The organism is Burkholderia sp. SIMBA_062, from assembly GCF_046534765.1.
Classification (GTDB): Bacteria; Pseudomonadota; Gammaproteobacteria; order Burkholderiales; family Burkholderiaceae; genus Burkholderia; species Burkholderia ambifaria.
Window position 1 is genome coordinate 1 of sequence record NZ_JAWRYD010000041.1, and the last position, 56,804, is coordinate 56,804.

At 61.9% G+C, this 56,804-nt stretch carries 54 protein-coding genes and 3 pseudogenes (1 of these 57 running past the window's edge); 38 read left to right on the forward strand and 19 right to left on the reverse strand.

The features are described from left to right. The 4 genes and pseudogenes from SB786_RS30905 to SB786_RS30920 all read left to right on the forward strand — a co-directional run. Nucleotides 1-220: integrase core domain-containing protein (locus SB786_RS30905; RefSeq protein ID WP_410730775.1), on the forward strand; the 220-nt coding region annotated here is incomplete at its 5' end. Between the two features lie 118 nt (nt 221-338). After that, complete coding sequence (locus tag SB786_RS30910; RefSeq protein WP_410730776.1) at nt 339-869, forward strand: hypothetical protein; 531 nt, start codon at nt 339-341, stop codon at nt 867-869. Then, the gene (locus tag SB786_RS30915) at nt 866-1,576 is read left to right on the forward strand and encodes a hypothetical protein (protein ID WP_410730777.1); all 711 of its coding nucleotides are present in this window, start codon (nt 866-868) and stop codon (nt 1,574-1,576) included. The genes SB786_RS30910 and SB786_RS30915 overlap by 4 nt, the downstream gene beginning before the upstream one ends. A 5-nt stretch (nt 1,577-1,581) precedes the next feature. Continuing rightward, a pseudogene (locus tag SB786_RS30920) lies at nt 1,582-1,683 on the forward strand (glutathione S-transferase); the annotation flags it as partial. On the opposite strand, the pseudogene SB786_RS30925 reads toward SB786_RS30920, so the two are convergent. Continuing rightward, nucleotides 1,677-1,898, reverse strand: a pseudogene (locus SB786_RS30925) (DUF3363 domain-containing protein); the annotation flags it as partial. The pseudogenes SB786_RS30920 and SB786_RS30925 sit on opposite strands and share 7 nt — an antisense overlap. Between SB786_RS30925 and SB786_RS30930 the strand changes: the two are divergent. Continuing rightward, a pseudogene (locus SB786_RS30930) lies at nt 1,834-1,965 on the forward strand (ABC transporter ATP-binding protein); the annotation flags it as partial. The pseudogenes SB786_RS30925 and SB786_RS30930 overlap by 65 nt on opposite strands. Before the next feature lie 38 nt (nt 1,966-2,003). Here SB786_RS30930 and SB786_RS30935 read toward each other — a convergent pair. Further along, on the reverse strand, nt 2,004-2,108 hold the full coding sequence (locus SB786_RS30935; RefSeq protein ID WP_410730778.1) for a hypothetical protein: 105 nt from the start codon (nt 2,106-2,108) through the stop codon (nt 2,004-2,006). Nucleotides 2,109-2,726: 618 nt separating this feature from the next. Between SB786_RS30935 and SB786_RS30940 the strand changes: the two genes are divergently transcribed. The 6 genes from SB786_RS30940 to SB786_RS30965 all read left to right on the forward strand — a co-directional run bounded on the left by SB786_RS30940 (nt 2,727) and on the right by SB786_RS30965 (nt 13,002). Continuing rightward, nucleotides 2,727-4,688: a hypothetical protein gene (locus SB786_RS30940; protein ID WP_410730779.1), complete on the forward strand. Its 1,962-nt coding sequence runs from the start codon at nt 2,727-2,729 to the stop codon at nt 4,686-4,688. Between the two features lie 77 nt (nt 4,689-4,765). Beyond that, on the forward strand, nt 4,766-5,719 hold the full coding sequence (locus tag SB786_RS30945; RefSeq protein ID WP_410730780.1) for an ATP-binding protein: 954 nt from the start codon (nt 4,766-4,768) through the stop codon (nt 5,717-5,719). After that, the gene (locus SB786_RS30950; RefSeq protein ID WP_410730781.1) at nt 5,712-7,574 is read left to right on the forward strand and encodes a hypothetical protein; all 1,863 of its coding nucleotides are present in this window, start codon (nt 5,712-5,714) and stop codon (nt 7,572-7,574) included. Before SB786_RS30945 ends, SB786_RS30950 begins: the two co-directional genes overlap by 8 nt. Before the next feature lie 412 nt (nt 7,575-7,986). Next, nucleotides 7,987-10,119, forward strand: coding sequence for a phage integrase family protein (locus tag SB786_RS30955; RefSeq protein ID WP_410730782.1), 2,133 nt, complete (start codon nt 7,987-7,989; stop codon nt 10,117-10,119). Between the two features lie 1,195 nt (nt 10,120-11,314). Next, nucleotides 11,315-11,974, forward strand: a complete 660-nt coding sequence (locus SB786_RS30960) for an AAA family ATPase (protein WP_410730783.1) — start codon at nt 11,315-11,317, stop codon at nt 11,972-11,974. Continuing rightward, nucleotides 11,971-13,002 (forward strand): ParB/RepB/Spo0J family partition protein, encoded by a 1,032-nt coding sequence (locus tag SB786_RS30965; RefSeq protein ID WP_410730784.1) that lies wholly within the window; start codon nt 11,971-11,973, stop codon nt 13,000-13,002. Before SB786_RS30960 ends, SB786_RS30965 begins: the two co-directional genes overlap by 4 nt. A gap of 121 nt (nt 13,003-13,123) precedes the next feature. Here SB786_RS30965 and SB786_RS30970 read toward each other — a convergent pair whose 3' ends face one another. Continuing rightward, nucleotides 13,124-14,005: a replication initiation protein gene (locus tag SB786_RS30970; RefSeq protein WP_410730785.1), complete on the reverse strand. Its 882-nt coding sequence runs from the start codon at nt 14,003-14,005 to the stop codon at nt 13,124-13,126. 2,062 nt (nt 14,006-16,067) lie between these two features. Here SB786_RS30970 and SB786_RS30975 point away from each other — a divergent pair. The 14 genes from SB786_RS30975 to SB786_RS31040 are packed head-to-tail and all read left to right on the forward strand — an operon-like array spanning nt 16,068 to nt 30,749. Then, the gene (locus SB786_RS30975; RefSeq protein ID WP_410730786.1) at nt 16,068-16,784 is read left to right on the forward strand and encodes a type IV secretion system protein; all 717 of its coding nucleotides are present in this window, start codon (nt 16,068-16,070) and stop codon (nt 16,782-16,784) included. Next, nucleotides 16,781-17,656 carry a TrbG/VirB9 family P-type conjugative transfer protein gene (locus tag SB786_RS30980; RefSeq protein ID WP_410730787.1) on the forward strand — a complete coding sequence of 292 codons (876 nt, stop codon included), beginning with the start codon at nt 16,781-16,783 and terminating at the stop codon, nt 17,654-17,656. Before SB786_RS30975 ends, SB786_RS30980 begins: the two co-directional genes overlap by 4 nt. Before the next feature lie 7 nt (nt 17,657-17,663). Then, nucleotides 17,664-18,938: a TrbI/VirB10 family protein gene (locus SB786_RS30985; protein WP_176091351.1), complete on the forward strand. Its 1,275-nt coding sequence runs from the start codon at nt 17,664-17,666 to the stop codon at nt 18,936-18,938. Next, nucleotides 18,935-19,741, forward strand: coding sequence for a transglycosylase SLT domain-containing protein (locus SB786_RS30990; RefSeq protein WP_410730788.1), 807 nt, complete (start codon nt 18,935-18,937; stop codon nt 19,739-19,741). Before SB786_RS30985 ends, SB786_RS30990 begins: the two co-directional genes overlap by 4 nt. Continuing rightward, on the forward strand, nt 19,738-21,003 hold the full coding sequence (locus SB786_RS30995; RefSeq protein ID WP_410730789.1) for a TrbG/VirB9 family P-type conjugative transfer protein: 1,266 nt from the start codon (nt 19,738-19,740) through the stop codon (nt 21,001-21,003). Before SB786_RS30990 ends, SB786_RS30995 begins: the two co-directional genes overlap by 4 nt. Then, entirely contained in the window at nt 21,003-21,425 is a 423-nt protein-coding gene (locus tag SB786_RS31000) for a lytic transglycosylase domain-containing protein (protein WP_410730823.1), read from the forward strand. Before SB786_RS30995 ends, SB786_RS31000 begins: the two co-directional genes overlap by 1 nt. Nucleotides 21,426-21,427: 2 nt before the next feature. Further along, the gene (locus SB786_RS31005; protein WP_410730790.1) at nt 21,428-21,985 is read left to right on the forward strand and encodes a TcpQ domain-containing protein; all 558 of its coding nucleotides are present in this window, start codon (nt 21,428-21,430) and stop codon (nt 21,983-21,985) included. Nucleotides 21,986-21,990: 5 nt separating this feature from the next. Then, nucleotides 21,991-23,595, forward strand: coding sequence for a type II secretory pathway protein (locus SB786_RS31010; RefSeq protein ID WP_410730791.1), 1,605 nt, complete (start codon nt 21,991-21,993; stop codon nt 23,593-23,595). 5 nt (nt 23,596-23,600) lie between these two features. Beyond that, nucleotides 23,601-24,929, forward strand: a complete 1,329-nt coding sequence (locus SB786_RS31015; RefSeq protein ID WP_410730792.1) for a hypothetical protein — start codon at nt 23,601-23,603, stop codon at nt 24,927-24,929. Continuing rightward, nucleotides 24,916-25,494 carry a hypothetical protein gene (locus SB786_RS31020; protein ID WP_410730793.1) on the forward strand — a complete coding sequence of 193 codons (579 nt, stop codon included), beginning with the start codon at nt 24,916-24,918 and terminating at the stop codon, nt 25,492-25,494. Before SB786_RS31015 ends, SB786_RS31020 begins: the two co-directional genes overlap by 14 nt. Further along, on the forward strand, nt 25,491-27,803 hold the full coding sequence (locus SB786_RS31025) for an ATPase, T2SS/T4P/T4SS family (RefSeq protein ID WP_410730794.1): 2,313 nt from the start codon (nt 25,491-25,493) through the stop codon (nt 27,801-27,803). The genes SB786_RS31020 and SB786_RS31025 overlap by 4 nt, the downstream gene beginning before the upstream one ends. Continuing rightward, nucleotides 27,800-28,933 carry a type II secretion system protein gene (locus SB786_RS31030; protein ID WP_410730795.1) on the forward strand — a complete coding sequence of 378 codons (1,134 nt, stop codon included), beginning with the start codon at nt 27,800-27,802 and terminating at the stop codon, nt 28,931-28,933. Before SB786_RS31025 ends, SB786_RS31030 begins: the two co-directional genes overlap by 4 nt. Nucleotides 28,934-28,943: 10 nt before the next feature. Beyond that, entirely contained in the window at nt 28,944-29,537 is a 594-nt protein-coding gene (locus SB786_RS31035) for a type 4 pilus major pilin (RefSeq protein ID WP_212195972.1), read from the forward strand. Between the two features lie 9 nt (nt 29,538-29,546). Continuing rightward, a complete protein-coding gene (locus tag SB786_RS31040) occupies nt 29,547-30,749 on the forward strand; it encodes a hypothetical protein (protein ID WP_410730796.1) in 1,203 nt (400 codons plus the stop codon). A 751-nt stretch (nt 30,750-31,500) separates the two neighbouring features. Here SB786_RS31040 and SB786_RS31045 read toward each other — a convergent pair. The 6 genes from SB786_RS31045 to SB786_RS31070 form a co-directional block, all read right to left on the reverse strand. Further along, complete coding sequence (locus tag SB786_RS31045; RefSeq protein ID WP_410730797.1) at nt 31,501-32,517, reverse strand: CAP domain-containing protein; 1,017 nt, start codon at nt 32,515-32,517, stop codon at nt 31,501-31,503. A gap of 224 nt (nt 32,518-32,741) precedes the next feature. Continuing rightward, nucleotides 32,742-33,101 carry a hypothetical protein gene (locus tag SB786_RS31050; RefSeq protein ID WP_410730798.1) on the reverse strand — a complete coding sequence of 120 codons (360 nt, stop codon included), beginning with the start codon at nt 33,099-33,101 and terminating at the stop codon, nt 32,742-32,744. A gap of 7 nt (nt 33,102-33,108) precedes the next feature. Beyond that, the gene (locus SB786_RS31055; RefSeq protein WP_410730799.1) at nt 33,109-33,303 is read right to left on the reverse strand and encodes a hypothetical protein; all 195 of its coding nucleotides are present in this window, start codon (nt 33,301-33,303) and stop codon (nt 33,109-33,111) included. Next, complete coding sequence (locus SB786_RS31060; protein WP_410730800.1) at nt 33,290-34,492, reverse strand: FlhC family transcriptional regulator; 1,203 nt, start codon at nt 34,490-34,492, stop codon at nt 33,290-33,292. Before SB786_RS31060 ends, SB786_RS31055 begins: the two co-directional genes overlap by 14 nt. Nucleotides 34,493-34,541: 49 nt before the next feature. Continuing rightward, nucleotides 34,542-35,777 carry a hypothetical protein gene (locus SB786_RS31065; protein WP_410730801.1) on the reverse strand — a complete coding sequence of 412 codons (1,236 nt, stop codon included), beginning with the start codon at nt 35,775-35,777 and terminating at the stop codon, nt 34,542-34,544. Between the two features lie 227 nt (nt 35,778-36,004). Next, entirely contained in the window at nt 36,005-36,706 is a 702-nt protein-coding gene (locus SB786_RS31070) for a nuclease-related domain-containing protein (protein WP_410730802.1), read from the reverse strand. Between the two features lie 423 nt (nt 36,707-37,129). Here SB786_RS31070 and SB786_RS31075 point away from each other — a divergent pair, with 423 nt between their 5' ends. From SB786_RS31075 to SB786_RS31100, 6 genes are all read left to right on the forward strand, one after another. After that, entirely contained in the window at nt 37,130-37,492 is a 363-nt protein-coding gene (locus tag SB786_RS31075; RefSeq protein WP_176091250.1) for a hypothetical protein, read from the forward strand. A gap of 113 nt (nt 37,493-37,605) precedes the next feature. After that, nucleotides 37,606-38,055 (forward strand): hypothetical protein, encoded by a 450-nt coding sequence (locus tag SB786_RS31080; protein ID WP_194794388.1) that lies wholly within the window; start codon nt 37,606-37,608, stop codon nt 38,053-38,055. Further along, nucleotides 38,043-38,882, forward strand: coding sequence for a hypothetical protein (locus SB786_RS31085; RefSeq protein ID WP_410730803.1), 840 nt, complete (start codon nt 38,043-38,045; stop codon nt 38,880-38,882). Before SB786_RS31080 ends, SB786_RS31085 begins: the two co-directional genes overlap by 13 nt. Before the next feature lie 11 nt (nt 38,883-38,893). Then, nucleotides 38,894-39,481 (forward strand): single-stranded DNA-binding protein, encoded by a 588-nt coding sequence (locus SB786_RS31090; protein ID WP_410730804.1) that lies wholly within the window; start codon nt 38,894-38,896, stop codon nt 39,479-39,481. 393 nt (nt 39,482-39,874) lie between these two features. Beyond that, a complete protein-coding gene (locus SB786_RS31095) occupies nt 39,875-41,011 on the forward strand; it encodes a hypothetical protein (RefSeq protein ID WP_410730805.1) in 1,137 nt (378 codons plus the stop codon). A 94-nt stretch (nt 41,012-41,105) separates the two neighbouring features. Beyond that, nucleotides 41,106-41,333, forward strand: coding sequence for a hypothetical protein (locus SB786_RS31100; protein WP_244099264.1), 228 nt, complete (start codon nt 41,106-41,108; stop codon nt 41,331-41,333). A 45-nt stretch (nt 41,334-41,378) separates the two neighbouring features. Here SB786_RS31100 and SB786_RS31105 read toward each other — a convergent pair whose 3' ends face one another. The 4 genes from SB786_RS31105 to SB786_RS31120 form a co-directional block, all read right to left on the reverse strand. Beyond that, entirely contained in the window at nt 41,379-41,633 is a 255-nt protein-coding gene (locus SB786_RS31105) for a hypothetical protein (RefSeq protein ID WP_410730806.1), read from the reverse strand. Then, entirely contained in the window at nt 41,630-41,785 is a 156-nt protein-coding gene (locus tag SB786_RS31110; RefSeq protein ID WP_410730807.1) for a hypothetical protein, read from the reverse strand. Before SB786_RS31110 ends, SB786_RS31105 begins: the two co-directional genes overlap by 4 nt. 115 nt (nt 41,786-41,900) lie before the next feature. Continuing rightward, complete coding sequence (locus SB786_RS31115; RefSeq protein WP_212195985.1) at nt 41,901-42,236, reverse strand: hypothetical protein; 336 nt, start codon at nt 42,234-42,236, stop codon at nt 41,901-41,903. A 9-nt stretch (nt 42,237-42,245) separates the two neighbouring features. Then, nucleotides 42,246-43,250 carry a PRTRC system protein D gene (locus tag SB786_RS31120; RefSeq protein ID WP_410730808.1) on the reverse strand — a complete coding sequence of 335 codons (1,005 nt, stop codon included), beginning with the start codon at nt 43,248-43,250 and terminating at the stop codon, nt 42,246-42,248. Nucleotides 43,251-44,658: 1,408 nt separating this feature from the next. Between SB786_RS31120 and SB786_RS31125 the strand changes: the two genes are divergently transcribed. Beyond that, nucleotides 44,659-45,801, forward strand: a complete 1,143-nt coding sequence (locus SB786_RS31125; protein WP_410730809.1) for an integrase domain-containing protein — start codon at nt 44,659-44,661, stop codon at nt 45,799-45,801. Nucleotides 45,802-45,889: 88 nt separating this feature from the next. Here SB786_RS31125 and SB786_RS31130 read toward each other — a convergent pair whose 3' ends face one another. The 6 genes from SB786_RS31130 to SB786_RS31155 form a co-directional block, all read right to left on the reverse strand. After that, the gene (locus SB786_RS31130; protein WP_410730811.1) at nt 45,890-46,267 is read right to left on the reverse strand and encodes a hypothetical protein; all 378 of its coding nucleotides are present in this window, start codon (nt 46,265-46,267) and stop codon (nt 45,890-45,892) included. Continuing rightward, entirely contained in the window at nt 46,264-46,710 is a 447-nt protein-coding gene (locus SB786_RS31135) for a hypothetical protein (RefSeq protein ID WP_410730812.1), read from the reverse strand. Before SB786_RS31135 ends, SB786_RS31130 begins: the two co-directional genes overlap by 4 nt. Further along, nucleotides 46,694-47,518: a hypothetical protein gene (locus tag SB786_RS31140; RefSeq protein ID WP_410730813.1), complete on the reverse strand. Its 825-nt coding sequence runs from the start codon at nt 47,516-47,518 to the stop codon at nt 46,694-46,696. Before SB786_RS31140 ends, SB786_RS31135 begins: the two co-directional genes overlap by 17 nt. A 606-nt stretch (nt 47,519-48,124) precedes the next feature. Next, complete coding sequence (locus tag SB786_RS31145) at nt 48,125-48,796, reverse strand: Lar family restriction alleviation protein (RefSeq protein ID WP_410730815.1); 672 nt, start codon at nt 48,794-48,796, stop codon at nt 48,125-48,127. Nucleotides 48,797-49,395: 599 nt separating this feature from the next. Then, a complete protein-coding gene (locus SB786_RS31150) occupies nt 49,396-50,610 on the reverse strand; it encodes a DUF1173 family protein (RefSeq protein WP_410730816.1) in 1,215 nt (404 codons plus the stop codon). Next, entirely contained in the window at nt 50,607-50,942 is a 336-nt protein-coding gene (locus tag SB786_RS31155; RefSeq protein ID WP_410730817.1) for a hypothetical protein, read from the reverse strand. The genes SB786_RS31150 and SB786_RS31155 overlap by 4 nt, the downstream gene beginning before the upstream one ends. Before the next feature lie 566 nt (nt 50,943-51,508). Between SB786_RS31155 and SB786_RS31160 the strand changes: the two genes are divergently transcribed. The 6 genes from SB786_RS31160 to SB786_RS31185 all read left to right on the forward strand — a co-directional run. Then, the gene (locus SB786_RS31160; RefSeq protein WP_176091236.1) at nt 51,509-52,510 is read left to right on the forward strand and encodes an N-6 DNA methylase; all 1,002 of its coding nucleotides are present in this window, start codon (nt 51,509-51,511) and stop codon (nt 52,508-52,510) included. A 273-nt stretch (nt 52,511-52,783) separates the two neighbouring features. Continuing rightward, nucleotides 52,784-54,463, forward strand: a complete 1,680-nt coding sequence (locus SB786_RS31165; protein ID WP_410730818.1) for a PRTRC system ParB family protein — start codon at nt 52,784-52,786, stop codon at nt 54,461-54,463. Nucleotides 54,464-54,541: 78 nt separating this feature from the next. Then, nucleotides 54,542-54,997: a PRTRC system protein E gene (locus tag SB786_RS31170; RefSeq protein ID WP_410730819.1), complete on the forward strand. Its 456-nt coding sequence runs from the start codon at nt 54,542-54,544 to the stop codon at nt 54,995-54,997. Nucleotides 54,998-55,005: 8 nt separating this feature from the next. Next, a complete protein-coding gene (locus tag SB786_RS31175; protein WP_047853461.1) occupies nt 55,006-55,224 on the forward strand; it encodes a PRTRC system protein C in 219 nt (72 codons plus the stop codon). A 99-nt stretch (nt 55,225-55,323) separates the two neighbouring features. Continuing rightward, a complete protein-coding gene (locus SB786_RS31180; RefSeq protein WP_410730820.1) occupies nt 55,324-56,463 on the forward strand; it encodes a PRTRC system protein F in 1,140 nt (379 codons plus the stop codon). A gap of 16 nt (nt 56,464-56,479) precedes the next feature. Next, nucleotides 56,480-56,804 carry the 5' end (the start) of a PRTRC system protein B gene (locus tag SB786_RS31185; RefSeq protein ID WP_410730821.1) on the forward strand. The gene runs 401 nt beyond the window's last position, so only the first 325 of its 726 coding nucleotides appear in the window; its start codon is at nt 56,480-56,482; its stop codon lies off the right edge, out of view.

Genomic DNA, 56,804 nt, shown 5'->3' on the forward strand with positions numbered 1-56,804 from the left:
TTCGGCGAGCGATTCACGCAGGCGCGTGGATAACCTGTTGTTCAACCGCCTCGCCCACAAAAATGCGGACAGGTTCTACGAGTCGGTCAGCCATGCCAGGCGCTCCATCGGCCAATACATCGAGCTGTACAACCGGAAACGACCTCATTCGAGCCTGGCGGATCAGACGCCGGATGAGGCATACTTCGCGACGCTGCCTGCGATCAAATTGGCAGCATGATCGCCCCGGACGTTCCACTTAAAAATCTCAGAAATCTGTCCGAACGAGCGAGGCCACCTCTCTCTATACGAAGCAACAAGTCAGGCACACCGATGACGTTGACCTCATCGTGCATGTCATGAGCTATCCCCACTGGGAGAACTTGAAAGAGCAACTCCGCCAGAAGGGCTTTCGCGAGCAACCAGATGACGAAGCACCGATCTGCGCGATGTTCCTGGCCGGCATGCGTGTCGACTTCATGCCCGATGATGAAGCCATCCTGAACTTTGGGAACGCCTGGTACCGGGACGCGCTCGCCAGCGCGGAACACCACGATGTCGGCGAAGGCGTCACGGTCAGGATTGTGCGCCCCGCACACTTCGTCGCCACCAAACTTGTGGCCTACCTCTCGCGCGGCAACGGCGACCCACTGGAAAGCCACGATGTTGAAGATATACTGACGTTGCTCGATGGACGCCCCGAAATTGCCGAAGAGATATTGGCCGCGGACGCCGACATGCGTACGTACATCAGCACGCAACTCGCGGCCCTCCTGGAACACCGGGACTTCGAATATGCAATCGAGGCGGCAAGCAATGGGGACGCCGCACGGGAAGAAGTGATTAGGCAGCGCGTCGAGGTCATCGTCTCCTATGCGAAGCTCACATGAACGACCGAATTCCGGCTACCTGGCAGTGGTATAGCACGCAAGGAACGACGTGCGCCGACAATCGGGATGCTTGCGGCATCTTTGAATCCAAAACCTATACGTTCTCTATCGTCATGGATGCCGCCCCGCGCGGTGAACGTGGCGTCCAGTTCAATGCATGCTGGATCGCCCAGGTGCTCGATCGCATGAGCCCTGATCTACCGTCGATCGAAGCCGTCCTCGCGACGCTGGAAGAAGCTCAACAACATCTTCGTACCGAACGGTTCTTTGTCGAGAAAGCGTCGTATATCGCCTTCCTGCTTCCCCGCGATGCACGGGCAGCCTATGTCTTTTACTGCGGGGATTGCACCCTCGGCATCCGATCACAAGATGGGGACATCGAATGGCTCACCCGCCCCCACACCGCGATCAATGCGCTGGAAGATCTCGGCATGAATGCCGAGGCGTCGGCGCGACACACCGTCACACGCACGCTGAATGCCAAGCGATTCCGGGCGCCCGAGATCCAAGTGTTGGATGCGCACGCTTCTGGTGTGTGGGTGTTGGCGACGGACGGCTACCACTACCGAGAAACAGACGATAAGGGACACCCAACGGATGATTGCAGCTACCTGCTCATCGGCAGCAGTCTGGACGCCAACCCGGTACCGCTCCCCGCCAATCTGTTCATTCGGCCATCGCCAACGAACGATAATCGCGAATGCTAACGGACATGAACGCGCGGCTGACCGAATTTCCCTTCGCCGCTGGTGAAAACTTCTCGATGGCGGACATCACGCTGCTCGTCACGGTAGACTTCGCCGCCAAGGCGATCGACTTGGCGATCCCGGAGGAACTCGGAGCCCTTCGCCGCTGGTACGACACCGTCACCACTTCGCGCGGGTCGCGGTCGGGCATAGCTTGGCCTTGGGCGATGGCCAAGTGATGATCGGTGCGGTACACGCCATCGACGGCCAGAGCAGCGATGTTGCGGTCGGCCGCGCGCATATCTGCAGCGCTTTTCACTTCCACCACCGCGCCGGTCGGGTACGTGCCGCAGGGCCGGGACATCTTCCCGCGGCTCACCGTCGAGGAAAACCTGCTCGTCGGCGCGGCGGTAATCCCCCCGCTTTTAACGCGAGTCAGAAGTAGAGACTATGCTACCGCCATGAGCCGCTGTTTCGGCGTCATGCCGCCAAGACCCATGTTCGGGCGCTCGTGATTGTATTGCCACATCCATTCCGTGGCGAACTGCTGCACGTCTGCGAGGTCATCCGGTAATCCTCCCGCCTACTGGACGGGAGGATTACCTTCGCGACGTCCCCCCGTCTTCAGTAGCACCGCCACGGCGTGCTATGAGGCCAGCGCCCGCGCAACTAAAGTTGTAACTCGATGGGCGATTTCAACCAAAGTTGTGTCGCAATCGTGGATCGACCGCACAAACTGGCCCATGCCAGCTGGATAAGGCTTCTTCACGCTGGCTCGGCTCGACCGCGAAACTCTGCTCGAAAGGCCGTCTGAAGCGGCTCTGCGGGAAGGTGAAGCGGTCCGGCCGCCGACGCTACGCCGTCCGCAGATCGCGCAGGTGGCCGATCGACACAACATTAGTTGAAACATAGCCACAACTTTAGTTGTGTAAGCGCTTGCACAACTAAATCTGTAACCAATCCTGTGCGGCGCAGCATTTCCGGCAATCCCTTGATCTACAAGGAGAAGCGGCCGGATGCGATTTCAACTAAATCTGTAACTATCGCGTCCGCGACGTCAACTAAATTTGTCACGTACTGCGCGATTTCAACTAATCTTGTGTCGTAATGGTCGACGCGCTGGCGGAGGCGACCGATGGCACGACGCTCACGCTTACGGGCAGGCGGTTCCTTGAACGACGGCACGGGATTGAACGACGTCGATCTTGCCGCTTGGCCGTCGATCGACGAGCTCGCGCTTTCCGCCGAGCGACGCGCGCTCTATCGGCGACGCGAGCGCGCGATCCGCCTGTACCTAAACGGCGCGACCGACCGCCAAATCCAAGCGGCCTGCAGCCTGGGCCGCGTCCAGACGTACCGGCTGCTGACCGAGCGCTGCCTCAAAACGCACCCGGATGGCCGCGTCAACGGCTGGCGAGGCCTCCTGCCATATACCCGCGTCAAATCCTACGAACGAACTGCACCGCTCAAGCTCAACGCCTGGAGCGGCGGAGCCGTGGGAGCCCTGCAGTGGGTGTTCGAGTCGCCTGCGGGGCGGGGCCTCGAAGAGCGCCTGCGTGAGCGGATACTCGGCAAACGTAGTGACCTAGAAGCCTCGCGTCGGCCGCGCATGGCGGTGTTCCGCTGGTTTCTGGCCGAGCTGCGTGCACGCGGTTTCGAGCGTCGCGGCGAGTGGCCGTTCAATGTCGAGAAACGCGGCTACGTCACGCTCGCCCGCTACATTGACCGCGTACTGGCCGAGCATCCCTCTCGGGCGCGCCAATTGGACGGCGGAGCCGAGGCGGTGCGCAAGGCGCGCGCCGGCGACGGTACGCGCCGGCCACCGGTGGCGCCGTTCGAACGCGTCGAGTGTGATGCGCACAAGCTCGACGCCCGTATGACAGTACTGGTGCCGTCACCGCATGGCGGCACCGAGCCGCGCCTGATCCACCGCCTGTGGGTTGTGGTGTTAATCGAGGTCGCCTCGCGCGCGGTGCTAGGCTACCACCTGAGTCTGCGGCGCGAGTGCGCAGCCGAGGACGTGCTGCGCGCCGTGCGTTGCGCGCTCGTACCGTGGATGCCGCGCGACCTGCAGTTCAGCGACGACGCCTATGTGCCGGGTGCTGGCTTGCCGTCGTATCGTCTTCCTCCGCTGGCCGGCGCGTGCTGGAACGAATTCAGCGTCGACGGCGCGCTGGCCAACATCTGCGCGCGCGTCGAGGGCGTGCTGCGCGACGTGGTGGGCGCGACGCTCGTCAAGCCGCAAGATCCGGCGAGCTACAGCCGCCGACGCAGCAAGGACGACCGTCCGTTCGTGGAATCTTTCTTCGGGCATCTGGCCGCCGGCGGCTTTCACCGGCTCGCAACCACGACCGGCAGTTTGCCTGCCGACAAACGCGGCGCCGATCCCGACGCGGCCGCGCTCGCCACGCAGTTCCAGCTCGAGTATGCGCAGGAACTGCTCGACACGCTGATCGCCAACTACAACGCCACGCCGCATTCGGGACTGGGATACCGCAGCCCGCTCGAGCAGCTCGAACGATTGATGGCCGAGCGCGCGTGGACGCCCCGCCAGGCTGATCCGGAGGCGGTCCGCCGCATAGTCGGCGTGCGCAAGCTCTGTACGCTGCTCGGCGGCGTCAAGACCGGCCGCCGCCCGCATTTCAACTTCGCCAACGCCCGCTACTCGGCCGAGTGGCTGTGCCTGCGTACCGATCTGCTAGGCCAGGCTTTCTGGTTGCAACTCGACAATGAGGACGATGCGCGCTATGCCGCCGTGTCGACCCAGCGTGGGCAGTTCGTGGGCGTGGTACGCGCTGCACCCCCATGGCACCGCACGCCGCATTCGCTGTACGTGCGCGAGGCAATTCGCGCGCTCGAAAAACGCCGGCTGCTGCATCTGGCGAACCACGGCGACGCAGTCGAGGCGTTGATCCGGTACGCGGAAGCGGCGCCTGCGGGCAAACTGCCGGTCCACCCCGCCTATCTTGAGGCGCGGCGCATCCTGCAGCAGCACGCGGAGCGGCTCGCCGGGCAATCGATGGTGAGCCTCGCCAAACGCCCCGAGGAGGCTGCCGTCGCCACGGCACCCGTGGCGCAGGAGCCGCGTCCTCCCGCGCCGTTGCCACCGATGCGGAGAGCGCAGCAATGGTGACGTTTCCCGGGCCTGCGGAACCGCTCGTAGCCGCCCATGTGCCACGCGATCACCCGGTCGTCACGCGCGACTATTCGTTGTTCACGGTCGCGATTCACGACATGGTCGAGCGTATCGGCACCTGGCTGGACGACCAGATCGACGGCGCGACTATTTTCGGGCCGTCGCGCTTCGGCAAGTCGAGCGCCGTCGACCACTGGCTGCAGCGGCTGCTGTCCGAGCGCTACGGCGGTTATGTGCCGCTCGTCGTCTGGAGCCATACGGACTCAGGCAGCGCAACGGCCGTGGGACGCTTTTACGCGCACCTGCTCGAGGCCAGCGGGCACCGGCTGGCGCAGGCGCGGCGCAGCCCGCTCGAGCGCCAGACCATGCTTGTCGAGCGCTGGATCGAGCTCGCCGCGCAAGGCGGTGGCCGCTTTCTCGTGCTCGTGATCGACGAAGCGCAAGGCATGAGCCAGCGCGAATGGCTGTGGCTCGTCGAACTGCATAGCCTGCTCGAAAAGCAGCGCATTCGCTTGTGCGTATTCTCGATCGCGTCGCTGCAGTTCTTCGACGAACCCCTTGGCATGGCACTGGCTGGGGGTGCTCATGTTGCCGCGCGCTTCATGCTGGCGTCCGCCCCGTTTCACGGCGTGCGCACGGTAGACGAACTCGCCTATGTAATGCGCGGCTACGACGAGGGTAGTGAATGGCCGGCCGGTTCCGGTTGCTCGTTCACAGCAGGCCTGGCGCCACGTCCGTGGGCCGGCGGGTTCCGGATGGCAGATCAGGCCGAGGCGCTGATGCTGGCGATGCAGGACGCCTTGCCGCCGCGGTACGCGGGACCGGTCGATTTCCCGATGAAAACCGTCGCGCACGCGTGCCGGCACGTGTTGCTGCGCGTCGCCAGCGGCGCGGACGTTGACTCAGAGACATCGGCCACGGCCTGGCAAGCCGCCGTCGAGAATGGCGGTCACCGCACGCTGATGGCGCTGGTGTCGGCGACCGCGGCACTGCGCGGCGCAGGTCGCCGAGAATCCGGCCATGCCTGAGGTCCGCTTGACATGGCACGCGGGCAGTGTGCTGCCGTACGCGTCGCTCTGGCACACGGTGCTACGCGCCTGTGCACTCAATGCGCTGCATCCGCGTGACTTGCCGTCGTGCCTGGCTCGCCCGCCCGCTAACGTAGAGTTGATCGAGAATCGCGGTCATGTTGACGAGACTGCATTCGCGCTCGCACTTGGCGAGTCGCCGACTGCCTTTCGGTGGTCGTCCCTCGGTGCGCTCCCACCTTGGCTGGATTGCGCGCTCGTTGTGCCGCGGCCGCGACTGTGCCTGGCCTGTCTGGCGGCTGGCTACCATGCCGCGCTGTTTTCCGTCGCGCTGCTCGATACGTGCCCGATTCACGGTGTACCACTCGTCGATCGCTGCCACTGCGGAGCGCCATTTCCTGCGAGGTTGCGCTCGCTGACCGACTACGGGACGGCAGGCAGTTGCCGATGCGGTCGACTGCACTTTTTTACCCGCGACACTTGCCGTCAGCCCGTGCTCACCCCGGCCGCGACCCGCTGTCTCGATCCAGTTGCCGCTTGGCTGGAAGCGATGTCGAGCCTGATCCGCCCCGCTCGACTGGAGGAGGCCTTGCGTCAACCAACGACCGACAGCATCGCATGGCTGGCCGCCGCTGCAAACACGCTCGGCGTGCCGTTTCCCGCGTGTTTCCGGACGATTCCCTCGATCCGTGCCGCGGCGGTAGCGTACGGAACCCGGGTTCCCGCAGTACCGTTGCGTCGTCCCGTGTCGCAGGAAACCGTCGCACGAAACTATGAGCGGACGTCGTATTGGCCGACGACGCCCGCCATCACGGTTTACCGGGCGCTCGCCCGCCACGTCCGACGACATCTGGCACCCGGCAGCGCGCGTTGGGTGGCTGGTTTCATCGACGCCTGCGACTCGCTGGTGATTGCAGAGCAAGTGGCCGGTAGCCATCACGCGCATCAAGCCTTTGTCGAGTTGCTCTGGGGGCGTGCGGCCGAGTCCAGCATCGAACGGCGGCGCTGGCCCGATCGGCCGCCGCCGGAGGGGGTTAGAGCGAATTTCGTCGAGCCGGTGGCAGCCGATTGCCTGGTCCGAGGCGCGGCGGATGTCGAGGCCGAGGCCCGACACTGGCTCGCTTGCCATGCCGCACGCGTGAGCCTCGGTGCCGCTTGGCGCGACGCGCAGGCGCGCGCGACGGCCGCTGCGCGATCCGGTGTGGCCGACTGGTCGGCCACCACGCCCACCACGTCCTGGCGCGACAGCGCGTGGCTTGCACGCGTGACGCCCGCCGGGCTTGCCTTCGTCTCCTCAAGTCAGGCGAACTGGGCAGCAGCCAACCATGTCGACAAGGCGACCCGCCAGGCGACCGATACGGTCCGCCGACAGGCGCGTCGAGACATGATGTGGGCGGCCAGTCGGGGCGCGTGCCTGACCTGGTCCGACGACGTTGGATGGCACGTGATCGACGCGATCGATCCAGCCGATGGCGACCTGCGGCGGCGCAGACTATTGGGGTTGCCTGCTGGACGCCCTTCGTGCTGGCTCTATCGGTCCGCCGACGGCCGCTTTGTCGCGCGCGTGGACGGTGCCCGGTTGCAGGTGCTGGCCGCCACGCCCACCGCAGCGATCATGACGCTCCGACGTTGTGCGACGGACTATCTCCGGAGCTGCCAAGTTGCGTTGCCGCCCGCGGCATCGGTACCGCTTGTTGTGCCCGAGCCGCTCGCCGCACGATCGGCGGCGGACTATCGGTTCTTCGTGGCATGTGTGCGGGGCGCGCGAGGATTCTGGGATGACGCGAGCAAGCTAGCCGAGGCGGCACGTTGCTATCGCCTCGCGCAGGCGCAGGTGGTACGTGCTGAACCGTGATGCGTAGAGGTTCCTGTACCGTCAGAACCTGTCCGCATTTTTGTGGACGAGGCGGTTGAACAACAGGTTATCAGTGCCCGATGACCGGTGGTAACAAAATTAGTTGAAAACTAGTAACAAATTTAGTTGTGTAAGCGGTAAGCGTCATCCAATCCGAGCGTTTGGGGTAGATGTCCCGAAATGAAGGGTAACATAGCCCTTACTATGTTACCCTTCATTTTATTGGCCAAAACGCCCCGCTTCGGGGCGTCGCTGTGCCACCTCCTTGTTCAGCAAGGCACAGCGGCCGGTCAGTGACGATCGGCGCGGCGCCGTCACGCCACCCTCGCCGCGCTCGTACGCCGTCGCTGCACGCGGCCGGCGCGCGGCACTGTATCGAACAACACGGTTTCCGTAGCACCTAACCACACCCATGCCGATCGACGAACCTGATGTGCTCGATGTCGAGTTTCGCGAGCTGCCGGCCGCGCCGCGTCGCGCGCCCACGCCTGCCGCCCGCCGCAAGTCGCGCTCGCGGCAGGCACGCCGCGACGCGGCCGCCCAGCGCCGGATCGGCCTGCAGCACCTCGCCTTCTTCCGTGGCTACCTGGAAGGACTGGATCTCGCCGAGCTGGCCGACCAGTATCTCGAGTTCGGCCGCGACGCCCGCAAGGCCGCGGCCACGCGTAGCTGGCTCGTGACGTCGTTCGTCGCCGCGGCGAGGAAGCGTCAGGACTTCGCGACCGCCCGGCTGCTCGCGATTCGACCGGCCGCGCTCGCGGCGACGCCGGCGGCCGACGCCCCCGCGCACGCCGCGCCATCGCTGGAGGATTTCGCCGCCGAGCACGATCCGGACGGCTTCTATACCGAGAAGGAGCTGCTCGACCTGTTCGCCGCGCGGCATGCCGGTGCCGACGCCGATACCGGCGCGGCCCTGCGCCGGCAGCAGCGCAATGCCCGGCTGCGCGCCCGGCAGATGGCGGCGCTCGACGCGCTCGCGCGCCTGGTGGTCGAGGATCCGCGCCCCGAACACCACGTGCTCGGCTGGTTTGATACCGCCGTCGCGCTGCGCCTGGCCGACGTCGGGCTCACCACGATCGGCAAGCTGGTCGAGACGATCAACGCAGTCGGCTACCGCTGGTATCGCAGCGTGCCGCGTCTGGGCGAGATTGGCGCTCGCCGGATTACCGCGTGGCTCGCCCACTACGGGGACGTCGCGGGCCTGCAGCTGGCCGCCGGCGTGCAAACCCATCCGTCCGAGCGCACGCTGCCCGGCCCGCCGTTGGCTACCACCGGTTTGGTCACCGCGATCGCGCCGCTCGAGCGTTTCTTGCTGCCGCCCGAGCTGGACGGCTCGCACGGCGCACACCGCAATCTGGTCAAGAACAACAGCCGCGCCAACAACGACCGCGAGGCGATCGAATTCTGGCTCGCCGACTACGAGAACCCGCATACGCGCCAGCGCTATCGCACCGAAGCCGAGCGACTGCTGCTCTGGTCGATCTTCGTGAAGCGCAAGGCGCTGTCGAGCCTCGACACCGACGATGCGCGCGAGTACATCAACAGCTTCCTGCCCGATCCCCAGCCCGCCAGCCACTGGGTCATGACGGGCACCGCGCATCGCGGCGATCTGGGCTGGCGGCCGTTCCGCGGGCCGCTGTCGGTCAAGAGCCGACAGGACGCGTTGTCCGCGCTGAAGAAGTTCTTCGGCGAGCTGGTCGACGCCCAGTACCTGGATCACAACGCGTTCGGCAAGGTCCGCGTGTTCACCGGATCCACCCACGACGCTGCCGGCAACGAGCGGCGCGTGGCCGCGAAGTCGCGCCTGCAGATCGAACGCGGCTTGACCTCCGACGCCTGGCGCTTCGCGATGCGCGTGCTCGACGCGATGCCGGATACGGCCGCCGCGACACGCATGCGTTTCGTGCTGAGCTTTGCGTACAGCACCGGGCTGCGGCGCGCCGAACTTTGCGGAGCCTTCACGGACGACGTGCAGGAGCGCTACGCCGGTCCCGAGCTGGGGACAATCCGGTTACTGCGCGTGGTCGGCAAGCGCGCGAAGGAGCGCTTCGTGCCGCTGGTGCCAGCGGTACTGGACTTGATGGGCGACTATCTGGAATCGCGTGGCCTGCCGCGTGATCCCCTCGCCTGCCCTGCCGCCACTCCGTTGATACCGGCGCTGCTGTCGAATGCCGAGATCGGCCGGATCCGGCGCGCGGCGAAGGCGAGTAGAACGGACCCGGCGCCTGAGCTCGCGACGCGCGCGCGGCGAACCGGGCCGATCCATCCGGTACAGCTCTACAAGGCGATCAAACAGTTTTTCGCGACAGCGACCGCCGCTGCGCTGCGTGAGGACTCGCCGCACGCACGAGCCTTCAGCGCCGCCAGCCCGCACTGGCTGCGCCACACCTTCGTGTCGCATGCGCTGGCGAACGGGATGAGTCTCGAGAGCGCGCGGAATTTTGCCGGTCACGATTCGCTCGACACCACATCGATCTACGCGACGGCCGAGCTTGGCCGCCAATACCGAGAGGCCGAGACCTTTCTTAGTTTAGTTGCAGCTTAGGGCGCCTCGGGCCCATCAAAGTCGGTGGATGGCGAATCGCCCAAAATCAGAAGTATCTGCGACGCCAACATTGCGGGTGTGACCACCAGTCTGAAGGTGTCCGACGAAACACCATCAACAATAGCGATGACGACCTACCTTCAACTTCTCCGAGATTAAGTCGGAGTTGGCTCCGTGGAAGTTATCGAACTACCAGATGATCTACGACTTCCCTCCTTACAGGACAACGATCTCCTAGATGATCTGGGACATTGCGACCGAGAGTGCACTGCGGCCATCTGCGGATGCGTAGCGGAAATTCAGTATATAAGGCAAAAAAGTCGCGGCTTTGGATGCCCGCAATCCGCAAAATACGACAAGGTATCACTCGATGCTCACAATCCTTTCCGCTGGCGAGGCGATGCGTGATTGCCTCCCTCGCGCGAGCAGGTCGCAGTTTCAACGTAGAAACTGCATCGCCCAGCATTCAGTGTCATGCTCAGCATGCGAGCTTTGTCGGTTGAAGTGGTGTCTGTAACTGTTTGGCCTGTTCAGTTTCCACGTAGAAACTGACCGCTCCCGAGCATAAGATAAGAACTCCCGCGGACATCGCCGACGAAATCGACCGCAGTTTCAACGTAGAAACTTGATCTGCGATTATGCGGCCTCGCGCTCAGCATGCGAGTGTTGAAGATTGATTGGACGTCTGCAATTGCTCGGTCAACTTAGTTTGAACATAGATACCGAACGTTTCATGAGCATTCGAAAAACGGCTCTCTGATGCGGCTAGCGGGGGGCACCGACAGCAAAAAGTTGCCTCTGAGCCCCAGTACGCGACCGCAGTTTCTACGTAGAAACTGCCCGCCGGGGCGCTAGCCCGGAAGGCGAAAAACTACGCGCGATTCAGGGGTCGCACCACAGACTGGCAATGTGCGTTTGCGTTCGATCCACGCTCCCTCCGCTGCACCGTTAGGCCGTCAAAAGTGGTCGCTGCCCATGCCCCCCAGTTTCTACGTAGAAACCACTCCGGGAATGCACGCCACACTACACCTTCCGGTGGAATTGTCGCCCCATGCTCCAGTGAATTTCTCAAAAACGTGGGGTTTTTGTTGATGTTTTTCGGGTGGCATCCTAATATCCCCTGGCAGCAGCTTGGCGCGCAGTTTCTACGTAGAAACTGCTCCGGCTCCGAGCATCAAGTGCATAAGGAGAACGCATGGCAGCGAAAATTATTGCCGTCTTCAACCAGAAAGGAGGGTCGGGGAAAACAACGACCTCGACGAATATCGCAGGCGCCTTCGGTATGCGAGGGTACCGGACCATGCTCGTTGACTTGGACGAGCAGGGCACCGCGACACTCTCAGTCGGCGCAGCCCCAGATGAGCGACCGTACCCAGCGGCAATTTCGAATCTGGCGCTAAGTCCTCGGCCGGATCGGGAGATTGCAAAATACGTGAACGACTATGATTTCATTGTCATTGACTGCCCGCCCGCCATTAAATCGGCTGCGCCCTCTGTTGCCCTCCTTATTTCCGATCTGGGACTGATTCCCATCGCAGCGTCGGGCGGCAATCTCTGGGCGGTTCAAGAGGCAAAAAAACTCGGTATGGAGGCCCAGATCCGCAACCCGGATCTCAAGCTTCGTTCATTCGCGAACATGAACCAGAACGTCACGATCGTGAAGCAGATCTTTGAAGCCGCAGCTGGAGACGATGAGCTTCCCATGCTGAAAACAAAGCTGGGCTTCCGCACCGCGTACAAGGAAGCAGAGGTATCTGGCGCCACTGTCCTTCAACTCCGCTCGGCCAAGGCTGCCCACAAAGAACTGAATGATCTTGTCGACGAAATTCTCGAAGTTCTCGAGGTGCGAGCATGAGCAAGAAAGACTTCGCTGCGGCGCTTAATGCCGGAGTAAAGCGCGATCAGACAATGCGAGAGACGGCGACACCTTCGAGGTTCGACCGCGTAGATGAAGCATTGAGCGGCCGAAGCAGCCTTTTAGATCAGCCCAAAGAGAATGTCGCTGCCCCGACAAGATCGGCTGCAGAAGCGTATTTGGCAAGCCTGGAACAAGCAGGGCGGGTGCAGGCGCGGTACATAACAATGCCAATAAGCCATATCGACGATAACCCGCTCAACAGTCGCACGATCTACAAAGAAGAGCTCATCGCCGCGCGCGCAGCCTCCATGGCCCGAGATGGCCAGCTCGTCCCTGTACTCGCCGGACGCCACCCCGACTTTCCGGATCGCGCAATCTTGATCGACGGCCAGTTCCGAAAGCTTGGTGCGCTCCGGAATCGCTCCGAGACGTTGGATGTGAAGCTTCTCGAAGGCCTGGACCCGATAGATTTCTACCGCCTTGCACGAGCCGCAAACAACGAGCGCGAGCAGGAAACCATTTTGGACGTCGCGCTCGGGTACAAGAAGCTTCTCGATCAGGGTCATGCAAAGTCGAATGACGAGCTGGCGGTCTTGGTGGAGGAGGGCAAATCCAAGGTCAGCAAAATTCTCGCGCTTCTGGATCTGCCGCAGGCCGTCCTGGACGTGATCGGTTCGCATCCCAAACAATTCGGCCTATCAACTAGCTACGAGCTCACCCTGTTCTTCAAGGCATCGGACGAGAAGCGCACCTTGGCATTTGCCGAGCGCATTCGTGACGAGGAATTGCCGTTTCAGAAGGTGAAGGCTATACGCGAAAGTCTCGAGAATGGCCGGGCCCCACGTAAGTCCCTTTCCCGACAGTACAAGGTGTCAACTCTTGACGGGGCCGAGATTGGTGCGATTAAGGAATGGGGCGACGGGAAGGTCCGTCTGGACCTCGCTCTAGGATCGGCCGAAAAAGCCGAGGCATATGTTGCGGCCTTCAAAAAGCTCCTTGCCGAAGACGGCCACCAACTGAAGTAGGGATGTGCGCTACGCAGGTATGTCTGCTAGTTAAGCACCGCATCTAGGGTGGCATTCAATTCATCCCGTGCCGTACTGCAAGAAATGTAGCGCGACGGAACTACTGTGGGACCGTCGCGCTTCAGCTTCCGGCAGTTGCCGCTGCACTTGATTCTTCAAAGGGCAACTCGCCGTCCAGCGCCAGGCGGCTTTGCGGATTCTGGATAAACTGGAAATCGAGAGAATTCACAGCGCGGCCGAGCTTCACCGGTGTCCAGGAAATTACAAGATCTGCCTTTGCGTTCAACTCGTTCACAGCCGTCTCAATCACCCGACGCTTGATGTCGGCAAAGCGGTACGTCGCCGGAATTTCAAGCACGTGCCGGAAATCTTCCAACGTGATCAGGAGCCGACCCCGATCCCGCTCTCGCATCAACAGCTCGAGGAGCCGCCACGAGTAAAGTGACTGTAGCCCTCGGGCAAACTCAAGTTGATACGAGACGAAACGTCGTTGCAACATGAAGATATGAGGCGTTAAATCCGGAGAGAAGGAAACTTCTGCCCATCCTTCTCGTTCGTGGTAAACCGCCTTCCACACCCAATTCAGTACCACCTTCCTCGGGCCATCCATATACGTCAATTGGCGCTTTTGAAGACTCGCGCAGCCTTCCTTCAGGCCCTCATACGCAGCGGTTGCCTGCTTCTCGCCGGACCGCGGAGCAAGTGCTGCAAGGGCGGCAAACTCGTCGGCTCGAACGCGAACACTCACATAGCCGTTACCCTTACCATGCAAGTACGGTGACTTCTTGCTGTCTATGCATCGCAGCGCCGCCATCATGACTCGCTTCTCGTTAAGGGTAAGCCCTTGTTGGGCATTGACCAATGCTCGGCTCATGGCAACAGTGCCCCGTACTCGGCCATCACCATCGAGAGGCGGTTCGTCCAAGGGCTCGATCTCGAGAGGCTCGAGCTCAACGATCTCGACCTGAGCGGGCTCGGGTTGGTTTTTTGCCTTTTTGTTCACAAAGGTGACCTTCAGCGGGAAGTGTCACAATTATAAGGTGACATGCTCATGGTGCAAGTCACCGTTGTGGATAACGGTCGAAATTTGTCACCGCCGGCCCGCTTTGTGTCTGCTTAGGGTCGGATTGCGTCACCTCCAGGTCGGTAAACGTCACAGTTTCTCGACTGTGAAACCCCGCAAAGCCTTAACTGACAAGCCTGTGCAGGGCGGGGCACAGCGTTTACAAAAGGTTTTACAAACGGTTCTACAAACTGTCTTACAAAGCCCATCGTTAGAAAGTTGCTTCGATACAACAAAACCCACCCTCACGCCCCCCTCCAGCACACGACGCAAGGCTGAAAGGTGACATTTTCCGACCTCAACGCGCCTGCAGGGCCTCCAATGCACTACCGGATCGACGCAAAGGCGGGTTTGCGGGCGCAAAAGGTGACGCTTTCCGACCTCACCGGCTGAGAGGTACTAAGTACTCACTCACCTTTGATTGAGCAGGCCCCTGTTTCAATGCTGGGTCGAATCGCTGGGTCGGAAAACGTCACCTGTGCTGCAAGCGATAACCGCCAGTCCTATGACCCCGGGCGGTTCATCATAGAAGAAACCATCGCGGCGGGTCGGAAAAAGTCATAGAACGGGCGAGGGCTGGGTCGGAAAACGTCACTGTTGCCGCGAACGCCTGCGCACGAAAGAGGAGGAAGCTTCAGCATCAGGTCGAAATATGTCACTTCTCAAAACACCAACGAGGTCGGAATTTGTCACCATCAGGTCCGCGCTCAGGTCGGATCGTGTCACCTTTTTCGAATAGGGCGCCGGGTCGGAAAACGTCACTTTTGTGCCTTGGAGTCAGAAGGTCGGAACGTGTCACTGTCCGGGGGAAGTCAGCAGGTCGGAAAACGTCACATTTGGTGACTGTAGCCGCGGGTCGGAAAATGTCACCCTCAACGGACCTTGGGTCGGAAACCGTCACCATTGCGTGGAGGCGAGTGATTTCGTTCTGGTAGTCCGCCGAAAGCACTAGGTCGGATAATGTCACCGATCGTGTGGCGACTCCTTCGAGGTCGGAATCTGTCACCCGTTCGCCAAAAAAGCCGTCAGCGTCTGCGCGGAAGGACCGATGGAAGGAGAGCGTTCAGCAGGTCTTGCAGTAGGGGAAGATGGGGAACCACGAGGTCGATTTGAGGCGTATCGATTCTGAGATGCCTGCCGTTCGGACCGAGCGACAATCGAAGTTCGACACTGTCTTCAGCTTGGACCACGCCGGTAGACAGTATCGATATCACTTTCGATGGAGTAACGTCGGCGGGGACGGTTAGAGCCCTTCGCGTGACAAGATCCTTACCAACTTCCCGGATCAATTTCGTAGCGATTTCTGCTGTCCGGTACGAGACTTGACAGGGCCCGCCGAAAGAGGCGATTACTTCGGGCGGAAGCAAAGACGCTTGGATAGACCGTGTGACAGTTGCCTTCGACACGTTGAAGTCCGCGGCGAGCGTTGATTGACTCGGCCAAAGCCGCCGATCCAACTGCTCCCGATAGAACTTGCCCAGCACAACGGGGGGAGAGCCAGTCCCGCGAAGATCCTCATGTCGCGCGATCGCGGCTGAGCGATCTCTCGGAATGCCTGTTTTCTCAGCGGACGAACTATTACACGAATTGGAACAGGTCATAGCAGTGGACGATCGTTGATCTTCAATTGTTGTTGTTTCTGAAAAATGCCCCTCAACCGGTTGAGGGGAGCCCCAGGATCCCTCGAGCGAGGACAGGGTCAAGAACGCTGCGAAAACAATGATTTGCGAATGACCGCCGTCTCGTCACCACTATAGTGCGGTGTGCAACGCGTGCAACGACCGTGCACTAATTCTATCGATGTCGTAGTAAACGCAAGACCCAAAAGCTCGCGATTTTCATAGGGCTTTTTACCGTACACCCCGCAACCGGTTGCGCGCAGTGGCGCCGCGGGTCACCGTTTCCGGGCATTGCGAAAAGGTGCCTGAAATGACGGGTCTTTTCCCACGTGCCGTTGTGGTCTCGGCTGTTCCAATTGATCCGTCCCAATTGGAACTCCGTGATGCGATTCCCCCGACTCTTTCCCCGTAACAAGAAGCAGGTCGCCCTTTCCCCGGCGCCCGGCCACTACTCGAACGACGATCCCGAAAAGATCATCTTCGATCAGGGGACGCGTCTGCGCGTCGAAGCCAATCACTGGAAGACCTTCTGCTTCATCCTCGCGATCATTGCCGGTGGTGCTGTGTACACACGCCAGCCGCCGCCGTCCGTCGTAAGAACGTATGGCGTCTCATCAGACGCCGGTGGTAACCCGCTGGTCAAGCAACTGGCCGCCTACAACCCCGACGATCAGGCGAAGCGCACGGCAATCAAAGAGGACGTCGAACACTGGTTCACTATCGAGCCCGTCCTGACCGATGACATTCGTACCTCGCGGCTCGCCAAAAACATCAACGCGGTCAAGGCCAAGATGGTGGGCAACGCGAAGAACCAATTCGCTGCATGGATCAGCGACGACAAGCCGTTCGACCAGATCACCACCAACCCGAAGCTCGTGCGCGAGCCGAAGGTCACGAACGTCTCACTGCTCGATGACTCGACTGCCGTCGTCGAGTTCACGACCTCGATGCGGCAATCCCCCGCGGACAAGCCTGCCGACATCCGCTTCGCGTTGACGATCCGTTATCAGATCATCCCCCCAACCGCGGAAGACGTGTTGGGCACGAATCCGTACGGCCTCTATTACCCGTTCTTCACCCTCCAGAAAACCGGCGCATGAAACGAACACGTTCCCTTCTGAACTGGGGCGCGCTCGCGTTGATCGCAGCGTCGACCAATGCGTTTGCTGCGAAGAACGCCGCGAATCCGATTGCCCCGATCCCGAACTTCGACGTCGGCAGCATCATCGGTGACGCGATGAGCCCGGTGAACCCGTACAACTCCGGCGCCGACCCGATCACGATGCCTGGCGACGCGCGCATGGCCGTGTTTTCGTACAGCCGCGACAAGATCTTCCGGATCATGACCGCGCCGCTGAAGGGCACAACGATCGAGCTGGAGCGAGGCGAGACCCTGATCAGCGAGCCGGCGATGGGCGACTCGGTGCAGTGGATCATCGATACCGATGGCGCCAATCACGTCTATGTGAAGCCGACCAAGCCGGGTCTCGTCAATACGATGCACCTGAGCACGAACAAGCGTGAGTACGAGCTAACGCTTGTCTCGTCACCATTGGGCGGCCTGTTCTATCAGAACGTGCGGTTCAGCTACCCGAACTCGCTGATGGCGAAGGTACGCGCACGTGGCAACGCGACTGGCGACGACCAGGACGCCGACCACGGCTCCCAGACTGATTCTGGGCCGATTGGCGTGTCGCCTGACAAACTGAACTTCGAGTACACCGTCTCCGGCACCAGTTCGCTGAAACCCGAGACGGTTTTCGACGATGGCACGTTCATCTGGATCCGGATGCCGCCGCGCACGCCGTTTGCCGTGCCGACCATCAAGGACGGTGGCGACATCGTCAGCCCGAACTTTATCCGCCGCGGGCCGTACATCGTCATCCAGCGCCTGGCCGACGAGGTAAAGCTCACGCGGCCGGGCGAGGAAGTGACGATCACACGCGGCCGTCGCGGTCTGTTCGGGTTCTGAGGACGGTATGGCAAAACAGACCGATCCGACCAGCCCGGAAGAGAAAGCCTTATTCAAGGGCAAGGTGCCGCGCAACGTCATAGTTGCCGTTGGCTCGATAGCAGCCCTCGCTATCGGTGCACTGGGTTTCTACACGCAGACGCTCGAAGCGAACAAGGCCGAAGCCGAAGCGCTGAAGGCCAAACGCGAACGAGCGGCCGAAGCGGTAGACAAGAGCAATGCAAACAAGGGCGATGTCGACAAGATCATCGAAGAGCAGCAGGCGGAAGCCCGGCGCCGCGCGGCGGAAGCGGCTGCTGCGGCCAGTGCGGCTGCAGCAGCGAACGCGAAGAAGCCGACACTCTCCGCCGACGCCGTCTTGCCGAGCGCGAATACAGCAGAGCTGAAGGCTGCGAACGACCAGGACAGTATCTACGTCTCTCCGATCTTCCGCGCGGGCGTTAAAGTCAAGGAAGGGCAGCCACAGCAGCCGCAACTGCCGAACGGCATCATTTCGCCACAACAGATGCTGCTCCAGCAGGCAGCGGCTCAGGACGCTGCGATGAAGGAAGCGACGGCGCAGGCTGCATTGGTTTCGCGCGGCGGGCAGGCAGCTGGACCCATGACGACGCAGCAACGCGACAACGCGTTCATGCATGACGTTGCGCAGCTGAGCGAAGGCGACAAGGATTTCGCGCGAACGGGCTTTGTCGGGCAGTCGCACGGCTGCACGCTGTCGCCGCCAGCGAAGATTCCCGTTCTCTCGAACGAGGCGCTCAACTCGGATCGCCCCGGCACCGCGTCGCTGACGGTCGAGACCGACGTGTACGCGAACAACGGCGATGGCCGTTGCCTGGTGATTCCCTGGGGCACCACGATCGTTGCACCCTACAGCTCGGACATTCAGCCGGGTCAGGAGTCGATCCTCGTCGCCGGTGCGGAAATGCGCCTGCCGAACGGCAAGCACGTGCCGCTTTATGGCGCACAAGGCGCGGACGGCGACGGCACGGCCGGCTTCAGTGGGGACGTGAACAACCACTTCTGGAAGATCTACTCGACCTCATTCCTGACCGCCGTTTTGGTGCGCGGTTTCAGCACTAGCGACCAGAGCACGACGACCGGCCCGCTTGGTGTCACCCAAGTTGGTAGCACGGGCGGGCAGATTGCCGCGCAAACGGCGCAGTCGGTGCTCGACCGCTACAAAAACATCCCGCCGACCATCAAATCGAAGCCGGGCGAACGGCACTTCATGATGAAGATCAATCGCGACATGGTCCTCGAACCGTACCGGGGGCCGCGATGATCAAGCGTATGGCTTTCGCGGGGGTGATGGCGCTGGCAAGCGGCTATGCACAGTCGGCCGTGATTACGCAGGTAATCAGCCCGGTAAGCGTCGTCATTCAAGACGGGCCGACGCGCCGTGTCGCGATGTTGCCGGGCAAGCCCGTCTATTACTGCGGCCTCGACGCTTTCATTGAATGGGCGTCGCCGCTGATCGGCCAGACCGTGCGCAGCTCCCGCGAAGCGGGCATCACGGTATCGATCGATGGCCGCGACGTTGCACTGGACGATCTGTTCATCGACCGTGGCTGGCTACAGCCGCCCGTGCTGGATGATGGTGCGCAGGCGGCGCTTGCCGAGCGCCGGGGCGGATGGGCGTGCTCGCGCGCGATCGTTCCGTTCGAATTGCTGCACACCAATGTCGATCCGAAGATTCTCGCCGGCATCGCACTGAACGAATCGAACTACCGCGGTCGTGCGTGGCCCTGGACGCTCAACGTCGCTGGCCAGGGCTATTTCTTCACGTCGCGCGAGGAAGCCTATAAGGCGATCGAGTCGTTGCTCGCGCGCGATCGCTGCGATTTCGACGTTGGTCTGATGCAGGTGAACTGGTGCTACCACGGCAAACGCTTTGCGTCGGCGTGGGACGCGCTCGCACCCTCCACAAACGTCGCGGTCGCCGAGGCGATCCTGACTGAGAACTTCGCACGCACCGACTCGGTTGCGAAGGCTGTCGCGTACTACCACAGCGCGAACCCCAATCCCGAGCGCGCATACCTCGCACGGTTCGCCCAACACCTTTCCATGATCGAGGCAGGCCTGTGAAGCACACGATCAAGTTTCTGGCGTGCGCCGCGTCGGCAATTGTGTGCGCGGCCGCGTCGGCGGCAAACACCGATCCTTTCGACTTCGACTACGACATCCTCGGTGGTATTTCCGAACGGCCGGCGCTCATCTTCAACGATGGCGAAAAGACCTACATTCAGCCGCGTGCCGGCCAGGTCATCGTCGCCGACGGCGGCCACACCGAAGGCCCGTACGTGGTTGTCGAGGGCACGCCGTCATCGATCACGTACAAGGTCGGCGCCCATTCAGCCACGGCGCGCTGGAAGAAGGCAAACACGTTCATTGGCGGCACCGGTGCGCTGGCGGGCATGAAAGACGATCAACCGGCCGGCTTCGACGGTTTCACCAACCGCCTGGTGATGATCGGCACGCGTTCCGCTCTCGAACCGGTCCGCGCGCTTCGCGCGTCGATGACGGTCGCCGGGTTCGTCAAGGCGCTCGTCCCGCAAGGCTGGACTGGATCGGCCCAGAAGGATGTCGACCTGACGACGCCCGAGCAGTTCGGCACGCGCGACGGCGAAAACTGGATGCAGGCGCTCGACCGTTTGATGACGCAAACCGGGCTGTACGCGGATGTCGATTTCGCTGCGCGCCACGTGCGCCTGCATCGAGACGCGCCGAAATCGGCTGCGTTGAACTACGCGTCGTCGAGCCGCGATGCCGAAGAGGCCGGCTTGAACCGGGTCGTTGCGCAGGTCACGGCTGAAGCGCCAGCGGTATCGCGCCTGGCTGAACGGTTCGGCGCGCAGGCAATTCGGGACAGCGACGACACGCACATGCAGATTCGCTTCACGTCGAAACCCGCCAAAACCGTTACGTTCAAGACGCCTGACGGGAAGCCGCTGCGTACGAGCTGGGACGACTCGAAGAATGTGCTGACGATCGACCGTGCGGAGCGGTTCGTGGTTGCGGACGAGACGACCCACGTCGAGGTTACGCGCGATGCGAAGACCGTCTACGACTTCGACGAGCCGAACGCCGCAAAGCTTGAAGCGGTGTTCGATCGGGAGGGCCGGACGTACTTCAAGTTCGCTGAGTCCGTTGTCCGGGTCGGCGTCACGGACGCCCGGAATCTGGGTATCGGCGAACAGAAGGGGCGCTACTTCATGTTTGAGGGCACCTCCGACCTGTTCACGGTGACGGCTGACGGCAACACGATCCACGTCAAGCGCCGCAAGGAAGTGGTCTACCGCGAAGTGCCGGACGCCACCCTGCAGGCGAGCGGAGGGCCGACGTCGTGATGCGCATCGTACCTATCGTCGCCGCTGTGCTGGCATTCGTTGCTCTGCCGAGTCGTGCAGATTGCCTTGACGACGCCGCGGCCTTCCATCGCGTCAATCCGCGGCTGCTGCGCGTGATCGCGCAGCACGAGTCTGGTATGCGCCCGAACGCCGTGAACAGGAACACGAACGGCAGCGAGGACATTGGCCTCATGCAGATCAACACGTCCTGGCTACCCACATTGGCGCACTACGGCATCCGTCGTGAGCATCTCTTCAACGGCTGCGTCAGTGCCTACGTCGGTGCGTGGATCCTCGCGTCGAACGTCCGCCGCTTCGGACCGAACTGGAAGGCGGTCGGCGCCTACAACGCGGTCACGCCATCCAAGCAGCTCGTCTACGCCAGCGCGATCTATCGCCGCTTTATGCAACAGGGCCGGTAACCATGCAGAAGACACATTCGAATCAGGCGCGGATGCGCGCGCTCGTTGCGGCGGGGCTGGCCGTGTTGCATATCGCGGCACACGCTGCGACCGATCCCGCTGCGAAATCCGTCGACGCGGACGGCTGGCAGGTGCTTGCCTCTGCGCCGAAGACGCCGCCGGCCGCTGCGGAGAATCCGAAGCAGTCGCAGCCGCTTCCGGCGCCGGTGTCCGCGCCGACGAGTATGGCAGCGGCCCCGTCTACCGACGTCGCTGCTGTCGTGTTGCCGGGCGCGGGTGCGCCGGCCGCGAGCGGCACTCTGACGTTCTCGGTGACGCCGGCGGACGTGAATCTGCGCGACGCGCTCGATCGCTGGCTGCAGCAGCAGGGCTGGCAGCTCGCCTGGAAGATTGACGACGACCTCCCGCTGGAATTCAACGCGTCCTTCACCGGCGATTTCACGTCCGTGCTGCAGCAGGTGATGAAGGCGACGAACCACATGCGCACGCCGACACGCGCCTGCCGCCACACAAACAACGTCATCCGCGTGATCGCACGCGCGGGCAATTGCCAGGATTAAGAACCATGCGTGTTCACCTTTTGAAATCCGCCGTCGCGATCGCGGCCGCGCTGATGGCCGCGGGCTGCGCCGTGACGCAGCAGGACGTCAACGACAGCTACGATGCTGCGCACCGCACGATCTCCGACGCGCTCGGCAAGGGGCCGACGCCGATGGCACTCGTTGAGGACGTGCCTACCGCGTTCCTGGGCGATCGACTGGTGCCGCTCGCATACGAGGCGACGCTGCCCGCCGTGTTCCGCGACAAGACGGTAACGCTGCCCGCGAACCTCGGCATTCGGCAGATCGCCACACTCATTTCGACGGCGACGGGCTATCCGGTGCACCTGAGCCCGGACGTGTTCGTGCCGCGCGATTCCCTGGTGCCGGGCCAAACGGATTCGAAGGGGCAGAACAACGCCGCGCGAACCGAAGAGCCGGTCTACCGGCAGGCGTTCTCCGGCAAGACCGGCATGTACATGCGGAACATGACGACCGACCTTGGGCTCGACTGGTCGTTTGACGGCAGCTCGATCAACGTGAACCGGTTCGTCACCCGCATGTACCAGATCGCAGCGATCCCGGGCAAGGTGTCGATCAAGTCGACGATGAGCAAGGGGATGGACACGTCGACCGGCAATCAGTCGGGCAGCGGCGGTGGTGGGAGGTCGGGCGGCAACACCGGTTCGTTCTCCGCCCAGACGTCGACCGGCCGCGAAGGGGATTTCGATCAAATTGCGGCAATCACGGCGGAAATCGACAAGCTGAAATCGCCGATGGGTCGCGTGAGCGTGAACCCGCAAAGCCGGCTGGTGATGGTGTACGACACCAAGGAAGCCGCGGACAACATCGGCAAGCTTCTCAAGCACGAAAACGCGATCTCGACGCGCCAGGTGGCGATTACGGTCCGCACGCTCCAGATCGCACTGAACAAGGGCAGCCAGGCCGGCATGAATGCCGACGTCGTGTTCAACGCGATGCATGCCGGCCTCGCGCGTTACGCGATCAGCTTCACGTCGCCGACGTCGCTCGCGACGGGCGGTGGCGCGGTCGGCGTGTCGGTGCTGCGCCCGGACGCGCCGTTCTCCGGCACGAACGCGGTTGTGAACGCGCTGAACCAGTACGGCCGGACGGTGCAGGACAACACGATGACCAAGATGACCCTCAACGGGTTGCCGGTCTCGATCGCGTCGTTCAAGAGCGATGACTACCTGCGATCGACGACACCGTCGTCGGGCTCGCTGACGGCCACGTCCGGCGGTGTGCCGGGGCTGACGCCGGGCACCATCACGACCGGTGACTTCGTGAACGTGCTGCCGGCCGTCAACGATCATAACCAGATCGTGCTCGCATACTGGGCGGACAGCTCGAAGCTGAACGGTCCGTTCACGAGCGCAGGGGCTGGCTCGGGTCAGACGCAGCAACAAATCCAGCTTGCGCATACGGTCGGCACGAAGGACGACCAGACGATCGCACTGTCGGACGGCCAGACAGTCGTGTTGTACGGCGCGATCACGGATCAGGCGGACAGCACGACGAATACCGGCATTGGTGGCCTCACCGGGAGCTGGAACAAGGCGAAGACGTTCCAGGTGATCATGCTGAAGGCGACGGTCGTTCCGTCGATGTGATGGCCATGATGCACATCACGGAACCTCTGCCGACAGACAAGCGCGCGCGCTTGGTGTTCGGCATCGACTGGCGGGCCTACCCGGCGAAGGGCGGAAGTGCCGAGCGTCGGCGCTATATCGACGCGTTCAATGCGACCCATTTCGTCGAGTTCAAGGTCGGTACCGACCTGATCGGCGGGTTCGCCGAGCCGGACATGTCGGAATTCAAAGGCGCGCGCCTGTATTCGGGTGCGGCGCGCGTCGCGTTGCACGAACGGATCAAGAGTCGGGTCGCCGCACTTGTGCTCTTGCAGGACGGTTTGCGCGTCTACATGGTGTTCGTGGTGCGCGGCGCGGTCCGTAGCGATGAGGTGCTGACGCCCGAGATAGCGCAGTCGCGTCGTCTCGAGATCGAGCAGGAGTGCCTGAAGAGCAATCTTGCGCTCGCGACGCTTGGTACGGGCGACCGCATCGGTGACGTCGACGAGCCGTTTCAAGCGAGCGAGCTACTCGGGAACCGGAAGGTCGGCTTCCTCCGCCGGCCGCCCATCTCGTTGCCGACCGCCATTCCGGTGGTCGCCATTGTCGTGGGTGCCTTCTTCGGCGTGCCCAAGATCGCGGACATGTTGTCGCCGCCGCCGCCCCCTCCGCGGGCACCGACCTTCGCGGAACAGTACGCCGTTGCTGTTCGCGACGTGTTCGCACGTATGCAACCGCGAGCGTCTGAGCTCGCGCCGGCGTTGCTTGCTGCCGTCGGTGGAAAGGAGTCGGTGAGAAAGGGGTGGCTGTTTCAGGAGGCGAATTGTCTATCGTCGGGATTCTGCACGATGACGTTTCGCCGGAACGGAGGCACTTTCGCCGCGTTTGATCAGGCCGCGACACCCGATATGCGCCCGCTGAGTTTCGCACGTGACGGCCGCACGTTGGTCTCGCGCGGGCCCGCCGTTCCGAAAGCTGCTTTTCTGATGGAGAGCGAATCGAAGAGCTGGCCCGCCGAACAGACCTTCATTGACTTGCTGCAGACGCCTCCACAGCGCATGTCGGTCCAGCCCTTCGAGCTTCGTGCCTACGGCTACACGGTCAGCCTTGGCGAGGCGCGTCCCCTTATCGCCACGCCGGGCGCAGGCGAGCGGGCGCACGTCGGGCACCTGCTCAAGCAGGGCGACTGGACGATCGAAGGGTTCCGCTGGCAGTCGCCGCTGCTCGCCAAGCTGCCGCCCAACATGGCGCTCGAATCCCTGAAGGTCGAGCTGCGCCTCAACGAAGCCGCAGCACCAACAGCCGACAAGGAAACGGGCGACTCGCCGTACGGCATCCACTTCACCGCGAAGGGCAAATTCTATGTTTTTGATTAAGCACGCACTCATCGCGGCGGGCGTCGGTATCGCCGTGTCCGCGCACGCCGATCCAGTTGGCACCAAGCTCTCGATTGACGATATCGATCAACTGGCCCGCGCGAGCGTGATTCGTAGCCTAGGCGGGGGCGCGAGCGGGTCCAGTATGTTGCCGCCCGGCGCGATGTCGCAGCCGCAGCCGGGCATCGCAGCGAGCGGCGTCGCGGCCGAGACGCCGCCGAAGCCGGTCGAGAAGCCGATTCGTATGCCGCACGCTCGTGCGGAGCCGGTTTCCTTCCTCGGAGCATTCAACGATGAAGCCGGCGGGCACGTCCTGTATTCCTATCGCGACGCGATCTATCCGGCCCGCGTCGGCGCTACGCTGCTCAACGGTTGGAGCGTCAAGAGCGTCGACGGATATGCAGTAACGGTGGCAGAGGGAAAGCGCACGTGGAAGGAGCCGATTCGCGGCGCCGCGCCGATTCAGTCGCCGGCGACGACGGCTATTCGCTCGCTCGTGGATCTCGGCTCGCCATTGCCCGCTGGCGCGCCGCTGCCCGGTATCCCGCTCGGAGGTGCGCAATGAGCTTCTTCGCGGAAATGGAGCCGCAGGAACCCGAGAAGCGCGGGTTGCTCGGCCGGATAAAGGCGTTCAAGGCGGGCTTTACCGATAGCTCGCCGTCGTCGATGCCCATCGTTGGGCGTGAGCCGGTCGACGTTGGGGACGCCGCGGTGTCGGACGAGCCGAATGGCGTTCGCGAGCCGCGCTTCAAGTCGGTGAGCAAGCCGGTGAATCCGCGGCAAGCGAGCCAGGGTCAGCCGATGACGATGGGCATGATGCTGCGTCGCGCGCAGGAAGAAGCCGAGGACGTCGCGATCATCGGCGAGGGAAGCGATCGGGAATGGCCCGCGAAGCTAGAGGCAGACGTGGTTGCTCCGCCTGTGCAACAAGTACGGAATGACACTGAGCGGGTGCCCGAATTCGGCGCGGCGGGTCCACTGGCGGACGTAGGCGGGGATATCCCGCTCGAGCCGGCACCCGAAATCATCACGCGCGCCGATCAGCCGGCCGAGCCGCTCCGGGAGCGTGTACGGACAACCGAGCCGACCGAGCCTGCGCAAACGAATGCCGAACCGAACGCCGATGGGGCTTCGCAGTCGACATCGGGCTACGACGTTCCACCGACCGTAAGACGGATCGGGACGGATGTCGCTGAGACGCCAGAGGTCGCCATTGAGAGCGGCCGACCGCGCCTCGTCCACGCCGAGTCGCTCAGCTTCAAGCGCGTCTTGTGCCAGCGCGATGAGCACGCGGCGCTCACGGTGACGGAGTTGGCACGCCGGGAGTTCATCGCGGTCGAGCTGCAGGCCGGTATCTCCATCGTGGTGGCCACACCGCGGTTCCACGAGAGCCAGCTCTACGCGACCTATCTGAAGGACCTCGCACGCGCGGACATTTCCGTCCATGAGGAAATGGTCGGCGACGAAAACGTGATCGCTGCGCTTTACGGCAAGGAGAAGCAGCGCGCATCCAATTTCGTGCCTGAGGCCTCGCGTGCGATCGGTGCGTTCCGCGACGTGGTCGACGCTGCGACGGCTTATGAAGCGGGCGACATTCATTGGGAATACCGCGACTTCGCGGAGAACGTCGAGCTGCGCTTGCGCGTCGACGGTGAGCTGTACTCGTACCGCAAGATGCCGAAGGCGCTGGTACGGCGAGCGCTGTCGGCGTCCTATCAGGATCTGGTTCAGCGAAACACGAACTCTGGCGAGACGTTCCAGCCGACGGCACCGCAGTCGGCGATGATCCCGCTCGTTGTGAATACCAATATCGTCAATATCCGTTGGCAGAGCACGCCGCTCGTTGGCGGATTCGATGTCGCGCTCCGGCTGCTGGACGGCAACTTCAAGAAAGTGAAGGTGCTGCTGCCGCATGAGATGGGGTTGGAGGCGAGCCAGTTAGAGATCCTTGACAGCCTCGGGAAGGTAACGGGCGGAGCGACATTCCTGACAGGCGAGACGGGTTCAGCGAAAACCACACTGCTGCGCGCGATGTCGTACATGGTGCCCAACCGCGATCGCATCAAACAATTCGCGGTAAACGAACCGTCTGAAGTGCCGGCGCCGTGGCTCTCCGATATCTCGATCCAACGGCGTCCCGGTGAAACCGACGAAGACGCGAACCGGAAGATCGTCGAGGTGATTCGCACGCTGATGCGGATGGACCCCGACGATCTGACGATCGGGGAAGTGCGCGACTCGGTGCTGGCAGGCCTGGTTGCTGAACTCTCGCTAACCGGGCATCCGGTTCGCGCCACGTTGCACGGCAACAGCATTCTCGGTGCGGTGATGCGTCTGGTCGGCGGTCGGTTGAAGTTGCCTATGGACGAAGTGGCATCGGGGAGTTTCCTGAACGCGATCGGCAACCAAAAGCTGATTCCGAAGCTCTGCCCGCACTGCAAGCGGCCTGCGCGTGACGTGCTTTCGCCGGCGCAAATCGCGAACCTCGAGCAGAAGTTCGGGCTCGACACCTCGACCATGGCGTGCCGGGACGAGGAGGGCTGCGAGCATTGCCGCCGCCCGGGCTTGTTCACCCGCGATGGCAAGGTGGCCGCCGGCATCAAAGGTCAGACATTGGCGATGGAACTGTATCGTCCGACGCCGGAGTTCCTCGCGCGCGTCGCCACCCGCGACTGGAGTGGCGCAGAAGAGGTTTGGCGGACGAGCCGAAAGACGGATTTCGCGAACGCAGACATGACGGGTAAGTCGGTCTACGAGCACGCGCTGTACAAGGCATCGCAAGGTTTGATCGATCCTCGGTTCATCGACGAATCGATGTGCGCGTTCGATACGTACCGGCTGTTTCCCGATGCGAACGGGGGGAGCCCGTCGTGATCAAGTCATTTGTCTATGCGCTCTTCCGGATGCTTTCGCCGAAGGAGCGCCTGCGCGTCTCAGCGTGGCGGTTCAGGGCGATGCGCGAGATGTTCTATCGAGAAACACGCCTCGATATCGCGAAGAAGGGCCTGCGTAACAGCGAGACGTTGCTTGAGCGGTTGGACACGCTGGCGGAACGTCATCGGAAGCGGAAGAACCTGTCGTGGTTGGCGTTCCAGAAAATCGCCCAACGCATGCGCGCGGGTGACGATTTCGCGACCGCGGTGAAGCCTTTCATCCCGAACGATGAGTTTGTGTTGCTTCAGCTCGCCAGCGAATCCCCTCGCGACGATGCAGCAATCCGCGGTCTCGTGCTTGCCGAGATGGCAGCACACGCAAAGGGCGTGTTGTCGATGACGACATCAATGCAGATCGCGTACCCGGCTTTCCTGATCGTCTATCTGTATGCGTTCTGCGTGTTGTTTGGCTCGGAGATCCTGCCGGCGATGCTGGACGTGAAGCCGCTTGAGAAATGGTCGGCGTTCGGCAAGTTCGTCTATGCGTTCGACACGTTCTGTGCCGACTACTGGTGGCTCACGAGTTCGGTTGTCGCGGGATTGGTTCTTGGCTACTTCCAAACGCTGAAGCGTTGGACCGGGAAGCTCCGAAACCAGGTCGATGCGCTGCCACTGATGTGGCGCAATCGGCGCGATCTGCGCGCGGCGTTGTTGATCGTCTCGCTCGCCGGTCTATTCGACTCGGGCCTAACGCTGCGTGCCGCGTTGGACAAGCTTGTGAAATCCGCCGATCCGTGGATGCGCTGGCACATCCGGCAAATGAGTTCGCGGCTGACTGCCACGCCTGATAAGCCGATGCAGGCGTTGGATACCGGCATTTTCTCGGAGATGACGATCGACATTTTGACGGACGCGGCAGGTCGCGATCAGTTCGTCGAGTCAGTCAAGAGTCTCGGGCAAGGCTCTCTGGATCGTGTTGTCGAGGCGGTTCGGCGCAACGCGAAGGTCACGCACTACGTGCTGCTCGCCGCAGCGGTGCTGGCGTTCCTTGTATTCGGCCTGGGGTCGTACTTCGCAACGGCGGCCGTCGGATTCGACGGGGCCTCTACCTCTCTTAACCAAAAATTCTAGGAGCCAACAATTGAACAAGACCGACAAGCCTCTCGTGGTGAAGCGTCCATACATCGGCAAAAGTCGTCGCAAACAGAAGGGTGAGCTGTCGCTGGTTGAAGCGGCCGGCGTGATGGCGGCCATGGCGCTGATCGTATTGGGGATCTACATGGGGCGCGGGTACATCATGGATCGGATTCATGCGTATCAGTTCAAGAGTGAGGCGCAATACTTCCGCAGTGGGATTCAAGAGGCAACGGCCGGAGAAATCGACTTCTCGAGTGTCACGATGCTGTCGCTCGCGATGAACCGGGCTTTCGACACGGCAGGCCGTCGATTGAACAGAGTATCTGGTGCGCTGACCGGGCTCTTCGGCGGTGCCGTTACCGCGGCGCCGGCGACCGTGACGGCGACGAACGACGCAATCGCCGTGACCTATCCGATTCCGGCATCCGTCTGTGCGTTGTCGGCCGATTCTGTTGCGGCTGCGTATACGCAGGTCAAGGTGAACAACACGACGATTTCCGGGCCGGGCACCACGTTCAATTCGAGCACGGCTGCCACGGCGTGCGCCTCTTCTGGCGACACGGCGAGCATCGTCATGTACGCGACGAAAGACAATTGAGGACCGACGATGCTCAGCATCATTGAAGTCGTGATCGTGCTCGTTGCCGCTGCGCTGATGACGTTGCAGGGCATCCAGCGCGACGTCGAGAAGCGCCGGCACGACTTGCTGAGCGTCGAAGGGGAGAACCAGGCGGTCATCAACGCTGCGTTGTCGAAGTGGGTAACCGATAACTACGGCGCGCTGGTAGGGCAGATGGTCGGCGGTAAGACGACGGCCGTCACGCCACCAACGTTCGCGGAACTGCGCGCCGCTGGGTATCTGAAGGCGAACTATGCAGCCGGCCCGTTCTGGGGCGGCAGCTACATGATTCAGATGAGCGTCGGGCCGGATGGCTGTTCGACTGGATCGACGTCGTGCCAGGTGAGCTACGTCTTCTACTCGTCGCAGCCGGTGACCAGGCTCGGTCAGCCCGATGTTGCCGGCGCGGGAGCGGTCGCACAGGCGGCAGGCACGGGCTTTGGATTCTCCACGACGCAAAACTCCGCAGTGGTGCATGGCCTGGGCGGGAAGTGGACAGCCAACAATCCGGTACCCGGCGCGCCTGCGGCCATCGTGATGGCGACGAATGGACCGTCGTCGGACGGAAACGCGGTGTTCATCCGGCGTGACGGAGCTCTGAAGTGGACCGGGAGCCAGGATGTCAACGGCGTTGATCTTCACAACGTCCGCAACATCGACGCAACGGGGACGATCGCGGCGCCGACGCTGGCCGCGTCGAACGCAGCGGTCAGCAACGCCGTCCGGACTCCCGGGACGCTGCTCGTGCAAAACGCCGCGGGGACGGCGCCGGCACCGATATCGACCGGGGACGGCACAGTCAACGGGCAACTGCATGTGACGCAGTCGATCACGCCAGGCGCGATCGCAACGCCGCGTGCATGGTGCCCAGAGAACGGCGCGATGGCCCAAAACAGCGATGGCCGGGGACAGGTGTTGTCCTGTCAGGACCACGCATGGTTGCCGGTCGGAGGGCCCGCGCTTCGACATGGGTATTTCATGGTGCAGAACGGCTGGGGGGTCCCGGCTCCGAATTGCGCAACCGGAGGGACACCACAAATCGTCTTCAGCCCGGTGAGCTTCTACGTGAATCCGACGGCGACCGTGAATGTCTCAGCCTCGGGCAGCGGCCCGTGGACAGTGTTTATTACAGACGGGAACGGCAACGGGATCGGCGGCACGGCTGTCGTTGAAACGTATTGCTCGTACTGAGGGAGAGGCAAGTGAAAAGTTGGAAGAAGTGGTGCTTGGCCGTGCTGCTGTCGATTGGGGCGAGCAGCGCATTTGCAGACGGTTCGTGCCAGCCAGGGTTCAGTCTTCGGTCGTATCCGTTCTACGACAAGGCCGGTGCGTATATCGGGATGCGCCAGGCATGCGCGCCGATCCCGTGCACACCGGGCTATCAGGATTCGACGTGCGCGGCACCGTTGCGGAACGGGTTAATACCGCAGCCGCAGTGCCAGTCTGGCGCAGGCTGGACGACGGTAGCGGCCTCGGTTTGGCAAGGATCGCGATGGTCGGAACCACAGTGCAATTACGCTGCTCCCCCAGGGTGTCCGAGTGGCTGGGGAACGGCGAGCCCTGCGATGTGGACCGGTACATATTGGACCGCGCCAGTTTGCACGGCGCCGGCGCAGAATCCTTCTACGCGAGACTGGGCGACGATTTGCAACGATGCGGTTAGGACTTATTCGGGCGGTAGGTTCAAGGTCACGTTTCAGGCGGGAGATTTCCACCAGTACCAGTTTGGGACTGGCGTGGTGACAATGGTGGGCAGCAACTGGGGCAGTGGGCCATACTACGTAAATGGCGACTACCAAGGGACGGATTACGAATTTTTTTGCGCCGTTCGAATAGACAATGGGGCCGTCTACCAATTCTACGCAACTCCGATTTCCGGCTATCAAGGCGGATAAAAAAAGCGCCCATCTCGGGCGCTTTTCTACTCTGTCGGCTTGTACAATCAGCCGACGACGTTACCGGTCGTAAAGCTGAAGTTCCGTGAGAATGCGGTACCGTTCGCCGTCCCATTGATCGTCACACTATAGGTCGTGTTCGGTTGCAAGGGCGAAGTCGGATAGGCAACGGACTGATACTTACCGAGCAGCTTGTTCGGATCGGAGTCGGAATTGAGAACCTGAACTGCGACCGCGCCCGAAGGGCCAGTGATCGACGCGGATTGCACGACGATCACATCAGTGAGATTGCCCATAACGCTAATCGGCGTTCCCCAGCCGACGTTACTCGCATTCGGCGGCATAGGGATCTCACTCGTCTCCTTGTAGGGGACACCTGTCACGCCGTCGCACGGGAAGGTGGCCGGCGCGTTCGATACGCTCTTGCTTGTGGTGTTCAGGAGACTCATGGACATCCATGAGTTGGTGAACTGGAACGAGCCGCTGGTGGTTTGTGTCTGGTACTCGCCGATGCCGACCGTTTCGATCGGGAATGTGGCCACGTCGGAGTGATAGACGCCGCCGACAAGCGAGTAGACCGCTTGTTGCCCGTACTGCGCGTCAGTGAAGGTGCCCGAGCCAGTGGCCACGCCAACACTTACTCCGAGTCCAATCGCACCGGTCGGGAATTTTGCAGCCGTTGCGCGATCGATGTAGCTTGCGCCTGTGTATCCCTGATTCGTCGCATTTTCGGTGTCCGTTACCGCGCCATTGAGACCCATGTACTTCGCATGATTCTGCGCTGCTTGGTCCAGCACGGTATTCTGCTTGAGCGCCGGGAAGCCACACTGGGTGCGGTACTGGTTCAGCAAGTTCATCGCTGCGAGCTGCGCGCTGCCAGCCGCGTACTGCGGCGTATCAACAGTGCCCGGAACGCTGGTCGACGGTGGGTTCGACGGATTCGGGTTGTTGCCGCTCGACCCCGTGTTCGTGCTACCACCATCGCCGCCACCGCCGCAGGCAGCGAGGGCGAGCGCAGCCACTACCGACAGGGCGGACAGGCTGATTGTCTTGAGCTTCGTCATTATTTGGAGTCCTCGTCTTGTTGTTGGGTCCGCACCCTGCGAACCCTTGAATCCATCCTACCGACGCGGCGGCGAAGTCAAGTTCGCGCGGCCGACGGCCCAGTTTTTGAAATGGCTTGGGCGAGCCAAAAAACGCCAATTCTAGATTACGGATAGATTTCGTCAGACTTAATGGTGATCGGGCAAAAAAATCCCGCCATCGGGCGGGAATCAAGGTTTGGCGATCATTTCCGGCGCTTCCGGTGGAAGACCCGCAACCCCACGAAAACGGCGCCGAGCAGCACCGTCGATTTGTAGGGCATTGCCGAAGACACAGCGGGAACGACCTGCGCACCGACGTACATGCACGTGAGCGCCGCCAACACCTTGCCGAACCAGGGCCTGGCGAGCATTCCGAGCATCCGCGGCGGTTGGCTCCCGACCCACTCCGGGTATGCCTCGTTGACCTGTTCGAGCTCGAACGTCTCGGCCAGCTTCTCACGCTCGGATTGGTAGAACCGCTCGTATCGCTCGAATCGGCCGTCGCCGCGGCCGTCAAGCCAAGCGGCGTTGCTCTCGTCAACGAGGTAGGCGAGATCGTCCATGGCCGGTCTAGTGGACGTAGAGCGCGGCCCACGGCATAGCCGCCCGGACGTCGACGATGACCTTACCATCGGCTTCGGAGTAGTACTGCTCGGTCTCGATGTCGTACCACGCGAACTGCGGGCGGTGATCCGCGTTGATCACGATCAGGCTGGCAGGCAGGTCGGGAAGGGCATCCCGCGAACGATCGTTACTGTGCGTCATGGCGTGCCCTCGATTTATTCCCACGGCGCTTCATGCCAAGCTGCCCCGTGCATGCCGGACAGTCGAAGCTATGGTGCATCTCGATCTTCGTCTCGTTGTTGCTCACGAGGTATTCCGACCGGCAGGACCGGCACGGCGCGATCGTAAGTCGGTTGTCCGCGGCCATTGCCCGCGTCAGGTTGCAGCCACGGTCGACCGAAATCGCGTGCTGGCCACCGAAGATCTGCTGATAGACGTCGTTGGTGGCGATCAGGGCTTGTGGTGCGTTCGCGCCGGCCGCCAGCGCCGCGCGATACAGCCAGGTGAAGATCGTGCCGTGCAGACGGTTGGTCGGCGTCTCGACGAACCAGGAGAGCGAGTTCGGCGTGTTTCCGCACGGCGAGCTGGTGCCGTGCATCTCGAAAAAACGCTGCCGCATCGCGTTCTGATTCAAGCGGAACAGGCTGGCTGCCGTGGATGCGCGGCAGCCGTATGCCATCAGCGCGCTCGCATAGGTCTCGTTCTTGTCGCGGGGCAGGCGCAACTCGCTCCAGCCGGCCTTGCCCGGTGCGTTGTTCATCCGGATCGGGGAGGTCGCCATGATCTGGTGCGCCACCATCTCGTCGGTCAGGTTGCTGGCCGTGAACTGATACCAGAACGTCGGCGAATTGAAGCGCCAACGGAAGAGCGGCAAGCCGTTCATCTTGCCGAGCGCGATTCTCAGTTTGTAGGTGGGCACCGAAACGAGATAGGCGGCAACCTCGGTTGTGATGCCGAGAAGCGGAGCCGCAAGCACGCTGATGTGAATGACGCTCGTGACCAAGTCGAGGAAAACTCGGTTGTGGTGCTCGACAGAGAGTTTCGCGAGCGCATCCAGCGGGGGCAGCTTGCGAATCAACTGGTCGACAGCGACGGTCGTCGGCGTGTCGTCGACGAAGCAGCGCCAGTCCTCAACGGACTCAAGTGTCGGGGCGACCATCAGGAACGGCGCGCGAAGGAGGTTCCGCAACGACGCCTCGTTATGTTTGACGTGTTCGATCTCTTTGCGCTCGACGGCCAAGATTTCGTTGAAGGCGCCATCCATTTCCAACAGCCATCTCATCTGGTCGACCAGGTCGAAATTGGTCTCGCGGATGCGATCGGCCAACCAGTTGGGTACGTACAGTCGTTCAATCGACCGATAGGTCTCTCGCGAGTTTTTCTTTTCCATTTTTCTGTCTCTCTTCAACTACACAGCAACACTGCGTGGCCCATCCGAATCAGGCACGAGCGGCCGCCATCACCTCGCCATGAAACTTGCCGATCAGGTCGCCGAATGCCTGAAACAACGGTTTGAAGCGGCCGGGATTGCCGTCCGCGGTGGCGAGCAGCTGCGCGCTGTGATACTCGTGAACGAATGAGCTGAAAGTGTCGATCAGGCTGCGGATTTTCTTCTCGAGAACCTCGCCCGCTTCGATCGCCGCACGGTGCGTCTGTACGCGTGCCTCGAGCTCCGACAGCTGGGCCTGCGCTTCTGCGAGCTGGTCCTTAATGGCCGTGTGCTCGGCGAGCTTTGCTGCTACGGCTTCTTCGAGGGTCGCGTAGGAAGACGGGACGGTCGGCACCTCGACGTCTACCTTGAGCGGGTTCGCTTTGAGCTTGGCAATTTCTGCGGTGAGCTGCTCAACCTCACGCTCCTTGCCCGCGATCGTGTGCTGCAGTGTGCTCACCTGCTTGCCGGTCGAGGCCAGCGAAACCTGAGCCTCCTGCGCCTTGGTCTTTTCGCGTGCCTGTTCTTGCCGGACGTTAGCCAGTTCTGCCGACAGACGATCGATTTCCCGTTGAGCGTCGTCCAGCCGCCCAACCGTTGCGGTCAGCTGCGAGGTCGCCTCTTCGATGCTGTTGTCCTTCCCGGCGATCTGCTCCTTCATGGAAGCGATAAGTGCGGTGACTTCGCTCTTGGTGAGGGTGGGGTCCTCACGCTTCGCATCGATCACCTTCTCAACAATCTCGTCGCTGATGTTGTTGTGGACCAGCAACGACATGTCGCTGATCGTCAGCATTTCGACCGCGCCGATGTTGTTCGAGAATTTGTTGTAGCACCGGATGTACAGGCTGACCGAGGACTTCGATTTTCGGAACAGCTTCGTGAGGAACGAGTAGACGAGTTCGGCGGCAATGTTTCGGACCTTCCGGGTGTCGCCCTGCGTGCTGACGTAGTGCCCGATTACAGACGCATGGATGTGCGCGAAGTTGCCGCCGATCCGCATATGTTCCTGCAGAATCTTACGGGTGGAGTGGGCGACCTCTTCGGTCTCGTGGATGATGATCCGAATCAGGTTCTCGGGCAGGTCGCCGAACATCTCACGTGCGGTTGTACTCAGCTCGAGCTTGTCGGGAACGTGCGCGAAGGTGGCGGGCAGGTCGAGTTCGTCGGCCTCCGACGTCGGATGGTCGGGAACAGTCGGATTGAAGCTCTCATCGTCTTCGGGTTTCTTGTTCGGTTTCTTGGACAAAATCCTCTCCAATTTAAGTGGCCTTCCCTGGCACGGGTTGGGCTGCTGGTCCGATCAGGGCATGCCTGTCGGACGTAAGCGAGACTTGGGGTGTGCACCAGCTTACGCGGCGCATTTCAGCGTCAATGGCGGAAAGCTGCACGAAACAATGCGTCTTTCGCGGAAACGACGCGCGTCGGCAATCTGAAACGAGAAGTTACAGATTGTTAGAAAATGTAAACCGATGATCATATGTTTACGGATGAATTCCCGGCAACTTTATGGCGGTGGGCCAATAGCGCTGATCCGGTCGGGTCCTCGACGCTCAGGCGCCGCACGACGTCCCATGCAGCCGAGACGTTGATGTTCGGATTCCCCGATTTCATGTGGCGATCTCGTTGGGTCCGCAACCAGTAGCCAAGATCGCGCAGGGTGACCAAGGCAAGCGGCAGGTCGGCGGATAAGGTGCAGGCGTCGTGGGAAAAGACACCGAGTCCCTGCACGTTCCACGTCGCCGGCAGCGTGCCGCGCAGGAAGGCGACCTTTGCCCGGTTCTGGCTGATCGGCGAGCGGCGCTCCTCCAGCCTGCCGCCCGGGAGGTGGCAAACCACCTGATCGGCGATCCGGCCGGGCAGGATCGTGCCGGCCCAGTTCTTCGTCTCGATCACGAAGATGCCGAACGGCGTGACGACGAGATGATCAACCTCGGCAGTGGGAAACTCGGTACCCGGTGCGTGCAGCAACAGCAGCGCGGTCGGGTGCACGTAAAAGTCGTTGCCGCATAGCTGAGCCAGGATGCGGCGCAGCTCGGCGTACACGCGTGCCTCACCGGCGTCGCCCGACGCCTGGCTCCGCGTCAACGGTGGGGTAGAAGGGTGACACGGGTGGGATGTCGCGTATTGCTTGTAAAGTACCCACGCACCGCAGAGAAGGATGATTGTCCAGAGCATGTGGATGCGCCTCGTTTGTTGAAGTGACGCGTCCAGTTTGTCTCGTATTTTTCGAAGTCAAGTTCCGGAGAAAGCTATACGTTTTTCTGGAGCATTCTCGGTTTAGCCCCACAACCGGTTGCGTTGCGACAGCGCGTCCAAAGCTGTACGCGATTGGCGAGCATTCGGCGCTGTCCCTGCATCGACGCGGCTTACCCTACTTCTATCTCGCGTTTTTGACGCATCGACCTTCCTGAGCCAGCTGGCTCTGCCATCTCGCGGCACGCCCGCACCTTCCTTGCAATCGGCCCTGAGCTATTTCGTGCGCTGACCACGTGGTCGCGGACGAAAGCGCTTCGCGCCGATTTCCTTGCTCGTCCCGAGCATCGAAACCACCGGGCGTTGTCCGGACATCCCCTTGGTCAATTTTCTCTGGAGAGAAGCATGTTGAAATCCATGTTCATCGGCGCGTTCAAATCGCCCGGGAAGTTCCTCGCTCTGTGTTTGGCGCTCTATATCGCTACGCAGTCGATCGTCGTTGCGGTATTCGTGGTGGTCGCAGCAGTTAGCCACTTCAAGAGCAGCGCGAAGAAAGAGCCGCGGTCGCCCGAGCGCGACAGCACCGATGGCCACGAGGTCGACACCGCTCCGCAACAGGCGAAGCGCGGCCAAGCTGCACCCGCACGTTCCGACGTGCAGGTCGCCCCGACCCCGCAACGTCAGTATGCGAAGTCGGCTGTCGTCATCCCCATGAACGCTCGGTCCAACTCGACCGGCGCCCACTCACTGAAGACGGGCACGAAGTAAGTCGCCCCAGTCCGGCCGTGCGAAGCAATTCGCACGGTCACCTCCATCTCCCACCGGGAACCACGTTCCCGGCAAGGGGAATGAGGTGCCCGGTCGTTATCCGGAGCACGCTCATGGAACCGCATGTGGCTGGTTGGCAGCTCGACATGTTCGGCAGTGCATCGCCGATTCTCATCACCCCCCCTAAACCCGATCCGCTGCCGGACCCCGCTCTCTGGGAACCGCACGTACGGGAGAAGCTGGCCGAGGCCGTAGTCTTCTTCGCCCTCGACAGCAGGCATAGCGACAACGTCCCCGAGGCGCTGATCGATTGCGCCGAAATGCTGCATCACCGGCTCTGTAACCGCGCAGTCGACAAGGTCGACTATTACGCGACGCTGGGCTGGATCATGGAGCTTTGGACGGGCGCAATTCCGTACCGGGTTGTCTGCGCGCTTGGCCGGGTGCGTCCGCGTGCAATGCAGGACGCGATCCGCGACATTCCGCTGCTCAACTACGACTTCAATCGACTCAACCGTTGGTGCAGCGGTCAACTGTCCCTGGAGGCGCAATGGGTGGCGTAGCGATGTTCTTCACTCGCATGCTTGCGCAGGCGTTTCCAGGCGGCCCCCGAGCCTCGACGGTAACGCCGCCGCCGCCGTCGTCCCGACAAGCTGAACGCACGGTGGGCACTGGCGCATCCAACGAGACGTTCGTGACGATCGACGGGGTCGCCCATCTGTTCGTCGACGAAGGCGACTGCGTGGTCGAATTTGTGCCCGCCTTCGACGATGCACCTGGCGACACGATGTTCGGCACGAAGATCCTGCCGGCGCTCGCGCCACATTGGGCGATGGTGCACGAGCATCCGGTTCCGCTAAAGGACGCGATCGCAGCCGCGATCCGACGTGCAAGCCTGCCGGCGTCGCCCGCCTTGGGTACGACCCCGACCTTTGCGGCCGCGAAGCAACGCCCGGCGCAGTCGGCGGATGAGCCGCGATCGGTATCTGGTCACGACGACGATGAAACCCGCGCGTCGGCGACCCGCCAATCCAGTCGGGTGTCGAGTCCGAGGGGTGGCACTGATGCGTCGTCGCGCTCCTCCGTGGTTGAAGGCCGGATCACTGGTTGGGGCGAGGAAACCTTTCCCGATCGTCGACCCGGCAAACAATCGCGCACCTACCGTTCCTTCGCGCTTCGTCTCGATACGCGGGACGGGGAGCGAACGCTGCAGGGCGAAGGCCTGAAAGAAGCGATCAACGAGTGTGGTTGCCGCGTCGCCGACGTCGTCACGGTGAAGCGCCTTCGCAAGATCAAGGTGCCGGCTTTCCGCAACGACGACGGCGAACCCATTCTCAAGAACGGCCAGCAAGTCATGTGGGACAAGTGGCTGTGGTCCATCACGAAATGAAGGAGTTTTAGATGGCATCTGTGAACAAAGTCATTATCGTCGGCAACCTCGGTGCCGATCCGGAAGTGCGCTATTTGCCCAGTGGCGACGCAGTTGCCAATGTGCGCGTCGCGACGACCGATCGCTATAAGGACAAGGCTACCGGTGACTACAAGGAAATGACCGAGTGGCATCGCATTTCGTTCTTCGGCCGGCTGGCCGAGATCACGAGCGAGTACCTGAAGAAGGGCAGCTCGATCTACGTCGAAGGTCGCATCCGTACCCGCAAATGGCAAGGCCAGGACGGGCAGGATCGTTACTCGACCGAGATCGTCGCTGACCAGATGCAGATGCTCGGCGGCCGCAACAGCGGTGGCCGCGGCGAGGGCGCTGATCACGGTGGCGATGGGGGCTTCGAGCAGGGCGCCCGCCGGCAGGCCGCTGCGCCGGCATCCCGGCCGGAGCCCAGCCAATCTGGCGCGCGCAACTCGGCGCCACCTCAGCAGTCGGCGCCGCCGGCGCAAACGCAGTCGTATGGTGGCGGTGGCGGTTTCGACGAGATGGACGACGACATTCCATTCGAATCGTGGTACCCGCGCAAAGCGTGGGCCGCGCTCTGATCCCGGAAAAGCTCACCATCTGGTTTTACTCTCCCGTTTTTTCTCACCTTTAGCGTGCGACGTGCCTTCGGGCACTTCGCACGCAGTCCTTCTTCCCCCCGCATTTCCCTGTCCCTCTGACGTTGCTGAACCAAGCTGACGCGCTCTCGTGCGGCTTCGTTGAGCAAGCGTTTCTGCGCCTGTCTCAGGCATCGAAAAACCCGCAGTCCAACTGGAGAAATCCGTGAACGTGAAGTGCTTTTGCCTTTCGTCCCGCACGGGGCTCTTCGTGTTGCGTCGATTCGACGCGACGTTGGAGCCCACTGGGGCCGAAAGTTTTGGTGATCCATCTGTGCTGACCATCCGAGTGATGGCGGCACGCGTTTCCGCCGTCGGGCGAATGGAGGACGAATCATGCGCGAGAAACTGGTTCTGGCGAACCTGAACTGGTCGAACATTTTTCCGCACTACATCGACACCCGGTTTCTGAGTGGGAAAGGGCGTTGGTGGACGTGTCCGCTTTGCGAAGGGGAAGAAACGTTCCGAATCTATCCAGCGGAGAAAGATCCCAATGGTGGCTGGTATTGCGCGCGCTGCCTGAAGGGTGGAACGGGGGTACAGCTGATCCACGAGGTGACTGGCAAGCCGTATCGCGAGATCTACTACGAGCTCGAGACTGGCAACTACAACGATGGGATTCCCCCCGAGGTGGTGCGCAAGGTGAAACCTGTCCCGGTCCGGCCTGAGAAAAGCGACGAGCAGAAGTGTCGCGAGATGCAGGCCGCGTGGGATGGGGCCGTGTCGGTGACTGTCGATTCTCCTGTCTGGAGATACCTGTCCAACAGGATTCCCGGGTTACAGCCCGAGTGGATCGGTCGGGACGTGCGTTGCCATCCTGGCATGGAGTACATCGACGCCTTCGGCAAGAAGCAGGGGGCGTTTCCGGTAATGCTGCAGCGTGCGCGATCGCAAGCTGGGAAACCGCGGCGCGTCCATCGCACCTACCTGACGCTCGATGGCGAGAAGGTTCCCTTTCTCACGAAGAAGGGGAAGTCGCGAGCGAAGCTGGAGATGAGCGCGCCGACCGGCAGTTTCGGCTCGTCGGTCCTGCTCAACACAACGCGGTCTCGCACGCTTGCTCTCGTCGAAGGCGCAGAAACCGGCTTTGCGGTCGTCGCCCGATATGAGAACCGCATCGAGGTCCGTTGCCTGCTGAACTGCGGCGGCCTCGAGCATGCCGACATCAACTGGGACGACTACGACCACGTGATCATCTATGCGGATCACGACAAGGTTGACCAGCGGAGGGGTTTCCGACCGGGCGAGCACCACGCGCAGATTCTTGCCGAACGCATCCGCGCACACGGCAAGCGCGTTTCGATCGTGAAGTCGGTGGTCGAGGGCGTGGATTTCTGCGACGTGTGGAAGTTGCAGTACCAACGGCGTGTGCGACAGCGCGAAGTTGTGCGCGCCAGGCAACTGGCGCGGGAGGAAACGCGGAAACGGAACCTGACGCGGATCCGCAGTAGTGGAATGTACGCGGCAATGTGACTTTGGCGCCGGCAGTAGCCGGCACTCTCTTTTCTTACCCGGTGGGGATACGTCCCCTCCGGGTCGTATCGTGCCGGGCTACATCACGAGGTGGATGATGGGCTCGTTTCGACTTCTGCTGGATGAGTTTGAAGTAGTGGAGGTGCCGCCCAAGGCGGCTGTCGAGGGCGCGGCGGACCTCTTCGAAGGTCCTCGCTTCGATGTGATCGATCGGCTGCTGCAAGGTGATGATCGGTACGTCCTGCGGGATGAAGCCTTCCGACCGGCAGTCGACTTCTGTATGGCTTGGCTCGAGGAAAAGGCGAAGAGCAGAGAGCACTAAATTTGGCGACAAGCGGCTTCCTTCGGGAAGCCGCTTTTTTTTTGCTCAGTCGCGCGAGAGAAGGAGAGCGAACCGGAGGATGAACTTGAAGATACGCAAGATCCCGCTGGCCCAAAAAGTTCCTATCGCACCAACGAGGAGAAACAGCGCGGCGAGGTCGCCAGCGCCTCGGTTGTGCATAAACGCACCGGCGGCGAAGACCAGCGAATATCCCAAGATGAGAAGAAGGCGGCGCAGGACAAACGGTAGGGCGCGGAACCCGCGCGCCATGGCGGACAGGGTGCTGGTGATCGCGTTCATTGCTCGTCCTCGACGTTGGCCATGTGGGCGTGCCATGCCTCGACGCAGTATTCCGCGGCAATCGCGGCTGCGGCCATCGCCAGCCAGAAGTACGGCGACGCGAGCTTGTGAATCAGTTCCCCGTTGCGAATCCACTCGATCAGTTCCAGCATCTTTTTCTCCTTTCCCGGTGCAGGACGCAAAGCGCGTCATGAATACCAACCTCGTACTGCTATTTTCTCAGGTTTGCCCGAAAAGCAAGCCGGGATCCGTCTGGCCGGCCGCAAATCACATCCATGCCCCAAGCTGGTCGTGGAGAGCGTCATCGAAGCTGGTCTGATCGTGGCTTCCGTCGCCCACGCTGAGCACCTGAAATTCTTCTTGGTCGACCGTGCTAACCGCGCGTGCCGCCGCATGTTGTCGCGGCGTGGGCGTCGCCAACGGTGCTGTCGTCGCGGGCGCGGCGACGGCTTGGCCGGTCAATTCCTGACGCAACGCCGATTCCGCCAACGCCTTGAGTACGGCGGCCCTCCGGCGGGCCGACGGACACGAGCTCAGCCGCCCGAACAGCAGCGGCGACACGAGCTCGTTGATCGTAATGGTCATCTCGATCTTGTCGCTCATGCCGGCTCCTTAGCGTCGCTCGCGCGCGAGACTGGATTCCCCGACAAGCAGGAAGCCTCGTACGTTCGCGAGGCACGGCGCGTCGATGACCTCGATGACGACGCGTGGGAACGCGCGCCGGAGGATGGCCGCGAACAACGCTGCTCCCCCACCGGAAAGGATGATGGACCGGACGTTCGCCAGCCGGCCGACGTTGTTCTGGATTTCCTTCACGACGCCGGAGATCAAAGGGTGCGCCTGCTCGAGATAGGGCCCAAGGTCGATTTCGTTCCCGTAGAAGAAGAATGGCGTCTGCTCGCGAAGCGCTTTGTCGATCCGCTCGATGTCCTCAACCGCGTCACCTTGGTCGCGTGCGATCAGCTGCGCGATGCGCTGGTAGATCTGCGATGCGCCGCCGGGCATGCCGCCGCTGCGCCTTTCGTCCATCGCGAAGCCGGTCGCGTACACCCAGTCGGTCGTGAAGTAGCCGACGTCGACCACGAGATGTTCAACGTCGCGGCCAAACCCGCCTTTCCGATTGCTGGACGCGAGGACGAGCGAGCCGAGCGGTTGCGGAATCACCATCACCCTGTCGATCGTCACACGCCCGGCGCCGAAATCCAGCGTGCCGGTGAACCGGTCCATCAACTCGTTCGCGTACTTCTTCAGGTTGTGAACCGGGAGGCCGAGGACCAGGCGCTCGATATGCGTCACGCCCGCAAAGTGGATCGCACCGAAGAGCAGCGCGGCGTAGTTGTTCGTGAGGATGTAGTCGTCGGCCAGGGCCCGGCCGGTGTTGCCATACGCGGCCGTCAGCGAAACGTCCGGGCCAACCTCGTACTCGACCTGATCGATCACGATGGTGGCCACTTTGCGGGCGGTCAGGACACTGTCGCCGTAACCGGCGATCGAGCGGCTGGCTGCGAGCGGCGCGAGGGAGGGGAACATGCCGGTGGCGACGTTGTTGTTCGCGGCGCGGTACGCGGACTTCGTGTTGCCGTAACCGACGTCGATAGCAAAGACAGCAGTTTTCAAGGGCGACTCCTTTGGTCGATAGTGTGAGATGGCAGCTGCAACGTCGAACTTGGATCTGAACTTCGGCACGGCCGCAATACGAAAGTCCTAGATAGAGTCGGACATTGAGCGGAGGCCGATTTCGAAGTCGGACATAAAGTGGGAGATTGCAGTGGCGAGCCCTTGAATCTCCCGGATATAGTCCGAGATTGCGTGATTCAGTCTATCGAGCGGTTCGTGAAGTCAAGTTTTGGAAAGCGGCGCACTTCCCGCCAGCTTTCGCGCGGTCGAGCGTGACAAAACGGCCTATTCTGGGCATCACCTACCGCGTCATCGACGCATCGACCCCGAGCGCCAGGCGCTCACACCTCCCTTCCGGCCCGTTCTGGGCCTCCAACGCAGTGAAATGACCGGGCCGCACATTGACGCGGCCTTTTTCTGAAGCAAATCAAGTACACAGTGGTCCACCTTGAGGACCCCTGGACAGTGCGATATCCATACGATCGGCGGCGGCTTGCCGCAATGGCACGCAATGAGGACATGTGGACACCGGACAACGGACAGTTCACGCGGCCCCGATTGCGTCTGCTCACGCCCTTTCAGCGAAGGAGCTGGGTGCGTTCAGGAAGCCCGATACACCGCGGCCGACATGAACGTGCTTGGGGGCGGGGGAAGTCTTGCGAACCGGAAAGACCGGTGTCGCGATTCCCTGATTGGAAGAACGAACGGTAGGCGCAGCCGTAACCAAAATGCGCAACAGGAATTGCCCGGCACATAGCCCGGCGCTGACGACCGCTTGGTTCGTCGACGCCGAGACGCGCGAGCGTCAGGCTGGCAGGGTAGCCACGAAGCTGATCTGGGCGGAGTCAATCCGCGCAGCGCGTCCGACAAGCGGGCGGGAATTGGTCGGCGACGGTTTGCGCGAAGCGCGGACAGCGTCGGTCATGGCAGCAGGATGGACAGTCGGATTGCATGCTCTTCCCATGCAGCGGGCTGATCGGATGGAATCGCTAAAGGACAGGAAGCAGCAAGGCCGCGCCGGCGGAATCCGGCAAAGCCGTCGGCGCGGCAGCGCGACGGAAGCAGTGAATCCAGCGAGGCGTCAGGTAGGGGCGTCATGCAGGAAAGGTGAACGTCTATGGTTCAACGCGCACGGCGGAAGCTGACTCCCGCAAGGGGGCGCACGGCAACCGGACGCCGGGCCATGCGGAGCGCGTTCTGCCTGCCTCGACGACGGGTAGGCGCGTCGTACGATGGTTTGCGAATAGACGGCGGCAGTCGTTGCAGCGCGGGTCGCGAGGCGTTCGTGGAGCGGGAGATCTGGGGGCGACGCTGAAGGTTTCAGCAGCCTCAACAAGATCGTTTGATGGAATTGGGCGGATCGGATTTCCGCCAGGTGCATGCGGCACCGGCCGCAAGGAGTAAGTGTATGGCTGCGATCCTCAACGTTCGGGCTGTTGTGGGCCGCTATCGACTGTCGCCTGAGCTGCGTGATGCGTTGCTGGTGCTCTTCGATCAGCACGTCGCGGAAATCCACAGCACGACGCGGATCAGCAAGCGTGCGTTGTCGATAAAGACGCAGGAATACCGGGTGACGGCGATTTGCAAGGCATTCGTTGAACTGCGCGAAGGTGGGTTTGCGGTGCAGACCCCTTGGTCGCTCAAGTCCAAGCACGTCGAATACCTCGTCGACCGCTGGGTAACGGACAAGCAGTCGGGCGGCACGATCGAGAACAAGCTCACGTATCTGCGGGCACTCGCGCAGTGGATGGGCAAGGCGAATCTCATTGGCACACTCGGCGATTACGTCGATCGAAGTGCTGCGGGCCTCGAGCGCAGCTACGTGGCGACCGAGGACAAGTCATGGACCGCGAACGGTGTGGACGCGGCCGCGAAGATTGCGGAGATCTCAAGGACGTGCCCGTACACCGCGGTGCAACTGAAGCTGCAGGCCGCGTTCGGCTTGCGCGTCGAAGAGAGCTTTATGCTCCGCCCGGTCGAAGCTGTGCGCGACCCGCGCACACTCGACGTTACGCGGGGAACGAAGGGCGGCCGGCCGCGGGAGGTCCCGATCGAGCGGAAGATCGAGATCCTTGAGGAAGCAGCTCGCCTGAGCAACGGGGTTACGGGATCGACGATTCCTGCCGGCCGGACATTGAAGCAGTGGCGCGACTGGTACTACTACGTCCTGGCCAAGCATGGCGTGACGAAAAGCGGAATCGGCGTAACGAGCCACGGGCTGCGTCACGAGTATCTGCAGACGCTCTATGAGCAGGTGGCCGAGGTGCCGGCGCCAATCAAGGGTTCATCGGCGCGCCCCGATCTCGCCTTGCACGAGGACGCGAAGCGCCGGGTCGTCGAGGCCGCTGGCCACAGCCGTCCGTCGAAGGCGAATGCATACCTGTCGACGTTCGCACGGCAGACGGCACTGAAGAAGGCACTGCCGTCGATCGACGAGACGATGACTGCGCTCGCAGCCGCTGGCGGCAACAAGAGCCACGCCGCGGCGGCACTGGGCATTTCGAGGCAGGCGCTGTATCGGTTGCTTGCGTCGCCTCCGGGTCGTCAGTGACCGGCACGGCGAGATCTCATTGCGTTGTTGCGGAAGAGGCTGTCCGCGTTGTCAGGACGAGTTGGCAGCCGACCGCGTCCGTTGTGACTCAGGATGGGTCGAACGTGATGGGCATCACGTCGTAGCTCTCCCGGCCGGAAAGCGGTGCAGCTGGATGCGTCAGCTCCCACATTCGGTTCTTCTCGGACCAACTGTCCCATTCGTGCTCAGGCGCATCCAATCCCGGTGAGTTGATGCGCATGGCTTCATGTTCGCGACACCGTTGTGCGAAGCTGTCGGCGGCCTCTCTGCTGGCAAACGAGCGGACCGGATCGCTACCTTCGTACATCGTGGTCGCCAGGACAATGAAAATCTCCCGGTCCCGTTGACGTTCGTTCGCCGCGGCGCCTTGCTGAGGTTGCCGTGCGGCGTCCAGTCTCGGCGTGGTCAGTACGCCTTCCACGTGTTTTCTTTTTGTAGCGGTCATTCATTCCCACCTGTCGTTTCCAGGTCGAACAGATCGCCGATGGCTTTGCGCGCCCGGCGCGTTGCTGCGGCCTTGACCCGCCGATGTTCGGCGTCGTGCTCAAGGCGGCAACGCTGGCAGAGCGCCTGCAAGTTGTCGTCGGAGGCGTCCTTATGCGCGCGGTCGAGGCGCACGACGGAGAGAGCGATCCTGGTCCACTTACAACCGCGGTACTCCGATGCCTTGCAGTAGCCGAGCAGCCGGCCGTCGTCGGCCGCGAAGACCTCGCCGTCGCCCGCGAGGCGTTGGAACGTGCCGGCATCCTTGTCGATGCCGCGCACGATGTCATCGCCGCTCGCTACTTGGCACTGCTCGCAGCGATTGCCGGCCCTCGCGAGGATGCGCGCGCGCGTCGCGTGCCATGTGGCCGAGGGGCCCCGGCGTGCGTCAGGATTGATCTGCATTGGACACTCCGTCGGCCGCCCGGTCGGTGCCGGCAGCGGAACCGGGCGGCGCATCGGCGTCTACAGCTGCGCGCGCGGCTCGAGTAGCAATTGGGTACGTCTTGTTGACGCCGATTTCGGTTAGGTACGAAAGTGCCTCGGTGGCGAGGCCCTTCCATTCGCTCGAGCGACGCATTGCGGAAATCATCCGAAACATGAACGTCGCCATCTTCGTGACGCGCGGGTCGCGCATCGGATCGAGGGCGGCCGTGCCATCCGCGGCAGACGCGACCGCACGACCCCCGAGTACGTATTCTCGAATCACCTTCATCGAGTGGGCGTCCGCCTCTGCCGTCGCGCCATCAAGACGCGACTCGTGGAGTGGCGTGCGCATCCGATCGAGCGCCGCGATAACGGCGGCGGGGACGTGGCCTCCTGCTGCCTCGGATAAGTCGCCGTCTGGTGCACGAGGGGGCCGGTCCATGTCGATCTGAAGCGATCTTGCCGTAGCCTGGCGAGCATCGCCGCCGAACCGAGCTTGGGTCGTCACGTGCTGCTTTTCCCGTGCGAACAGAGCATATGGGCCTTCCTCGGTGTCGTAGATCTTGAGAAGCTGCCAACCCTCGCCGGCCGGCGTTGTCGGGGTCCACCACCTGCAGTTGAAGTCGCCCGATTCCAGATGGCGTTCATAGGCGTCACTGTCGACTTCGCTTTCCATCGAGACGAAAGCTGATTCGATGCCAAAGGCGGCGAGGAATAGATCCGCACGGACGCTTTCATCGCATGCGGGGAATGCCGGATGCGTAAGCCATCCGTTCTCGTCACGCACGATCGCGCGGGGAGCAAGCAGCGCTCGGCGGAGCCCCTCGAGATTGGCGTGCTATCGCACGGGCTGCCGACGCGCGTCGTCGCGCCGCTCCATGCTTTGGCCAGCAATCGGTTCCAGGCGTTTCTCGTACAAGTCGTTCATGAGGTGGGCTCCTCTGAAAGTGGGCTCGTGTGCTCGACGCGTCATCTGAACGTGTCGAGGGCAACAGTTTTAGCGTAGCGTCCTGCAGGCGAAGTCAAGGGAGGTGCATCGCGATTGGCGCCCGCGCCTACTGTATCGAGTGAAGTCGGGGCGCAGGCGAACGTAGATTGTTGCCGCGATCATTTTCCCGCCCGGGCAATACGCTCCGGGGCCCCAAAGCGACTGAATACCGATCGCTAATTGCGGTGGATTGCAACTGGTGGTTGGAAAGCGGGAGGGGCTGGTCGGTCGAGCTGGCGGTTGGCGTGCGCGGCCGGAAAATGAGGTGACAAATTACCGGTGTAACGGCTGCTGGACGGGAGAGGGGCTCGGTAACATAGCCTTGTCTCTCAGGTTCTGGCGCAGGCCCTCGGATTTTGCTAGAACCGCTGTTTAGCCGGCGCAAGCCGGCTTTTTTTTACTCATCTACCAACGATCTCGATCCGGCATTGCGTCGACCGCAGTCGCGATCCGGTCCTCGAACAGAAAATCGCGGTGCTCGTTCGGCGAATGAATCTTCGGGAACTGGATATAGTCCTCGCCGTCGACCTCGATCCACTTGGCCAACTGCACCAGCTTTCGGTAACGGCTGGCGTCCTCGAGCACGGGCGCTATCGGCCAGGTGTCGAACGTGACGACCGTTGCGTCGACGATGCGCTGCGCGAGCATTTTGAAGATCGGACCGATCTCGGCCCAGTCTCCGTCGACGCGGGACAGGATGTCGAGCACTAGCTGCGCATCGCATGCGCCGAGCTCGCGCTCAATCAAGCCGTGTAGGTCATCTTTGGAAGCGGCTGGGCGACTCAAGCGTCGATTCCATGTTTCTGCGCACCGGTCTTTTGCGGCAGCCTCGTCGTCGGCGACCGTTTCCCACTGCGTCGACATACCGCAACCCGTGCAGTAGATGTTCACCAGCTGTTCGGTCTTCGGCGCTTCGGGCGGGCGGGGGAGGACGTCGCCAATACGCGGTGGGCCACCGAACCGGCCGAACTGGCTGAAGTCGAATAGGCGATTTTCGTCGCCGTCGACGAGTCGCTGGGATCGGCCGACGGTCGGCCGGCCGCCGCAGTGCTCACATGGATAGAGCTGTTCGATCATTTGTCGGAAGGTTGTAAGTTTCTCGTCGCCGGCATTATTGCTGGTTTTGCAGGCTCGCAATACCGAGAAAAGCGCGAATATTCCTTCCGATTAACTACGAGTCCCGGTGAATTAACCGCGAGACGCGCGTCGCTCGGCAGCTTGAATAAGGGTCAGGAGTGAGCTAGTAGAAATTCCAGCGTCCGTGGCTTCCCCTGACGATGTCACGATAGCGGGACTGGAACCGGTAGGAAATACCCTGCGCGCAGATCGATCTGTATCGACGAACCAGAAATGCCAAGCGCGCGCGTAGTGCCACCAGGTGGCCGCGCGTTCGAGCTCGGACCATGACGCCCGGAAATCGAGGATCGCACCGAAGCTGGTGAAAACGGCGCATCTCATGCCATCGGCGTCGGTTGCAGCAATCGCGATCTGGCGGCCGCCGGAGATGGAGCCCGCCTCGCGGCTTGCCATGGACAGGTTGGGGAATCGGGGGCCCCATTGGTCGGTGCGCGAGATTGCGCGTCGGAGGAAGAGTGCCTTGCCGTGCATGGGAAACGTCCTGGTTGAGGAGATGCCTTCATCATGCGGCGTGGCGCGGGAAGTCAAGGGTCGAGCGGTCAGTGCGCGACGGGCGGAAGGCGTACAGCCGCCAGATCCGTCGCGTCGATATTCCATTCGACGGCTTGAATACCGCTCGCGAGGCGAAGCCGCTGCTTTTCAACTTTGCGAGCTTCGTAATCTGCCATACCGTTCATCCCGTAGACCTCGACGTGAGTTGGCGCTGCCGTGTCGGTGAGGACGAAGTCCGGCAACATTTCGGCTCCAGCTTCGAGACGGATCGGCTTGTCGAAGCTGCGGCCTTCGGTGACGAGCCGATTCGCCATCGCAACCTCATGGATCGAGTCGCAGCTGATGTAGCTGGAGGAACAAAGCATCGCGGCAAGATCGACCACCACGTGATGACCCTTGGCCGTGCGTTCGATCACGAGGATGGCTACGACCCGGGCGGCACGGTCGCCAAGCGCGCGTAGCGCGTGCGCGTATCGCTTCTCGGCGAGCGCGATCAAATCGTTGCTGCAGTAGTAGCGCTTCGCGCTCTGGCGCAAGGTGATTGATCGGCCGTAAGGGGTCTTACCCATCTCCAATATCTCGCCAATGACTAGGCCGCGATGGTTCGTTCCATCTCGCTGGCCGACTCGGCCGAGGAACGTGTCGAATTCGGCGTTGATCGCAACTCGATCGTCCTCCCGGAAACGACGCATGACGTGCAGAACCCGCTCGGCAGGTTCGCCGTTGATCACGGCGTCACTGAGCTCGGCGAGGACACGCGCATTGCAGACGCCCCAGTTCCGCGCCCGCTCTGCGCCAGACCAGCGATTGAGGCCGGCGACATGCCAGACAGCCTGCAGGAAGCCGAGGAGTGGGGCCGCGCGGCGTGAGGTTGTCGGTGCGCCAGCTTGCCGGGCGCCCTTGGATGCGGCGCCAACCGTCCGTTGAGTGAGGGCGACGGCGAGTTTCGCCCGCATGCCGGCCGCTGTGGCAACTATCCCCGGCAAGTTCTTGCCAGTGTCGGTCCCACTTTCGGTCGGGTCCTTGTAGAACGAACAGGACAGGCGGTCGTGCAACGGTCCCTCATCCGGCCACCCCGCGAGATGGAACAGGCTGCCGTATCGGCGGATCTGGAGGCGCAGCGACGCGGCCGCGCCTCGGCATTGGCACTGCGCGTATCCGGGGTTGATCTTTGCGCACTCGAGCTGCCGGACGAAAGCGGCGGGGTTCTCCTGAACGTTCTCAAGCGGGACAGCGACACCTGCAAACGTGACGCGGCTCATCGGGCTCCCTCGTCGTTTGCATTTGCTTGCGTTTTCGTCATTGGCGGCCGCTTGTATTCGCGCCCGGTTTCCTTCTCCGTGAGGAACCACTCGCCACTCGACAGCCGCGTCACATGGCAGAACGGGAACCGCTGCTCCATAACGATCTGCTCATTGGCTTCGCGCTGATTCCGCCACCGATCAAGCTGACGCCCCAGAGCCGAAGTCACGCAGGAAACGACGAAGAGAGCCGCCGTCGCGCATCCGACGATCACCTGGCTATCGTGGCTAAGCCTGGCCAGGACAGTGACCAGCGTGACAATCATCAGCAAACTCGGAACGATCAGGTCCATGTTCGGAACATTGCAGGGTTGGGCGGACTGAAGTGGGCGCCCCCGGCTATGCCAACTTCTCGAGTGCAGTGGCGCAGCAACCGACCGAACGGACAGGTGGCTGGTCGGCAGGACAGGAGTGCGAGGTGCGTCACCTTAACGATGCGACCAATGCGCGACCTCGGTACAGGCGAAAGCGGGGCAGTTCTCCGGGGCTTTCTCCGAAACCCCACTCAACCGGTTGCGTGAATCGGTCGGTGCTCAAAAATTGAGCATCGCGCGCGAGCGCCGCCGGTCTTAGCCGTGAATGACTTATCCACAAGCTTGTGCTGCGCAAATGTGGGTATCTCGGCTGGTTGCCGTCGGCGCGAAAGCGTGCCCGAACCGGGTCGCATTTCGAGGCGGCGGGTTCCGCCCTGCGCTTTACTATCTCTTCCACCTATCGCGTCTCCGACGCATCGACCAATGGCCGCGCGCGGCCGTTCTTCTTTACCCCTACGGGATCACTTCCGTAGGGCGTGCTCTCCCGTCGCCAACCTGGAGAGCACCATGTCCGTAACCACCATCCGTCCGCTCGAGGTTGTCGCATGAGCCGGAAGAGCGCGGAAAGAAAGTTCGCACGCGAAGCCGATCCGCATCAGGCCGAGCTTGTGAAGCTGATGAAGCAGTTTGGCTACTCGCACCAGACGAACACGGTGTTCGCCGACTTCGTCGAGATGGCCGCGATCGCAATGAGCAACAGCGTCGACAAAGCGCAATTTGATCCGCGCGAAAAGCGCTACCTGGAGATCGTCGGAAAGTACAAGCCTGACGAAGTTCAACTGTTTGCTCGGATGTTCGCGGAGCTGACGCTCTCGTTCGAGCATCGACTTGGCGTCGACGAAGACCTTCCGCCGGGCGCATTGCCCTGTCCGGGAAACTTGACGGACGTGCTCGGCGAGACGTACATGATGCTGGACATCGGCAACGACCGGGCTGGCCAGTTCTTCACGCCGTACCAAGTCTCGCGCCTGATGGCAGGCATCACGATCGGCAGTCGGAGCGATGCCATTGAGCAGGATGGCTTCATGCGCATGCAAGAGCCTGCATGTGGTGCGGGTGGCATGGTGATCGCGACGGCAGACGCATTGCTTTCGGTCGGCCAAAACTACCAGCAGACTTTGCATGCAACCTGCATCGACATCGACGCACGCTGCGTGCATATGACGTACCTTCAGTTGTCGATGATGCACGTCCCCGCGATTATCGTGCACGGGAACGCGCTCACCATGGAGGTGTGGGGTATGTGGTACACCCCGGCGCACATTCTCGGTGGTTGGCGGTCGAAGCTCCGCCAACGCAGACAGGTGGACGCCATGCGTGAGGTGTTGGCGCTGGAACGGAGCGTGATCGCCGCGGGCACAGCCGCAGAGCTGGCTCCCGTCGGCGAAGTGGTGTGCGACAGCGACGTTGGCGTAGAGCCGCTCGTTGCTGTGCAGAGGGATCCCACCGTGGGTCATGACGACGCCCTCTGCGATCTTTTTGACGAGGCGGTCGAGCAGTCGAAGGGAAGCATCTTCGAGACCGTCGATCAGCTGGCCCTCTTCTAGAGCGTGCGGTAGCGCGACATTCTTTTCTGCCCAGGCCCGATCGTTTGATCGGGTCTTTTTTTTATCATCTGACCGTGGCATTCCAATACTCGTCCGGCAAAAGCTAGGTAGTTCTTTCGGGCTTTCTGGCTAGGGGCTGGAAATTCACGCGGTATCTTTTCCTCATCTACCGCGTCTCTGACGCATCGACTCAGCCGGCGTCGCCGGCATTTTTCCAACCCCACCGGGAACCACTCCCGATCGGGGGCAGGTTCCCTCTCCGGAGAACCTGACATGCAAGAAGCACTCCTTCAGCAACCTACTATCAAGCTCGGCCGTATCAAGCTGGGCCGAAACCCTCGCACGTACTTTGACGACGCCAAAATGGCGGAAATGAAGGCGTCGATCTCGGTTCGTGGTGTCGATACACCGGTCATCGTCCGTCCGCTCGATGATGGCTTCGTTGAACTGATCGCCGGCGGCCGCCGCTACAAAGCAGCGCTCGAAACTCGTGGCGAAGACTATGACATGCCGATCAACCTCAAAGACGTTGATGAGGATGAGGCGGAAGAAATTGCCTTCACCGAAAACATCCAACGTGACGACATGTCTCCGGGCGACGAAGCTGTCGAGGCGGCGCGCCTCCTCGGCCGGTGTCAGGGGGATCGCGAAGAAGCCGCAAGGCGTATCGGCTGGAGCCTTGCCACCCTCAACAGCCGCCTCGCGCTGCTGAACTGCAGTAACGATGTCCTCATCGCCCTGAACACACGCCAGATCCTTCTTGGTCACGCGGAGCTGCTCGCTGCGCTGTCCAAGGAGAATCAGGACCGGGTGCTTCCGGTGATTGTTTCCGAGAAGAAGTCGGTCGCCGAGGTCCGAAAGCTCGTCGAGAGCGCTGCGTGCTCGCTGGCGGCTGCGATGTTCGACAAAGCCGACTGCGCTGGGTGCCCGCACAACTCTGCGATGCAATCGGAGATGTTCGGTGAGTCCATCGCGACGGGCAACTGCACGAATCGCCAGTGCTACAACGGAAAGACGGACAAGCAGCTCGAGGCGATTGCTGACGGCTTGCGGGACGAGTTTCCTATCGTGCGGATCGTGCGGGCCGGCGACAACCACACGCGCGTCCAGCTCGCGGTCGAAGGGCCGAATGGGGTGGGCGAGGCGCAGGCGAAGGCTTGCCACGGCTGCCAGAACTTCGGTGTCGCCGTAAGTGGGCTGCCCGATTCGCTCGGCAAGACCTTTCGCGGACAGTGCTTCGATACCGTCTGCAATATGCGGAAGGTTGCCGATCGGATCACGGCTGAAAAGGCTGCGGCGAAAGCCGCGATCCCTGACACCAAGGGTGCCAGCGTTTCGGGTAAAGCCGCGGGCAAGTCTGCATCGAGTTCCGATCCCGGCGCGCAGACGGCCGTAACCGTGGTCGCCGAATCGGACCGGGTGAAGCAATACCGAGAGGCGCTCTGGCGAAAGGCGTTGCGTCGCGAGGTCGCGAAGGATGCCGGCCTGGCCCGGCAGTACCTGATCGCGATCGTTCTCGCCGGTTACGCGCGGCAGATCAAGGAGGAAACTTTCCGCTCGGTATTCGAGAAGGTGACCGACGAGAAGGCGCCAGCGGGCGATTTCGGTAAGGCGCTCTTACTGAGTGCCGCCGCAACCGACGAGCAGCGGGCCACGCTGATGACCGGCATGCTCGTCGCGGCGATCGAAGGTCTCGACGTGACCTACCTCCGCCAGCTCTGCAAGCACCACAACCTCGACCTGACTCGGCATTGGAAACTCGACAAGGAGTTTCTGGAGCTCGTCACCAAAGCCGAGATGATGGTGATCGCCGACGAACTGGGGTTGCGCGTGGCGATGGGCGACAGCTTCAAGAAGGTGTTCTCGAAGTCGAAGGCCGACGTAATCACCGCGCTGCTTGCCGTCGAAGGGTTCACCTACGAAGGCAAGCTCCTGAAGGTCCTGAAGTTCTGAAAAGTGGCAGGCCGTTGGCCGGACCGCATCGATATCTTGCGCCGCCTAGAGCGGCGCTTATTTTTTCTGGAGATTCATATGTTTCAAGCCCTGGAACCGCTGATTCGTTCGGCGGAGAAACTCGTTTTGACGTTGACGATGGACGGCGATCGCATTTCCGTGGTCGTGATCCCGTCAGGTGGTAAGGATGCCGCGCTCCGGCAACCGCTGATCCTCAAGGCGACGGCCGCTGAGCTCGACGAGGGCTTCGTGGCGGCCATAGGGAGCTTTTCGGTCGCGCACCAGTCGCTTGGTGAACAGGTGCAGGCGACCAATGCCATTCTCGAAGCGCAGCAGCAGACGCAGGTGAAGAAGGCGCAGAAGGCACTGTCGAAATCATCGACGCCGGCGGCCGCGCAAGCGGCCACGGCGGAGGAAGCCGACGACGACGGAGATGGCGAGGCTGCCGCTGCAACATCGGCTTCCTCGACGCCGTCGCTCGCAGCCGCGGACCAGAAGGCGGCTGGCACCGATCTTTCCGCGTTGCTTCTGTGAGGTGAATCATGTCCATCAGCATTGCGGCATTGGTACGCGAGTTCACCTACAACGGTATGGCGCTCTTGGATCCCGGCCCGGCGTTCTCGCCGGACCAGGTTCGTGACCTGTACACCGCCCAGTATCCGGAGCTGACGACCGCCGCGGTCGACGGCCCCGACCTTAAGGGCGAGGTGGCGCACTTCAAATTCGTCCGAGCAGCGGGTGCCAAAGGCTCCGATGCGTAAAGACGATCTGCTCAAGGCCCTGTCCGATCCGGACAATGGCTTTAACCAACCGAAACCGCCCGAATGGGCGGATTTTTTTCATGATGACGAGGTCTCCAAATGCTGTACGGCCCTCCGAGATTTGATTCAAGTCTCGTTGACAACGCCGGCCCGCAGTGGGAATCGGCGTTCTGTTCCACTGCCCGACGTGGAACTGCCCATGATTTTTTGACTCTGCCTACGCTTTCCGAACACGTGCCCATTGCGGGTACCTACCGATGGCGCACTGACCTCGATGTTGCGGCGATGGTGAAAGAGCATTTCATCAATGGGCCGCTTCGTGCGGCCGACGTTGAGAATCCCTCGGGCGCCATGGATGCATTCAAGCAGGCCTTCAAGGCGTGGCTGGGACGCATCGGAATGGAGAAGAGGGTGGTTTCTTACCTCCCGGTGCTCCTGGACCGTCCCACCGTCGAGGAGATGGTTCAGTGCCGCTGCAACAACGACGAGGAGGAGTTGGACTCGCCTTTGTATCTCGGGCTGGAGATGGCGAACGAGAATGTGCATTCGCTCGCGAAGTTCGCTCCTGCCGCTGAGCAAGTTCACCAGCTATTGGTCCCATCGCTGCTCTCCATTCTCGATCGAGTTTCGTATCGAACGGGGCTGATTCGGACCCCGGGATGGTTCCTTTGTGAGTTCTCTCGCCATTACTGGCAGTACGAGGAATCCGCGACCGACGCGGAAGCGATCGATTGGCTCCAGGAATTGTACGAGGACGACGAAGAGTCGATCGCTCGGCGTCTTCCAAGTGTCGTGCGACCGCAGATCTATCCCGACTCCGTCCGGAAGCCTGCGAAGGTGGCCGGGCGACGGTCGAGGTCAAGCTGTCTGAGCGAGCGCGAGCTGTTGGAGCTTCGAGCATCAACGGACGGGGAGATGGCGAACATCTGCGCAGAACTGGGCACGCTGAAGCGCCTTCTACGCGTGGCCGGCAAACGGAAACTCCTCGGAGAGGGCGTCGACGGACAGCCGATCTATGCGATGGCGACGGTCGTGCTTGATGACAACGCGCTCATCGGGGAGCTTCTCGACGATCACTACAACTACGCCCACCAGGGTAGTGAAGAGACGTACTACAACACCTTCATCCCCTTTTCCACACGTCCCAAGGCGATCGCGCAGCAGTACCGCGATCTTGCACTCGGGTTCCGAATGCTCAATCACGTCGATCGCCTGCTGCAGGCGTTGTGCACCTTCTAATTCATGGAGTTTTCTAATGTCTGATCTTGCTACCTCGGATGCGCTGCGAGCCGTCAAGCTCGATTCCGCCATCCTCTTTTACACTGGCCGCTCCGGCCTTCAATACGCGACCGTCCACGAGGTTGCCCATGATCGAGACGGCCGACCGCTGATTGGCGCGGGCCGCCCAGTGAACCGGAATGCGTTGCTCGGCGCGCTCATCCAGCTCGACCGCAATGCCGCGCCGAAGTCGGAGTTTCTGCCGTCGAACGTTCTTGGCGTGTCTAGTACGGGCGTTACATGGTGGAGTCCACCGGCAATGCGACGGGTGTTTTTCGACTGCAAGGAGTTGGGTGTTCGTT

What these genes read in the sequence shown, in the direction of transcription:
- SB786_RS30965 (WP_410730784.1), top strand. Translation starts at nt 11,971, where the DNA reads ATGAGCAAGAAAGACTTCGCTGCGGCGCTTAATGCCGGAGTAAAGCGC.
- SB786_RS31040 (WP_410730796.1), top strand. Translation starts at nt 29,547, where the DNA reads ATGCTCAGCATCATTGAAGTCGTGATCGTGCTCGTTGCCGCTGCGCTG.
- SB786_RS30955 (WP_410730782.1), top strand. Translation starts at nt 7,987, where the DNA reads ATGCCGATCGACGAACCTGATGTGCTCGATGTCGAGTTTCGCGAGCTG.
- SB786_RS31025 (WP_410730794.1), top strand. Translation starts at nt 25,491, where the DNA reads ATGAGCTTCTTCGCGGAAATGGAGCCGCAGGAACCCGAGAAGCGCGGG.
- SB786_RS30950 (WP_410730781.1), top strand. Translation starts at nt 5,712, where the DNA reads ATGCCTGAGGTCCGCTTGACATGGCACGCGGGCAGTGTGCTGCCGTAC.
- SB786_RS31020 (WP_410730793.1), top strand. Translation starts at nt 24,916, where the DNA reads ATGTTTTTGATTAAGCACGCACTCATCGCGGCGGGCGTCGGTATCGCC.
- SB786_RS31155 (WP_410730817.1), bottom strand. Translation starts at nt 50,942, where the DNA reads ATGGACCTGATCGTTCCGAGTTTGCTGATGATTGTCACGCTGGTCACT.
- SB786_RS31115 (WP_212195985.1), bottom strand. Translation starts at nt 42,236, where the DNA reads ATGAGCGACAAGATCGAGATGACCATTACGATCAACGAGCTCGTGTCG.
- SB786_RS30990 (WP_410730788.1), top strand. Translation starts at nt 18,935, where the DNA reads ATGATCAAGCGTATGGCTTTCGCGGGGGTGATGGCGCTGGCAAGCGGC.
- SB786_RS30910 (WP_410730776.1), top strand. Translation starts at nt 339, where the DNA reads ATGAGCTATCCCCACTGGGAGAACTTGAAAGAGCAACTCCGCCAGAAG.
- SB786_RS31125 (WP_410730809.1), top strand. Translation starts at nt 44,659, where the DNA reads ATGGCTGCGATCCTCAACGTTCGGGCTGTTGTGGGCCGCTATCGACTG.
- SB786_RS31060 (WP_410730800.1), bottom strand. Translation starts at nt 34,492, where the DNA reads ATGGAAAAGAAAAACTCGCGAGAGACCTATCGGTCGATTGAACGACTG.
- SB786_RS31135 (WP_410730812.1), bottom strand. Translation starts at nt 46,710, where the DNA reads ATGCAGATCAATCCTGACGCACGCCGGGGCCCCTCGGCCACATGGCAC.
- SB786_RS31070 (WP_410730802.1), bottom strand. Translation starts at nt 36,706, where the DNA reads ATGCTCTGGACAATCATCCTTCTCTGCGGTGCGTGGGTACTTTACAAG.
- SB786_RS31015 (WP_410730792.1), top strand. Translation starts at nt 23,601, where the DNA reads ATGATGCACATCACGGAACCTCTGCCGACAGACAAGCGCGCGCGCTTG.
- SB786_RS31165 (WP_410730818.1), top strand. Translation starts at nt 52,784, where the DNA reads ATGCAAGAAGCACTCCTTCAGCAACCTACTATCAAGCTCGGCCGTATC.
- SB786_RS31010 (WP_410730791.1), top strand. Translation starts at nt 21,991, where the DNA reads ATGCGTGTTCACCTTTTGAAATCCGCCGTCGCGATCGCGGCCGCGCTG.
- SB786_RS31090 (WP_410730804.1), top strand. Translation starts at nt 38,894, where the DNA reads ATGGCATCTGTGAACAAAGTCATTATCGTCGGCAACCTCGGTGCCGAT.
- SB786_RS31110 (WP_410730807.1), bottom strand. Translation starts at nt 41,785, where the DNA reads ATGCTGGAACTGATCGAGTGGATTCGCAACGGGGAACTGATTCACAAG.
- SB786_RS31085 (WP_410730803.1), top strand. Translation starts at nt 38,043, where the DNA reads ATGGGTGGCGTAGCGATGTTCTTCACTCGCATGCTTGCGCAGGCGTTT.
- SB786_RS31150 (WP_410730816.1), bottom strand. Translation starts at nt 50,610, where the DNA reads ATGAGCCGCGTCACGTTTGCAGGTGTCGCTGTCCCGCTTGAGAACGTT.
- SB786_RS30975 (WP_410730786.1), top strand. Translation starts at nt 16,068, where the DNA reads ATGCGATTCCCCCGACTCTTTCCCCGTAACAAGAAGCAGGTCGCCCTT.
- SB786_RS31075 (WP_176091250.1), top strand. Translation starts at nt 37,130, where the DNA reads ATGTTGAAATCCATGTTCATCGGCGCGTTCAAATCGCCCGGGAAGTTC.
- SB786_RS31005 (WP_410730790.1), top strand. Translation starts at nt 21,428, where the DNA reads ATGCAGAAGACACATTCGAATCAGGCGCGGATGCGCGCGCTCGTTGCG.
- SB786_RS31000 (WP_410730823.1), top strand. Translation starts at nt 21,003, where the DNA reads ATGCGCATCGTACCTATCGTCGCCGCTGTGCTGGCATTCGTTGCTCTG.
- SB786_RS31050 (WP_410730798.1), bottom strand. Translation starts at nt 33,101, where the DNA reads ATGGACGATCTCGCCTACCTCGTTGACGAGAGCAACGCCGCTTGGCTT.
- SB786_RS31100 (WP_244099264.1), top strand. Translation starts at nt 41,106, where the DNA reads ATGATGGGCTCGTTTCGACTTCTGCTGGATGAGTTTGAAGTAGTGGAG.
- SB786_RS31045 (WP_410730797.1), bottom strand. Translation starts at nt 32,517, where the DNA reads ATGACGAAGCTCAAGACAATCAGCCTGTCCGCCCTGTCGGTAGTGGCT.
- SB786_RS31170 (WP_410730819.1), top strand. Translation starts at nt 54,542, where the DNA reads ATGTTTCAAGCCCTGGAACCGCTGATTCGTTCGGCGGAGAAACTCGTT.
- SB786_RS30980 (WP_410730787.1), top strand. Translation starts at nt 16,781, where the DNA reads ATGAAACGAACACGTTCCCTTCTGAACTGGGGCGCGCTCGCGTTGATC.
- SB786_RS31080 (WP_194794388.1), top strand. Translation starts at nt 37,606, where the DNA reads ATGGAACCGCATGTGGCTGGTTGGCAGCTCGACATGTTCGGCAGTGCA.
- SB786_RS30960 (WP_410730783.1), top strand. Translation starts at nt 11,315, where the DNA reads ATGGCAGCGAAAATTATTGCCGTCTTCAACCAGAAAGGAGGGTCGGGG.
- SB786_RS31105 (WP_410730806.1), bottom strand. Translation starts at nt 41,633, where the DNA reads ATGAACGCGATCACCAGCACCCTGTCCGCCATGGCGCGCGGGTTCCGC.
- SB786_RS31130 (WP_410730811.1), bottom strand. Translation starts at nt 46,267, where the DNA reads ATGACCGCTACAAAAAGAAAACACGTGGAAGGCGTACTGACCACGCCG.
- SB786_RS30985 (WP_176091351.1), top strand. Translation starts at nt 17,664, where the DNA reads ATGGCAAAACAGACCGATCCGACCAGCCCGGAAGAGAAAGCCTTATTC.
- SB786_RS31145 (WP_410730815.1), bottom strand. Translation starts at nt 48,796, where the DNA reads ATGATCGAACAGCTCTATCCATGTGAGCACTGCGGCGGCCGGCCGACC.
- SB786_RS31160 (WP_176091236.1), top strand. Translation starts at nt 51,509, where the DNA reads ATGAGCCGGAAGAGCGCGGAAAGAAAGTTCGCACGCGAAGCCGATCCG.
- SB786_RS31175 (WP_047853461.1), top strand. Translation starts at nt 55,006, where the DNA reads ATGTCCATCAGCATTGCGGCATTGGTACGCGAGTTCACCTACAACGGT.
- SB786_RS31055 (WP_410730799.1), bottom strand. Translation starts at nt 33,303, where the DNA reads ATGACGCACAGTAACGATCGTTCGCGGGATGCCCTTCCCGACCTGCCT.
- SB786_RS30915 (WP_410730777.1), top strand. Translation starts at nt 866, where the DNA reads ATGAACGACCGAATTCCGGCTACCTGGCAGTGGTATAGCACGCAAGGA.
- SB786_RS31095 (WP_410730805.1), top strand. Translation starts at nt 39,875, where the DNA reads ATGCGCGAGAAACTGGTTCTGGCGAACCTGAACTGGTCGAACATTTTT.
- SB786_RS31180 (WP_410730820.1), top strand. Translation starts at nt 55,324, where the DNA reads ATGCTGTACGGCCCTCCGAGATTTGATTCAAGTCTCGTTGACAACGCC.